This is a genomic window from Bradyrhizobium sp. UFLA05-89 (genome assembly GCF_059803475.1).
Genome location: NZ_JBANBA010000013.1, coordinates 1 through 57,459, shown reverse-complemented (window position 1 = coordinate 57,459; position 57,459 = coordinate 1). Strand labels below are relative to the sequence as shown.

Below are 57,459 nucleotides of genomic sequence, written 5' to 3'. Positions count from 1 at the left end.
GAATGCGCGCGATACCACCTGGATGACATCACTTTCGCCAGCTTCGCCAGCGAGCACGCCTTGCCTACTCAACCGCTCAGAACGTCGTCCCATGTTCCCTACCACTGTGTTTCGCTCTGCGGAATTAAATTCCGCTTGAAGGACACGCTACCTCAGGCATCTTGCGACGACAACAAAAAGGCGATTGGCATGCCAGAAATTAAGATCGTCACGGAAGTCGCAGGACGCATCTGCGCGATTCCCGTCGAAGTTGGGAAAAGCGTCGCGGATGGCGACGACGTTGCATTCGTCGAAGCCATGAAGATGGAGATCCCGGTGCCCTCACCTTCGGCAGGCACGATCACATCGCTCCTCGTCAAGCTTGACGACGTCGTCGCCGAAGGCCAGGCGATCGCGATCATCGCGAGCTGAGGCCACGATCAGCATCGCGATCGCGGCAATCTGCTCGAACTGAAGGACGAAATCTTTCGTCGAGTCGCTAGTGACCGAATTTCCGGCGGCTCAGCGCACTTCCGGACGGGTTGCATGCGCCCTGATGGCGTTGCACAAGGAGGGTATGACACCGCTATCATCGCCAGCCAGCGCCTGGACACAATCGAAGCCGCCTCTGCTGCGGTTCCTCGACACTTGCCACGCCGAATTCGCCGCGGAGCCCTCCGGCGCGGTCGCCGACTACATCCCCGAACTCAGCAAGGCCGATCCTGCCCATTTCGGCATCAGTCTCGCGACGCTGGATGGCCATGTCTACGAAGTCGGCGACAGCCGGGTGCCCTTCACCATCCAGTCGATGTCAAAGCCGTTCGTGTTCGCACTGGCGCTCGACATGCTGGGCGCGGCGCGGGTCGAGAGCGCGATCGGCGTCGAGCCCTCCGGCGATCCCTTCAACTCGATCCGGCTCAATGCCGAGAACCACCCGTTCAACCCGATGGTCAATGCCGGCGCGATCGCCTGCACCGGGCTGATCCACGAGGGCAAGAGCGAGGCAGCGTTCGAGGAGATCCGAAGGGCGCTCGGCCGCTTTGCCGGCCGCGAGCTTGATGTCGACGAGTCCGTCTACACGTCCGAAAGCCAGACCGGCGACCGTAACCGTGCCATTGCCTATCTTCTCAAGACCAATGCGGTCATCACGGATAATGTCGCTGAAGTGCTCGACGTCTATTTCAGGCAATGCGCCGTGCTCGTCACGGCGCGCGACATCGCAGTGATGGCGGCGACGCTCGCCAATCGCGGCGTCAATCCGGTCACCGGCGAGCAGGTGATGACACCTTACGCGATCTCGCGGACGCTGTCCGTGATGACGTCGTCGGGGATGTACGATTATGCCGGCGAATGGATCTACCGGATCGGCATCCCCGCCAAGAGTGGCGTCGGTGGAGGCATCCTCGCGGCCCTCCCCGCTCGGCTCGGCCTCGGTAGCTATTCGCCGAAGCTCGACAAGCACGGCAACAGCGTGCGCGGCATCAAGGTCTGCGAGGCACTGTCTTCTCACTATGACCTGCACATGCTCAACCGTAGCGACGACGCACGCAACGCGATCATCGCGGACTATCACATCGGTCAGAGCCCATCCCGCCGCGTCCGTCGCCTCGGGGAACGCGAGATCCTCGCAGCGCACGAGGACGAGGTCCGGGTCATCGAGCTCGTCGGCACCTTGTCGCTCTCGGCCGTCGATTACGTCTCGCGGCGGCTCGCCGCGCAGCCGCGGCCGCAGCTCGTGATCTTCGACCTGCACCGCGTCACCTCGACGACGCGCGCTGGCGCGCGGCTCGTGGCGGAGGCCTTCGAAGATCTCGCGGCGCTGAACGTCACCGTGGTCCTCTCCGGCGTCCAGCGCAGCTCGCGGGAATGGACCGCACTTCGCGAATGGACGGCAACGCTGAAGAACGTTCGCGACTTCTACCTGCTCGACACCGCGATCGAATGGGCTGAAGACCAGATCGTCTATCGCTATGGCGGAGCGATCGATTTTCACGAGACCACGGAACTGGTCGAGCAGCCGCTGCTTGCGGGCCTCGATGAGGAAGAGTTAGCCGACCTCGGCTCGCTCTGCACGATCCGCACCTATCAGACCGGCGCGAAGATCGTCGCGGCCGGCGATCCCGCCGATTCCCTGTTCTTCCTGCGCAGCGGCGCCGTGCACGTCACGCTGCCCGACGGCGTTCGCCTGGCAACGCTGACGGCCGGGATGGCCTTCGGCGAGATGGCGCTGCTGGAATCGACCCGCTCCGCCGATGTACTGGCCGACATGGCGGCGACCGCCTTCGAGGTGCCGCTGAAGGATTTCGAGCGTTTTCGTCAGCAGCATCCGCACGCCAGCGAGCGCATCATGCGTAACCTCGCACAGCTCCTCGCCGACCGGCTGATCGTCGCCAACACCAAGGTGGATATCCTGACGTCGACGTAAGGCTGCTCAGGATTGTCGGGCACGTGTTTCTCGGCCGCCATCCATCGGCCTCACCCGCTTCCAGAGGGGCCCCTCAGGAAGAGGTCCGTCTGATTGGTCGCACGGAAGCAATCGTCTAGCGGCTCGCCGCCTCACGCAGGCGCCGGTTGACCTTGGCTGCGCTTGCTTCAAGCAATTCGGATGGCTTCTGGCCAGTCGCCGCGCACAGGCATGCCCAGTAATAGATGACGTCGCCGAGCTCATCGACGAGACCCGCCTGATCGAGCCAACTATCGCGCAGCAGCTTCTTGATGTGCTCGGCGACTTCGCCGGATTCGCCGGCGAGACCAAGACCGAGATAGGACAACCGCTCGTTCGACGGATGTTCATCGACTTTCGCAACCGTTGCGGCCCAGGCCGCATATTCATCGATTGTCATCGGCAATCCTCAACGGTTCTTTCGGATCAGCCTACGACCTCCGTCACCGGCTGGAGGTCGATCTCGAACGTCTCAAGAAATTTCGACGTCATGATGTAGAAGCCGACCGCAAGCTGCAACTCGACCAGCGCACCCGGTGTGAGCTTTGCGGCGATTGCCCTGAAGGTCGCGTTCGTCGGCTTGTTCAGCTTGACGATCTCGTCCGTAAAGGCGAGCGCCGCGCGCTGCGTCTCGGTAAAGCATGTCGCCGCCTGCCAGTCGGAGAGCGCCTCATTCTGCTCGTCGGTGACGCCGACATTCTTGCCGATGCGCCTGTGCGCGATGACTTCGTACGGCGCGTCGCAGAGAATTCCGGTCCGTGTGATCGCAAGCTCCCGCACGATCGGGTCAAGCTCGCCCCGGCTCCGGATCGCGCCGCCCAGCCGGCAGTACTGCACGAAATAATCGGGCGAATGCGACATCATGCGAAAGATATTGGCGTTGCGATTCTTGGCCAGGATATCGCGCGTGCGCTCGGACGCCTTGGAAGGATCGGCGTAGTCGATACGGGCCATCAGCCACCTTGCGTATTGGTCTTGTTGCGGTTTTTGCCGGCAGTTTCTCGAGACTATTCTTGCACCGACGCAAGAGCAACATCATCGAGTCAAATTGCCGCCGTATTGCTGAACGACCTTGCAACCGTCGATATTCGCCGCGTGGGGACAAATCGCAGCGAATACTCGAGGTGGGGTGTTCCGAGTAAAAAATATGACCGTCGTTTGCGCAGCGCGCGCAACGATGAGTCACGCCCAAGTCTAGGGAGTAAACCGCATGAAGGTAGCCACCAGGAGGGCGGCCTCGGAAGCGTTCGCGCATATGCTGGCGGTGACGGCGATGCTCGTCATCGCCAGCATATTGTTCTACGGGCGCTGAAAGAAATTTCGTCGTTCCGGGGTGGTGCGTACGGGACTGCGCGAAGCGCGCGGCCCGGTAACCAGACCCAGAATTCCGTTCCAGGTTCGGTCCGTTCGACCGCCCCCGAATGACGAAAACCAGTAGCTAAACTTTGGTGAAAAACGGCACGAGCTTCCCGGCAAACGAAGCGAACTGCGCGGTGACCTCGTCGCCGATCGCAAGATCCTTCCCACCGTGAGCCATCATGCGAAAGCCCTCGACACAGTCGACGAGCAGGATGTTGTAGGGCACATGCACGCGCGACTCCGGCGTGGCCGCGCGGCAGACGAGCGTCGTTGCATAGACCCTGCCCAAGCCGCTCGCGCGATGCTCCCGCGGATCAGGCGCACCACACGCCGCACAGAAGGCGCGATGGAAATACTGCACGCCGCCGCACGATCCGCAGCATTGATAGACGATCGCCGCCTCGCCCTTGGTCCAGTCCGCAATTCGCGCGCTCATCGCACCCGCTCCAGGAACATGCTGACATGCGAGGACAACACGCCGCCATCTCCATGCAGCAGCGCGATCGAGGCGTCGCGGACCTGACGATTGCCTGCTCGCCCGGTCATCTGGAGATGCGTTTCGACCAGATGCGCCATCGCGCCGCCGACGCCGCAATGGCCGTAGCTGAGGAGTCCGCCATGGGTGTTGAGCGGCATGCGTCCGTCGCGGCTGAAATATCCGGACCGCACGCGCGCGGCGGCTTCGCCGCGTCCGGCAAGTCCGAGGTCTTCGAGCAGCATCGCAAGTGTGATGGTGAAGCTGTCATAGACTGCGGCATACCGCACATCCGATATCGCAAAGCCTGAGGCCTGTTTCGCGCGCGCAATCGAAATCTCGGCGCCGAGCTCACTGAGCGCCGGAGCTGCAGTGACATGCTGATGGGTATGCGCCTGGGCGCAGCCGCGGATCCGCACGCCGGCTTCGCCTGTCCGCTCGCGGCTGATCACGAACGCGGCGCCGCCGTCGGACACTGGGCAGCAATCGAGGAGTTTTAACGGCAGCGCCACGGGCTTGGATGCCATCACGTCGGCAACCGTGACCGGCTCATGGAATTGCGCGCCGGGATGGGTGCAGGCGTGCGCGCGCATCAGCACGGCGAACTCCGCAAGATCCTCCTCGGTCACACCGTACTCGTGCATATAACGGGACGCGACGAGGCCGTAATAGGCGGGGATGGTCGGGCCGAGCGGCACCTCGTAATCGGGATGACCGACCTGCGCCAAGGCCCGGATCGAGGCATCGCGGCTCTGTCCGGTCAGACGGTTCTCCCCGGCGACAACGAGCACATGCCGAACCACGCCGGCCTCGACCAGGTGATGGGCGAGCATGGTCATCGCGAGCCCGGTCGCGCCGCCGACCTGCACGGCGTGGGCGTAGCTCGGACGGATGCCGAAATGCTCGGCGAAGACGGTTGCCAGCATGATGTGCGGCGACACCGTCGAATAGCCGCAGAGGACGCCGTCGATCTCAGGTCGTACCAGCCCGGCATCGTCGAGTGCAAGCTGGGCCGCGCGGCTCATCAGGTCGAGCGAGGATGAGCCTTCGTGCTTGCCGTAAGGCGTAAGCCCGACGCCGGTGACGAAGCTCATGGCGCTCTCTCCCTACTCCGGCGGCGAGCGGGTCACGCCGTCGCGTATCAGGGCCGCGATCTCATCCGCGGAATAGCCGATCTCCCTCAAGATCTCAGCACCGTGCTCGTTGAGGCGCGGTGCGAACCGTGACGGTTCGGCGTCGGTGTCCGACCAGGTCGCGGTGACCTTCATGCTGCGGATGGGCCCCTCGGTCGGATGGGTGACCACCGGGAAGAAGCCGGTCGCCTCCAGATGCGGGTCATGCAGGATCGTTTGCAAATCGTGCATCGGCATGACCGGCACGTCGGCCTTGGTCAAAAGCTCGATCCATTCGGCGGTCGTGCGTGTCTCGAAGATGCGCGCGAGCTCGGCATAGACGAAATCGATATTCGCGGCGCGGCCGGCAAAGGTCGCAAACCTCTTGTCGGCGCGCAGATCGTCGCGGCCGGTCGCCTCGAAAAAATTCTGCCACTGCTTGTCGTTGTAGACGATCACGCTGAGGTAGCCGTCCGCGGTCTTGTAAGGCCTGCGGTCGCGCGACAGATGACGTGCGTAGCCACCCTTGTCGAGCGGCGGCTCGAACGTGAGTCCCCCCATGTGATCGCCCATGACGAAGCCGGCCATGGTCTCGAACATCGGGACGTCGACGCGCTGGCCGCGCCCGGTGCGGTCGCGGTGCACGAGGCTGGCGCAGATCGCGCCGACCGCGGTGAGGCCCACGATGCGATCGACCAGCGCGTTCGGCACGTAGCGCGGCACGCCGTCGCCGGTCTGTGCCATCAACGCGGGCAGCGCGGTGGCACCCTGGATCAGATCGTCATAAGCGGGCTTTGCGGCATAGGGCCCGTCCTGGCCGAAGCCGAACACGCCGGCATAGACGAGGCGCGGGTTGATCGCGGAGACCACGTCATAGCCGAGCTGAAGGCGCGCCATGGCCTGCGGACGGACGTTGTAGACGAGAACGTCGGCATCCTTGATGAGCCGCAGCACGGCGTCGCGGCCCGCGGGCTTCTTCAGGTCGAGGCAGATCGAGCGCTTGCTGCGATTGGTGTTGAGAAACACCGGGCCCATGCCGGCATGACGCATCGGGCCGATCAGGCGAGTGACGTCGCCTTCGAGCGACTCCACCTTGATGATGTCGGCACCGTAGTCACCGAGCATCTGGGTCGCATACGGCCCCATCAGCACGGTCGTCATGTCGATGACCTTGATGCCCTTTAGCGGCCCCATCGTTCACTCCCGATTGCGCGGGGGCCAAGATGTGGCCCGCGATTTCGGTCCAGCTAACGGCAGCGGCGGGACCCGAGCAAGTGCGGCCGGCGTATGGCCGCATGCGCCGCGTGCGAGCGCGGCGCGGCGCTTATTTCTTCTGGCGGGCTTCGCGGATCTTGAGCAGCCGGTCGAGCTCGTCGTTCTGCTGGTTGATGCGATCGGCGATACGCGCCTCGCTCTGCTCGCCGGATGCGGCGGCGGCCTGCTCGATGAGTTGCCTGATATTGCCCTCGAGGATCGCGATACGATCGTTGAGTTCGTCTAGTGATAGCGAGCTGTCATTGCTCATGATGCATTCCCCGGAAATCAATCAAGAGCAGGAGGGTGAGCGAAGCGAAACGTGGCTACCTTGACATAGCGCAAGGAAGGGTGGGTGCGGCGCATTCGCGCCTTTGCCCACCCTTGCGGGTTACTTCAACGGCTCCAGGACGGAAACGTAGTTGGCAACGGCAGCGCCGCCCATGTTGAAGATGCCGCCGAGCCTGGCGTTCTTGATCTGCATGCCCTCGGGCGCTTGCCCGGCAAGCTGCATCGCGGTCATCACATGCATGGAGACGCCGGTGGCGCCGATCGGGTGGCCCTTCGCCTTCAGCCCGCCGGACGGATTGACCGGCAGCTTGCCGTCCTTCAGCGTCCAGCCCTCCTTGATGGCGCGGGCGCCCTGCCCCTTCGGCGTCAGGCCCATTGCTTCATATTCGATCAGCTCGGCGACCGTGAAGCAGTCGTGGGTCTCGACGAAGGAGAGGTCGGCGAGCGACACGCGCGCCTTCTCCAGCGCGCGCTGCCAGGCAACAGTGCAGCCTTCGAACTGGAGAATGTCGCGCTTGCTCATCGGCAGGAAGTCCTGGGCGTGCGCGGTGGCGCGGAAGCCGATCGACTTGCCCATGCCCTTGGCGGTCTCGGCATCAGCCAGCACCAGCGCCGCGGCGCCGTCGGAGACCAGCGAGCAGTCGGTGCGCTTCAGCGGGCCGGCGACGCAAGGGTTCTTCTCGCTCTCGGCGCGGCAGAACTCGAAGCCAAAATCCTTGCGCATCTGGGCGAAGGGGTTGGCGACGCCGTTCTTGTGGTTCTTGGCCGCGATCAGCGCCAGCGCATCCGACTGGTCGCCGTACTTCTGGAAATACGAGCTGGCGATCTTGCCGAACACGCCGGCGAAGCCGCCGACGGTGTCGCCGTCTTCCGGCAGGTAAGAGGCTTTGAGCAGATTCTTGCCGATCTCCGGACCCGGCGTGCGCGTCATCTGCTCGACGCCGACGACCAGCACGATCCTGGCAGCACCGGCCGCGATCGCGCGCAGGCCCTGATGCACGGCGGCCGAACCGGTGGCGCAGGCGTTCTCGACGCGGGTCGCCGGCTTGAAGCGCAGGTGCGGATCAGCCTGGAGCACCAGCGAGGCGGTAAAATCCTGCGGCGAGAAGCCGGCGTTGAAATGACCGAGCACGATCTCATCGACGTCGCTAGCCGAGATGCCGGCATCCACAATCGCCTCATTGGCGACGCGCGTGACGAGGCTTTCGACGGTCTCGGTGTCGAACTTACCGAACGGCGTATGTGCCCATCCGACGATGCTGGCGGTCATGGTCACTCTCCTCAGATCTTCTCTTGTCTTCCCTTGCCCGATTCTTAGCCCATCGGGCCCAAGAGTTCATCAAGACTTCACGCGGCTTTGAGGCCTTTGAGGGTTCGCTGGCAGATGGCAGTTATGCCGGCCCAGTTCCCGGCCCTGATCTCCGCCGCCGGGCATAGCCAGGAACCGCCGACCGCAAGCACGTTGGGCTCGGCGAGCCAGGTCGCCGCATTGGCCTCGCCAACGCCGCCGGTGGGGCAAAAGCGCGCATTGGGGAACGGACCGCCCAGCGCACGCAGGCCCTTGATGCCGCCGGCCTGCTCCGCGGGGAAGAATTTTGCGAGATCGAAGCCGAACGCCAGGGCCTGCATCAGCTCGGACGCGGTCGCTATTCCCGGCGCAAAGGGCAACGCGCTGTCGGCGGCAGCCTTCAAAAGATCGGGCGTGCCGCCCGGGCTGATGCCGAACTTGACGCCGAGTTTCTCGGCTCGCGCGAGGTCGGCCGGGTTGAGGATGGTGCCAATGCCGACGATCGCCTCCGGCACCTCCGATATCATCGCTTTCGCGGCCTCGATCGCCACGGAGGTGCGCAGCGTCACCTCCAGCGTCTTGACGCCACCCGCAACGAGAGCGCGCGCCAGGGGCACGGCATCCTCGACACGCTCGATGGTGAGGACGGGGATGACGGTCGCGGCCTTGAACAGCGCGGCGAGCTTTTCCTGTTTGGCAGTCGTGGTCATTGCGTTTCGATTTTCACTTTGTCGCTTGGCGTGAGGTCGTCGGCCGGGGCCGCTTCTTCGGCGGCATGGCATAGGCCGGAATGATGGCACCGGGATAGCAGATCACGAGGCTCGCGAGGCGATGGCCGGCCTGCGCGGCCTCGACCGGATCGGAACCTGCGAGCCTTGCGGCAATGTAAGCCGCAGCAAAGCTGTCGCCGGCCGCGGTGGTGTCGATCACCGGCTTGGTCAGCGGCTCGGCACGCACCTCGCTTGTGCCGCCCGGAAAGCGCAGCAGGCTGACGGGTTCGGCGAGACGGAACACCAGCTCGGGAGTGGGGATGCGCGCCATCAGCTCGGCATGGCTCTCGCCGGGATACAGCGCGAGCAGGTCCTCCGTCGAGGTGAGCACGATGTCGGCGGCCTCGAATGCGGCGGCAAACACCGCGCGGGCGACGTCGCGATCGGGCCAGGCGCGGGCGCGAAAATTGGTATCGAATACGAAGCGGGTGCCGAGCAGGCGCGCGCGCTTGATCGCCGCGAACAGACGCTCGCGCCCGGCCTGATCGTAGATCGAGAGCGTGATCGCGGAGAGATAGACGATGTCATAGCTCATCAGCGAGTTGAGGAGCTCGTCCGTCTCCGGCAGATCCATCAGCCGGCGCGCGGCCGCGCTGTCGCGCCAGTGAAAGAACTGCCGCTCGCCCTTGGCATCAAGCTGGATCATGTAGAGACCGGGCAGCTTGCCGGACAGACGCATGACGCGCCTGGTGCCGACGCCCTCGGCAGCCCAGGCCGTCACCATCTCGTCACTCAGCGCGTCATCGCCGAGCGCGGTGAGATAGTCGACCTTGACCTCGAGCCGCGCGAGATAGACGGCGGTGTTGAGGGTGTCGCCGCCGAAGCCGCGCGCGTAGAGTCCGCCGCCCTGCCCCTGGCCGCCGGACTGTCCGCCTCCCTGGGCCTGCCGGAGCTCGACCATGCATTCACCGATGCAAGCAACGCTCGCCATTACTCGACCCACACTGTTCACCGGTTGCGTCAGGCGACGAAATTGCCGCCGAGCTCGTCTTCGATGTGAATGCGGATGATATCATCGAAGCTCTTCTCGGCGGTCGTGAAGCCGAGCTCGCGCGAGCGACGCGCGTCGAAATTGCGCGGCCAGCCGCCGACGATGCCCACGATGAAGGGATCCGGCTCCCGCTTGATGCGCGCGGCGACCTTCTCGCCCGCGACCCGCTTCAAGGCCGCAATCTGCTCGCCGACGGTCGCCGACAGGCCGGGCATGGTGAGATTGCGGCGCGGGCCGACCGCAGCGAGGTCCATTGTGCCGGCATGGAGCAAGAAGCCGACCGCGGAGCGTGGCGTCGCGTGCCAGTGGCGGACGTCCTCGGAAACCGGCAGGATCGCTTCCTTGCCGGCCAGCGGCTCGCGCAGGATGTTGGAGAAGAAGCCGGATGCCGCTTTGTTGGGCAGGCCGGGGCGGATGCAGATGGTCGGCAGACGGATGCCGATGCCATCGAGGAAGCCGCGGCGGGAATAGTCGGCGAGCAGCAGCTCGCCGATCGCCTTCTGGGTGCCGTAGCTGAGCAGCGGCGTGTGGAAGAACTCGTCGCCGATCGCATCCGGGAACGGCGCGCCGAATACCGCGATCGAGGAGGTGAAGACCACCCGCGGCTTGTAGCCGCCGCCTGCGAGGCGGATGGCGTCGAGCAGCATCCGCGTGCCGTCGAGGTTGATGCGATAGCCCTTGTCGAAATCGAGTTCGGCCTCGCCGGAGACGATGGCGGCCAGATGGAAGATCACGTCGGGGCGCCCCGCGACCAGCTTCTCGGCGGCTCCGGGAACGGCAAAATCGCCGGACACCGTCTCGACAGCAAAGCCGGCCTTCTCGGGCTTCTTCGGCTCGACCACGTCATGCATGGTCAGCTTGGTGATGTCGCTTTTGCCGAGCCGGCCGTCGCGTAGCAGCCGTTCGCACAATTTGCGGCCGACCATGCCGGCGGCGCCGAGAACCAGAATGTGCAAGAGCCTACTCCTTCTTATTGATCTTCAACGCGCCCGTTCGGACGCGTTCCTACGGCGGGCCCGCAATCATTCCTTCACCGCGCCGGTCATCGCCGACACATAATGCTCCACGAAGAAGGCGTAAAGGATAACCAGCGGCAGCGACCCTGCGAGCGCCCCCGCCATCAACGACCCCCAGCGGTAGATGTCGCCGTCCACGAACTCGTTGACGATCGCGACCGGCACCGTCTTGTTGCTGGTCGATTGCAGGAAGGTCAGCGCGTAGATGAACTCGTTCCAGCACAGCGTGAAGCAGAAGATGAAGGCCGAGATCAGGCCGGGAATTGCCAGCGGCAGCACGATCTTGATCAGGATCTGCCAGCGGCTCGCCCCATCGATCAGCGCGCATTCCTCGAGCTCGAACGGGATGGTCTTGAAATAGCCCATCAACAGCCAGGTCGAGAACGGGATCAGGATGGTCGGATAGGTCAGGATCAACGCCAACGGCGAGTCGAACAGGCCGTACTGGAACACGACGGTGGCCAGTGGGATGAACAGGATCGACGGCGGCACCAGGTAGGCGAGGAAGATCAGGCCGCCGACGAGATTGGCGCCCTTGTAGCGCAAGCGCACGATGGCATAGGCCGCCAGCACCGATGCGATGATCGAGAGCACGGTGGCGCAGACCGCCACGTACATCGTGTTCCAGAGCCAGTGTGGGTAGTAGCTCTCGAACAGCAGCTTGTGGAAGTGCTTGAAGGTTGGATTCCAGGTCCAGAACGGGTTGTACTTGTCGAGATCGAGCAACTGCTCGTCCGGCTTCACCGAGGTCAGCGCCATCCAGTAGAACGGAAACAGCAGGACCACGACGATGATCGTGAGCGGCAGATACAGCGTCACGATCCGCCGCGGCACCGACTGGAGATAGCTCATGCCTTCGCTGTGATCGGCGCGCGCCGGCGTTGACAGCACCGTCTTGAGATCGACTTTCGATGCAGGAAGATCAGTCATTGCTCTCTCCCTGTTGCCACTTCCTACGCTGCAGGCCGAACCAGGAGATCATGATTGCGGCAAGCAAGAATGGAATCATCGCACTGGAGATCGCCGCGCCCTCGCCGAGCTGCCCAGCGATGATCGCGCGCTGATACGACAGCGTCGCCATCAGATGGGTGGCATTGACCGGGCCGCCGCGGGTCATCGCCCAGATCAACTGGAAGTCGGTGAAGGTGAACAGCACCGAGAAGGTCATCACGACCGCGATGATCGGCGTCAGCAGCGGATAGGTAATGTATCGGAAATTCTGCCAGCGCGTTGCGCCGTCCAGCGTTGCGGCTTCGTAGAGCGAGGGCGACACCGTCTGCAGGCCGGCGAGCAGCGTGATCGCCACGAACGGCACGCCGCGCCAGATGTTTGCAAAGATCACGCAGATCCGCGCCCAGGTCGTATCGCCGAGGAAATTGATGTTCTGGCTGATCAGCCCGAGATTCTTCAGCGACCACGAAATGATCGAGAACTGGGAATCGAAGATCCACCAGAACGCGAGCGCCGAGAGCACGGTCGGCACGATGAACGGGATCAGGACGAGTGCCCGCAGCATCGCCTTGAACGGCATATTCTCATTCAGGAGAAGCGCGAGATAGAGCCCGATCGCGAATTTGAAGGCGCTGGCCACGAACGTGTACAGCAGCGTGTTGGTCACCGACAGCCAGAAGATCGAGTCGTCCCACAGCCACTGATAATTCTCGATACCGATGAATTGCCCGACTCGGCCGATGCGGGTGTCGGTGAAGGACAGCCAGATGCCGAGCCCCAGCGGATAGGCCAGGAAGAAGATCAGGAAGGCCATGGCCGGCACCATGAACCAGAAGCCGAGCCAATTGCGATTGTGCTTGAGCAGGTCCCAGGCGCTGGCCTCGCGAAACTGAGGCTTGGCTTGGGAAGCAACTACGACATCAGCCATGCCCGATATCCCTGATCAGAGTGCGAAGAGCGGGCGGCCAGACAGCCGCCCGCGTCGAGATCATCAGCGATAGATGCGCTTCAATTGCCGTTCGGCTTCCGCAATCGCACCCTTTGCGTCCTTCGTGCCGGTGCAGTAGTTGGCAAACATGTCAACGACGATGAAGTCGGCGATTGCGGTTGCCGCCTTCTCGCCCACCGTACCGATGCCGGACGCCGGCAAGGTTCGCTTGGATGCCTGCGCGAACACGGCGTTCTTTGGATCGGCCGTCCAGACCGGCGCGTTTTCATACGCATTCAGAGTCTGCGTCAGGTAACCCTGCGCCCCATCCAGCCACTTCTCGTAGTTTTCCTTCTCCAGCATGAAGGCAATGAACGCCTTCGCCGCGTTCGGGTATTTGGTGAAGTTGAAGGCGAGGATCGGCAGAGCGAGCTGCAATTCGGTCGGCTTGCCGATGGGCCCGACGGGGTGCAGCGCGTGATAGGTGTCTTCGGCGAGTTCCTTCTTGGTGGGGTCGGTCTTGGCCGCGACATAGATCGAAATGCCGTTGAGGGTACAATAAAGCTCGCCGGCCAGGTACGCCTTGTTGTTGGAGGAGTCGTTCCAGGATGGGGTCCCGGGGATGAAGGTCTCGGAGAGCGCCTTGCAATACTCCAGTGCCTTCATGGTCTCGGGCGAATTGATGACGATCTTGTCGTTCTGGTCGACGGTGTAGGCGCCGTGTCCCCACAGCACCCAGTGCAACCAACCATTGGCGTCACCGCTGGCATGCCCGAGCGCGTAGCCCGCGGGCGTGTTGTTCGCCTTGAGCGCCTTGCACATCTCGAGGAAGCCGGGGAAGTCCTTCGGAAACTCCTTGAAGCCCGCCTTGTCGGTCGCCGACTTGCGGTAGGTCATGTACCCGCCGTTGGTCGCCACCGGAATGCCCAGCCAGTCGTCGCCAAGCTTGCAGGTCTTGGCCGCCGCATCCGTCCAGCCACCATACTTCTTGCCGAGGTAATCGGCGACGTCGTTCATCTTCAGCACTTTGGTCGGGAAGAGTTGGGGCAGCGTGTGGAGGCCCCAGGCTAGATCGAGACCCGAGCCGGTATTGGCCGCAACGGATGCCTTCGGCTGCACGTCCTCAAAGGACTCGCTGAACACGTTCATTTCGGTGCCGGTCGCCGCCTTGAACGCCGCGACCATCGCGTTGAATGCATCGTCTTCCGCCGGCACGAAGCGCTTCCAGCGCATCACGGTCAGCTTGGCGCCCGGCTCGGCCTTCCACGGCGAGTCCGCCGCCCAGGCTTTCGCGAATTCGAACAGTGCAGGTCCCGTCAGTGCGCCGGTTGCAGCCAGTGCCGTTCCGCCTTGAAGCAATGCCCGGCGGGTAAAGTCTTGCATGTCGTCCTCCCAATGAAACTTTTTTTAGTTTGTTGAAGTCTGTCTCACGCGTTCAGCCGTTTTCCTGTCCCCTCGTCGAACAGATGAACCAGCGACGGATCCGGCTTCAGCCGGACCTTGTCACCAGGATTGAACTGGTGCCGCTCGCGGAACACGGCGACAACCTGCTCGCCGCCGAGCTTTGCGAACACCTGCGTCTCCGAGCCCGTCGGCTCGACGACGACGATCTCGGCTTCCGCCCCGTCGTCGGCGATCGTGAAATGCTCGGGCCGCACGCCATAGACCGCGGGCTGTCCGTCGGACGCGGTCGGCGCGGTCTTGAGCGGCAACTTGACGCCGTTCGGTCCCTCGAAGGTCGCCACCCCGTTCGAGCGCACATGGCCCTTGAGGAAGTTCATCGCCGGCGAGCCGATGAAGCCCGCGACGAACTGATTTTCGGGCTTGTCGTAGAGCTCGAGCGGCGTACCCATCTGCTCGACGATGCCGTCATGCATGACGACGATCTTGTCGGCCATGGTCATGGCCTCGATCTGGTCGTGGGTGACGTAGACGGTCGTGGTCTTGAGCCGCTGGTGCAGCTCCTTGATCTCGGTGCGCATCGCGACGCGCAGCTTGGCATCGAGGTTCGACAAGGGCTCGTCGAACAGGAACACCTGCGGATCGCGCACGATGGCGCGGCCCATGGCGACGCGCTGGCGCTGGCCGCCGGAGAGCTGGCGGGGATAGCGATCGAGCAGCGGCGTGAGCGCGAGGATCTCGGCGGCGCGCTTGACGCGCTTGTTGATCTCGTCAGAGCCTGCGCTGCGCAGCTTGAGCGAGAAGCCCATGTTGTCGGCGACGGTCATGTGCGGATAGAGCGCGTAGTTCTGGAACACCATCGCAATGTCCCGCTCCTTGGGCTGGACATTGTTGACGACGCGCTCACCGATCGAGATCGTGCCTGAGGTGATGTTCTCGAGCCCTGCGAGCATGCGCAGCAGCGTCGACTTGCCGCAACCGGAGGGGCCAACCAGAACGACGAATTGACCGTCCTCGATCGGAATCGTCACGCCGTGCAGGACTTCAAAATTGCCGAACGATTTCCGCACGTCGCGGATGTGCACAGACGACATCTAGCTCCCTCCTCACTGGTCCGCAGCGCCCATCGAGCACCGCTACCGCCTTTTCTTCTGAGGCCCCACCCAACGAGGCCCCATTGTACAGGCAGCATTGTCCGCAGTTTGCGCCATTTTGGCAATTTGTCTTTGGTTAGTCGGAGCTGGTAGCGCTGTCAACGTTCCTTTGTTTGCAGGAAGGGCTGTGCTATGAGCAACAAATGGGACGAAAACGCACCAAATCGGGCAAGATCCGGCTGGCGGAGGTCGCCGAGCTCGCCGGAGTGAGCCCGATCACCGCGTCCCGCTTTTTCAGGAATCCGGAGGCGCTGTCGGTTGCCAAGCGGGCGCGAGTCGAGAGCGCCGCACGTGAGCTTGGCTATGTGCCCAATCTCGCGGCACGTGCACTGGCCTCGCAGCGCACGGAGGTGATTGCCGTTCTGATCCCCTCCCTCACCAACAACGTGTTCTCCGACGTGCTGCGCGGCATCTACGACGCGTCCGAAGGCAGCCGCTACTCGATCCAGCTCTCCAACACGCGCTACAGCATCCTTCAGGAGGAGAAGCTGCTCCGCCTGTTCCTGGCGCAGAAACCGGCCGGGCTGATCGTCACCGGCATCGACCAGACAGCCGAATCGCGTGCGATGCTGGAGGCGGCCGATTGCCCGATCGTGCAGATCATGGAGCTCGGGCCCGCCCCCGTCGACATGATGATCGGCTTTTCGCACTATGATGCGGCACGCGCGGCGGTCGCGCACCTGTTTGCGCAAGGTTGCCGCCGGGTCGGCTTCGTCGGGGCGCGGATGGATCCGCGGGTGCAGCGGCGGCTTGACGGCTATGTCTCGGCGACGAAGGACGCCGGGCTGTTCGACCAGCGCCTCGTCGTCACGACGGCGACGCCGACCTCGGTGACGCTGGGGGGAACGCTGTTTGCCGACCTGCTCGCGCGGGAGCCGAACATCGATGCGGTGTTCTGCGCCAATGACGACATCGCACTCGGCGTGCTCTTCGAATGCCGGCGCCGGGAGATCACTGTCCCTGATCAGATCGCCATCATCGGCTTCAACGACCTTGAATTCATGGCGAGCGCGGTCCCAACCCTCACCAGTGTGCGGACCAACCGCTACGAGATGGGCCGGGCTGCCGCAACGATGCTGATCGAAGCCATCGAAGGCCGCCGCCCGGAACAGCCGGTGCTCGATCTCGGTTTCAAGGTGATCGAGCGGCAAAGCTCGCTGGCGCAGCGCGCCGCCAGCCAGCCCGCACTTTCGGGAATGGTGGCGGGTCGAACAAAATGATAGCGTTACCAAGGACCCATGGCTAGTATCGCACTTGTGAGGAAACGACCGCCAGGCGAGCTGCGGAATGCAGCCTTGCGCTGTCGGGCATCGCACAAGCCGACACGACAGACCGACGCCTGTGCGTTCGCATTCTAGGAGATATCAATGACAAAAAAACCAACCAACGGGCATGCACCCGCAACCAATGGCAGCCGCCGGCGCCTTCGCTCCCAGGAATGGTTCGACAACCCGCATAATCCCGGCATGACCGCGCTCTATATGGAGCGCTATCTGAATTTCGGCCTCACCCGCGAGGAACTTCAGTCCGGCAAGCCGATCATCGGCATCGCCCAGACCGGCAACGACCTCTCCCCCTGCAACCGCCACCACATCGAGCTCGCGCACCGCGTCCGCGAAGGCATTCGCATGGCCGGCGGCATCGCGCTGGAGTTTCCGACCCATCCGATCCAGGAAACCGGCAAGCGGCCGACCGCGGCGCTCGACCGCAACCTCGCCTATCTCGGCCTCGTCGAGGTGCTGTATGGCTATCCCCTCGACGGCGTGGTTCTGACTACCGGCTGCGACAAGACGACGCCTGCCTGCATGATGGCGGCGGCGACCGTCAACCTGCCGGCGATCGTGCTGTCGGGCGGCCCGATGCTGAACGGCTGGCATGACGGCGAGCGCACCGGCTCGGGCACCATCGTCTGGAAGTCGCGCGAACGTCTTGCCGCCGGCGAGATCGACTACGAAGAGTTCATGGAGATCGTCGCCTCGTCCGCGCCCTCGGTCGGCCATTGCAACACCATGGGCACGGCCTCGACGATGAATTCGCTCGCCGAGGCACTCGGCTTCTCGCTGCCGGGCTGCGCGGCGATCCCGGCGCCCTATCGCGAGCGCGGCCAGATCGCCTACGAGACGGGCAAGCGCATCGTCGAGATGGTCTGGGAGGATCTGAAACCCTCCGACTTCCTGACCCGCAAGGCGTTCGAGAACTGCATCGTGGTGAATTCGGCGATCGGCGGCTCGACCAATGCGCCGATCCACATCAACGCACTCGCCCGCCACATCGGCGTCGAACTCTCGATCGACGACTGGCAGAAGTACGGCCACGACGTGCCGCTGCTGGTGAACCTGCAGCCGGCCGGCTTCTATCTCGGCGAAGAATTCCATCGCTCCGGCGGCGTGCCCACCGTGGTGCGCGAGCTGATGAAGCACAAGCGCATCCACGAGGACGCGCTCACCGTCAACGGCCGCGGCATCGGCGAGAACTGCGCCAATGCACCGAAGCCCGATCAGGACGTGATCTGGGCCTACGACAAGCCCATGGTGAAGGACGCCGGCTTCCTGGTGCTGCGCGGCAATCTTTTCGATTCCGCGATCATGAAGACCTCTGTGATCTCCAAGGAGTTCCGTGATCGCTACCTCAGCAACCCGAAGGACCTGAACGCGTTCGAGGGACGCGCCATCGTGTTCGAGGGACCGGAGGACTATCACGAGCGGATCGACGATCCCTCGCTCGACATCGACGAGCGCTGCGTGTTGTTCATCCGCGGCACCGGACCGATCGGCTATCCCGGCGGCGCGGAAGTCGTGAACATGCAGCCGCCGGCGGCGCTGATCAAACGCGGCATCCATTCCCTGCCCTGCATCGGCGATGGCCGGCAGTCCGGCACGTCGGGATCGCCCTCGATCCTCAACGCTTCGCCGGAAGCGGCCGCAGACGGCGGCCTCGCGATCCTGAGGACCGGCGACAAGGTGCGCATCGACCTCAACAAGGGGAGCGCCAACATCCTGATTTCGGATGAGGAAGTTAAGAAGCGCCATGCCGAGCTGAAGGCCAATGGCGGCTTCAAGCATCCGCCGAACCAGACGCCGTGGCAGGAGATCTATCGCAACACCGTCGGCCAGCAGTCGACCGGCGCCTGCATGGAGCTCGCCACGCGCTACCAGAACGTCGCCGGCACGTTCGGCGTGGCGCGGGATAACCACTAGCCTCCGTCATTGCGAGCGCAGCGAAGCAATCCAGAATCCTCAGGGCGGCAGACCGGATTGCTTCGTCGCTACAGTGCAAAATTGCTACGCAATCTTGTCACGAGCTCCCTCGCAATGACGAGCCGATAGACAAGTTGAAGGTGAGGAGAAAAACAAAATGGCAGACCGCCTCAAGGGGAAGCGCGCTGTTGTCACCGCCGCAGCGGCAGGCATCGGGCGCGCATGTGCAACAGCATTCGCGCGTGAAGGCGCAACCGTCATCGCCACCGACATCAATGAAGGCGGCATCGCCACCTTAAGCAAGGACGGCGTCGCCGAGACGGCAAAGCTCGACGTTCGCAACACCGCCGACGTCAACGCCTTCGCCAAGCGCATCGGCAAAATCGACATCCTGCTCAATGCGGCAGGTTTCGTGCATAACGGGACGATTTTGGACTGTTCGGAAGAGGACTGGGATTTCTCGTTCGACCTCAACGTCAAATCCATGCACCGGACGATCAAGGCGTTTCTGCCGGCGATGCTTGCGGGCGGCGGCGGCAGCATCGTCAACATCTCGTCTTGCGCGGCGCTGAGGCCGCCGGCCAATCGTTATGTCTACAGCGCGTCCAAGGCGGCGGTGTCGTTGCTGACGCGCGCGGTTGCGCTCGACTTCATCACGCAAGGAATCCGCTGCAACAGCATTTGCCCCGGCACCGTCGAGACGCCCTCGATGCTCGACCGCGCCGCCGCCGTTGGCCCACAGGGCAAGGAGATGTTCATCGCCCGCCAGAAGATGGGCCGGCTCGGCACCGCTGAGGAAATCGCGGCCATGGCAGTCTATCTTGGCAGCGACGAAAGCGCGTTCACCACCGGCGTCGACCTCGTCGTCGACGGCGGCTTCATGCTCTGATTGATCCTCGTCACGAGAGGAAGGAATTCTTGCATGAACAAGATCGACCTCAACGGCCGCTGCGCGATCGTCACGGGCGGAGCGCAGGGTTTTGGCCGCGCCATCACCGAGCGTTTCGTCGCATCCGGCGCCAAGGTCGCGATCTGGGATTTTGACGCGGCCCTGGCCGAGAAGACCGCCAAGGAAATCGGCGGCGACGTTCGCGTCTTCAAGGTCGACGTCGCCGACGCGGCCGCGGTCGACCAGGCCCGCGATGCGACCCTCGCCGCCTTCGGCAGGATCGACATCCTCGTCAACAATGCCGGCATCGCCGGCATCAACAAGACGGTCTGGGAGACCGATCTCGAGGAATGGCGCAAGGTGCTGCGCATCAACCTCGACGGCCCCTTCATCTGCTGCAAGGCGATCGTGCCGACGATGCTCAAGCAGAAATATGGGCGCATCGTGAACATCGCCTCGATCGCCGGCAAGGAGGGCAATCCGAACGCGGCGCACTACTCGGCCTCCAAGGCCGGCCTGATCGCGCTGACGAAGTCGCTCGGCAAGGAGCTTGCCGCGCACGACATCCTGGTGAACGCCGTGACGCCGGCGGCCGCGAAGACCGCCATCTTCGACCAGCTGACGCAGCAGCACATCGATTTCATGCTGTCGAAGATCCCGAAGGGCCGCTTCGTCCTGGTGGAGGAGCTCGCTGCGATGGTGGCCTGGCTTGCATCGGAAGACTGCGGGTTTTCGACCGGCGCGGTGTTCGATATCTCCGGCGGCCGCGCCACCTATTGAGGGCGTCATGATCAGGGAAGGCGGATGCCTCTGTGGTGCGGTGCGGTTCAAGGCGGAGGGCGATCCGCTCAACGTCCGCGTCTGCCATTGCCGCAACTGCCAAAAGGCCATGGGCTCGCCCTTCTTCGCCCGCGCGCTCTTTCCGCAGGCTGCGCTGACCGTCGAAGGCGAGACCGGCCGTTTTCCAACATCGGAGCGCATCGATCGCGTCTTCTGCAAGCAATGCGGCACGCGACTCTTCTCGTGGCGGCGTGACGGCTCGGCGGCGGGCGTTGCGCTGGCGACTTTCGACGACCGTAACGCCTTCGTGCCCACCGAGCACATCTGGGTACGGGAAAAGCTCAACTGGCTGACGTTCGGCGACGGCCTGCCGCAATATCCGACCACCATCCCGTCCTGATGGGGCCGAACGGCGCCCGTCTTCGCCGGGACGATGAATCGTGATAGTTCGGCCATATCGGGCACGAACCGGGGCAACCGCTTGAACGTCTCCCTCTACGACCTCTCCGTCTGGGTGCTGCCGCTGCTGATCGCCATCACCTTCCACGAGGCCGCGCACGGCTTCGTGGCGCACCGTCTCGGCGACGATACCGCCTGGCAGCTCGGCCGGGTCAGCTTCAACCCGCTCCGGCATATCGATCCGTTCGGCACCCTGATCCTGCCGGCGATGCTGCTGTTTGCGCATTCGCCGTTCCTGTTCGGCTATGCCAAGCCGGTGCCGGTGAACTTCCGCAAGCTCAACAACCCGAAGCTCGACATGGTCTGGGTGGCGCTGGCCGGCCCCGCGACCAACATCCTGCTGGCTCTGCTGGCGGCCCTGGCACTCCACGCCCTGCCTCTTGCGCCGGCAAGCTCGGCGCAATGGATATTCGACAACCTGAGGAATTCGCTTCTGATCAACGCGGTGCTGGCCGTCTTCAACATGATGCCGATACCGCCGCTCGACGGCGGGCGGGTCGCGGTCGGCCTGTTGCCTCGGCCCCTCGCCCTGCCGCTGGCCCGGCTCGAGCCGTTCGGGATGCTGATCCTGATCGCCATCCTGATCCTGCTCCCCCTTGCGGGTTCGCAGTTCGGTCTAAATCTTGATGTTATCTCGGCAATACTGCGAACGTTGACCGGATATGTGATTAAGGCCGTTCTCTTCCTGACCGGCAACGCGTAGTTGAACCAGGACGAACCCAGAGAACCCGAAGGGCCCGAGGCCAACTTGGTCAAAGCTGCCGACATGCTGATCGCGCGCCGAGCCGACACCCGCGCCCGCGCCGATTTCGCCACCTGGAAGATGATGGCCAAGCTCAACGGGTTGTCCGCGCTGCCTCCAGAGGCCCAGGAGTTCCTGGCGAGCTATAAGAAGCTCTTGGAGCAGACGAGCGAGGACGACGCCACCGAGGCGACCATCGCCTCGGTCTACAAGGCCTACTATGCCGAAATGGGCGGCGCCGGTACGCCGCCCGATGTTCGTCCCCGGGCCAGCGAGCCCGTGAAGGACAATGTTACCGCCTTCCGCCGCCCGTCGCCCAAGCCGAAGAAAGCCGGCACGTTCGGGGTGACCGCGTTCGGCGGAACCGAGAAGCGGCCGCTTCCGGTGGCGCTGATCTTCGCCTGCCTGGTCGTGGTCTACGTCGCGATCCGCTACTACTGGCGCTGAGCCGACTTCTTCTTCGTCTCTCGCGGCGGGAAGGTCACGTCGAGCGTCCGCTCGAACTTTTCATCCGTCAGTCCGGCCGGCGGTTGCGGCACGGGATCCGAGCGACGGATCATCGAGACCGCCGCCGCATCGAAGGCTGCGTCGCCAGAGGACTCCACCACGTCGACCGAAAGCACGTTGCCTTTGCGGTTGAGGACGAGAGTCACCTTGACCTTCTGCGACTTCGGCTCCTTGCCCTCAGGGTAGACCTGGTGCAGCTTGAAATGGGCACTGATCTTGCGGTTCCAGTCGGCAGTCAGCTTCAGGATGTCCTTCCCGATGCCGAGCACCGGTGCCATGGCCTTCTCAGCCTCGCGCGCAGCGTCATCGAGCTTCTGCCGCGCCGATGCGACCGACAGCGGCGATGCCTCGACAGCCGGGGTCTCGACGGCCGCGACCTTTTGACTCTCCTCGTCCGGCTTTTTCGCGTTGTTGTCGGCGACGACCCGGTCGGCATCGTCGACGTCCTGGTGCTGGTCCTTGGGAAGCTCCGTTTCCTTCACCTCAGCCTTTTGTTCGGGTATCGCCCGCTGTTCCTGCATGGCCTCGCTGTCAGGTCCGGGTGGAAGCTCGGACTCGGGAGCATCCGGCGAGGCCATTTCGACGGCGAATTCCGCACCGGCCACACCCAGACCGTCGTCTCCACCATCCGTCTGCAAATGCGCGAGCGCCAGCGCCGCGCCTCCCAGATGCAGCGCGAGCGCCGCCACTGCGGCCAAAACCCACAGCCGCCTGGATGGTCTCGGTTCGATCTCGAGATCGGACATGACAAGAGCCTCTAGGGCTTCGCAGGGTCTGCCGCGGAAGATGTCGGAGAAGCCGGGACACCTTCCAGCGTCACCAGCTTCACCTTGGAGTATCCACCCGAACGCAACAGCTCCATCACGCCCATCAGTTCGCCATATGGCACTGTGCGATCGGCGCGCAGGAAGACGTACTTGTCCTTGCTCATGTCCGACAAGCCGTCGAGCGAGGCGGCCAGGTTGGCACGCGTGACCGGGTTCTCCCCGATCGCAAGCGTCAAATCGGACCTGATGCTGACATAGGTCGGCTTGTCCGGCTTCTTCTGCGGTGTGGCGGTGGAGGTCGGCAAATCGACAGGCAGGTCAACCGTCGACAGCGGCGCGGCGACCATGAAGATGATCAGCAGCACCAGCATGACGTCGATGAATGGCGTGACGTTGATCTCATGCGTCTCGGAAAAGTCCGCATCATCGTCGAGATCGTTGTCTGCGATCGAAGCTCCCATCGCCTACTCCGCCGCTGCGCGCGAATGAACGCTGCCATGGCTACGGTCGAGGTCGCGCGAGAGCAGCCGCGCCGCCGCACCCGAGGCGCGGCTGACGAGCTCGAGATAGCCCTTCGTCATGCGCGCGAAATGATTGTAGATGATGACGGCGGGGATCGCCGCGACGAGGCCGATCGCAGTCGCAAGCAGCGCTTCGGCGATGCCCGGCGCGACGACTGCAAGGTTCGTCGTCTGCGACTTCGAGATGCCGATGAAGCTGTTCATGATGCCCCAGACGGTGCCGAACAGGCCGACGAAGGGCGACGTGGCGCCGATGGTCGCAAGCACGCCCATGCCGATCCGAATCCGTCGCGACTCCGCGCGGGCGATCTCGGCGAAGCTCGAGGCGGCGCGTTCCTTGATGCCGGCGTCGCTGGAGATTCCTGCTGACGCCCGCGCCTCGCGCAGCGCGGCCGCAAGGAATGACGGCAAGATGCCTTCCTTGGCACCGAGCGCGAACTGCGCCTCTGCCAGCGAGCGAGCGTCGGCGACCTTCTTCAGGGCCGAACGCAGCCTGCCCTGTGCCAGCGTCAGCTCGATCGATTTCGCGATGAAGATGGTCCAGGTGACGAGAGACGCGAAGGCAAGCCCGATCATCACCGCCTTCACGATGATGTCCGCCGACATGAACATCACCCAGGGCGACAGCTCCTTCATCACAGGCGCGGTCGATTTCAGCACACGGCCGGCATCGGCCGACGCCGCATCGGACGCGGCACCCGCGGGGGCAACCGTCGCCGCAGGCGCGGCTGCTGATGGCGCCGCCGGAGCGCCGACCGGCTGCGATGCGGCCGGCGGCGTTGCCGTCTGTTGCTGTGCCGAAACAGGCACTGCGAGCGCGATCACCGCGATCATCACGGTTGCGGCAAAGCTTGCTCGGAAGGGTGTCATCTTCATACTTCGGCCCAGTAGCGAATGAGGTTGTGATAGATACCCGTCAATTTGACCGTTTCGGGGTCGTCGCGCCCAAGCCGCTGCGCCAGCGCCTGAACGGCAGTATCGAGGTCAAAGATCAGGCTGCGGGCTTGATCATCCCGTACCATGCTCTGCAGCCAGAAAAAAGACGCCACCCGCGCGCCCCGCGTCACCGGCGTGACCAGATGCAGGCTGGTCGAGGGATACAGCACGCAGTCGCCGGCCGGCAACTTAACTTCGTGCGAACCGTAGGTGTCCTCGATCACGAGTTCGCCACCGTCGTATTCCTCCGGCTCGGAGAGGAACAGCGTGACCGACAGGTCGGTGCGGATGCGAAGGCCGGTCAGGCGATCGCCGCGGATCGCATTGTCGACGTGCAGACCAAAATGGTGTCCACTGCTCGCCGCATAGCGGTTGAACAGCGGCGGGAAGATCTGGAGCGGGATCGCAGCCGCCAGGAAGCGCGGGTTCGCCGTCAGCGCCGAGATGACGCGGTTGCCGAGCCTGCGTGCGACCTCGCTGTCCGGCGGCAATTGCTCGTTGCGCTTGACCATCGCCGACTGCGCACCCGCGGTGGAACGCCCGTCTTCCCAATCGCTGGCGTCCATGATGCGGCGGAAATCCGCCACATCATCCTTGCTCAGGACGCCTTCTATGCATGTCAGCATGGCACCTCGTGTCGTCTCCTCAGTAACGGGCCGATAGCACCAGATAGGCGGCGCGTCCTGGTGCCTCCAGCACGAACGGCGCAGCGCTCTGGTACAGCGCGTCGTAGTAGCGCTTGTCGAAGATGTTGTTGACGAACAGCTTGACCTGCCAGTTCTTGTTGATCTTGGCTTCCGCGAACGCGTCAAAACGCCAGTAGCTGGGGATCGATGTACCCTGGTTGGCCGCGAGGAACGTGCCACCATAGATCTTCGAGCGATAGACGGCCTGGCCACCCAGCTCCCAGATGTCGGTGAGCTGGTACTTGGTGAGCATGCTGAAGGACTGATGCGCGACGTTGGAGAGCGGCAAGCCGACGTTCGTCGTATACAGTGTCGTGTTGGCCGGCGGGATCAGCGACTTGGTTACCTCCGACTGCATCAATACAAGGCCGCCGAAAATGCTCCATTTGTCGGTGATCTTACCACCCACGCCAAGGTCGATGCCGCGGATGCGATAGGCTGCTCCGGCAGTGATGCAGGAGACGGTCCCGGTCGTACCGGCAGGATAGGGACAGGTTGCGGTCGCAGTAGCGGCGGTGACGTTGCGGGACTCGCGCGCATTCTCCTTCTCGGTCTGGAAAAGTGCAGCCGTCAGCAACAGGTGTCTATCGAACAGCTCCCACTTGGTACCGAGCTCGATGGCTTTGTTCTTTTCCGGACCGAAGATCTGAGGAACGCCCCCGTTGAGCACCGGCGCGAGGCCGCCGTACTGGACGCTCGTCCCGTCGAATTCCGCGCCCACCGGATTAGATGAGGTCGCGTAAGCTGCATAGACGCTTCCATTCGGCAATGGCTTCAGGGTAAGGCCGAGGTTGAAGTTCGGCATCCCGTAGTCCTGCTGTTGCTGACCGAAGACATTGGCGACGCCGTTGACTGTCCCGTAACCGTTCACCTTGATGTTGTAGTCGTCATAGCGGACGCCACCGTTGAGGATCAGCAAATCATTGTAGTTCGCCGAATCCAGCAGGTAGACCGACTTGGTGTCGATCTTGATGTTCGTTGGCAATCCTGAAAGACCTCCTGGTATTCCAAAGGGGAGGTTCGTGAACTGCGGATTGAAAACGCTCACGCCGGTCAACGACCCAGCCCCGGTGAATCCTCCAGGAAGGGCTTCGGAGCTCAGGCCAACATATTTGTCGATCGACGACGTCTCGTGATCATATTCGAAGCCAGCAAGGGCAGTGTGCCTGAAGCCGGCGCCGTCGTTGAACTTGTAGGTCGCCTCGGTCTGATTGGCGATCACGTCCGTGGCCTGGTAGCGGCTCTGCGGATTGGCGCTGAGGGTCGAGGCCGATAGCGGGGTTGCGATGACCGGCGCTTCAGGCAGCGTTCCGATGTAGTTCTGGGTGGAATGCGAATCCCGGAATTTGTTGGTGATCAACAGATCGGGCGTGACCTGCACTTCGGCATTGAGCGTCCCGATGTCCTGGCCAACCCGATAGAAGTCTCGATTGACGAAGCCATACCAGTTGTTGCGGTTCGAGCCGAAATCCGGAAAAGGGCCGCCGGCAGTGCTGGCCGTGCTCGGCCGGTAGTAGGGCACGCCGAAATCCGGGAGACCGGTCAGTTCGGTATGAATATAGCCGGCGGTGATTTTGACCGCATCCACCGGCTTCCAGGTCGTGGCAACAAACGCGCCATCGCGATTGTCCTTCACGTAGTCGCGGCCGGCGACGCCCGCATCCTGAAACAGGCCGCCTGCGCGAACCGCGAGGGTCGGGCTGATCACCTGGTTGACATCAAGCACCACACGCTTGGTCTGGTCGGTGCCAAACGTGGTGTCCATGTTGTAGAAGCTCTTCTCCGTCGTCGCCTGCTTGGTCACGATGTTGATCGCGCCGCCCGTGGTGCCGCGACCCGCGAAGGACGAGCCTGGGCCGCGCAGGATTTCGACCTGCTCCGTGAAGAAGTTTTCGCGCACGCTGACGCCGGAATCTCGCACGCCATCGATGAAGACGTCATTGCGAGCGTCGAAGCCGCGGATGAAGAAGCGATCGCCGAAGGCATTACCACCCTCGCCCGTCCCCAGCGTCACGCCAGCAGTGCTGAGGATGGCCTGCTTCAGCGTGGTGGCGTTCTTGTCCTCGAGCACTTCCTTACTAAGCACCGTTACTGATTTCGGCGTGTCGACCAGCTTCTCGGGGAATTTGCCCCCGGCCTGCACGTGATCGACCTTGTAGGGTGCGGCCGGATCCGCATACGGATTGCGGTCCGCCGCGGGAGCGGGTGTGTTAGCGACTGGTGCCTGCGCCGCCTGCTGACGCTGTGCCGCGCGCCGCAACGCGGTGCGCGCGCGGACCTGCTCCGGCGACGGTTTTGAGGCAGCGGGGCGAGGACGCTCGACGGGCGCATCGACGGTCACGGGCGGCAGGTTCGACTGCTGCGCCTGCGCGCCGCTCGAAACCGACGCGACCGCGATCAGGCTTGCGACCGCCGAGACGGTCTTGCCAGATGCGACTTCGAGATTGTCGTCGAATGATTTCCGTACCGCGTTCGAACGCAACGACCGCGGAGCCCTTGCCGTGCCCATCCTACGCCCCACTTTGTTTCTGCAGTGTGTCGCCTTGCGACAAGTGTGTCGCCTTGCGACAACGCGACGCAGCGTTGGTATCGAGCGGAGTAAAGTGGGTCAACGCGATCACGGCCGGGATATCTTTGAATCAATCCAGATCAAAACGATTCTAAACTTCAGTTTGAAACGATTCTAAATTGGAGCTTGTAAGCGTTCTAAATTGACTCACGAAATGTCTGCCGAATTCTCCTTCGCATCGGTCGATCGTTGATGGCCGCGCGATATCCGCGACCATCTGGCCGCGGATATCGTAACGACGAGAGCGGGTCAGGCTGCTCTCCATCGGAGCCTCAGAACTTGGCCGAGGTGACGACGTAGAACGCCCGGCCTGGTGCGACCGCCACGAACGGTACAGCGCTGCGATAGAGCGTGTCGTAGTACAGCTTGTTGGTCAGGTTCTGCGCGTAGAGCTTCATCGTCCAGTTCTTGTCGATCTTCTTCTCGACGAACGCGTCGAAGCGCCAGTAGCTCGGCAGCTCATTGCCGGTGTTGGCCGCAAACGTGCCGCCATAGACCTTCGAGCGATACACCGCCTGCCCGCCGAGCTCCCAACCATCGTCGAGCTTGTACTTGGTGAGCATGCTGAACGACTGGTGGGCGACGTTGGCCAGCTGGAGGCCGATGTTGGAGGCGATGCCGCTTTGCGTGACCTTCGACTGCATCAGCACCAGGCCGCCGAAGATGCTCCAGCGGTCCGTGATCTTGCCCTCGGCCTCGATGTCGATGCCCTGGATTCTGTAGGCCGCGCCCGAAGTCAGCAGGTTGTTGACGGTCTCGCGCGCATTGTCCTTGGTGGTTTGGAACAGTGCGCCCGTCACGAGCAGATGGCGGTCGGCGAGTTCCCATTTGGTGCCGATTTCGGCCGCCTTGTTGCGCTCGGGGCCGAGCAGAATGGCCGTGTTCGCCGGAACGCCACCGTAATCGGTGCCGGTTGCGTCAAGCTCCGACCCGAACGGATTGGCCGAGGTCGCATAGGCCGCGTAGATGCTGCCGATCGACATCGGCTTGTAGACCAGGCCGACGTTGTAATTGACGAGATTGGCATTCTGCTTGAGATAAGCCGAGTTTGTCGAAGAGCTTTGGCTGTAGCCATCATAGCGGACACCGCCATTGACGATGATGGTGTCCTGCCAGTTCGCGGTGTCCATGACGTAGACGCTGCTGGTGTTGACCCCATAACGCGTCGGGTTTCCAACCAGCGACGGCGTGCCGAAGCCAGAGAGATAAGTGTACTGAGGGGAATAGAGATTGACGTTCTGGACGGCGCCGTTGCTCGTTGAGCCGCCGCCGAACAGTTCCGAGGAGAGACCGGTGTAACGGTCGATCGAGATGTCCTCGTTCGTATATTCGACGCCGAACACCGCGGTGTGCTTGACCCCGCCGGTGTCGAGCTTGAACGTGGCCTCGTTCTGGTTGGCCCACACGTCCACGTTCTGGTAACGGCTCTGCGCGCTGGCCGTGGTCGTCCAGAGCAGCGGATTGACGTTGGTCGTATTCGGGTTCTGCGGCAGCGTGCCGATATAGTTCAGTAGCGAGTGCTCGCCGCGCACCTTGCTGGTCAGGGTGACGGCCTCGTTGACCCTGTACTCGGCCGTGGCGGTGCCGAAGTCCTGCCGCGCAGTCTGGAAGTCGCGGTTGACGAAGCCGTACCAGTTCTGGCGCGGGATCCCGGCCTCGGTGACCGGCACGTTGCCCTGCTTGTAGTAAGGCACCCCGAAATCCGGCAAACCGCTGAGATCGGTGTGCACGTAATTCGTCGTGATCTTGAGATCGCTCGTCGGGGTGTACTTGGTCGAGACGAAGGTGCCCCAACGATCGTCGGTCACGTAATTGCGGCCGGCAACGTTGGCATCCTGGAACAGTCCACCGGTGCGGACCGAGAAAGTCGGGTCGATCACCTGGTTGACGTCGAGCGTAACGCGCTTGGTCATGTCGGTGCCGAACTCGGTATCCATCCGCTTGAAGTTCTGGTCACCCGCCTGCTTGGTCACGATGTTGATGGCGCCGCCCGCGGTCCCGCGTCCGGCGTAGGACGAAGCCGGCCCGCGCAGGATCTCGATCTGCTCGGTGAAGAAGTTCTCGCGGATGCTGACGGCGGGATCGCGGATGCCGTCGATGAAGACGTCGTTGCGCGCATCGAAGCCGCGGATGAAGAAGCGGTCGCCGAACGCGTTGCCACCCTCGCCGGAGCCCAGCGTCACACCGGCGGTCGAGCGACCGATCTCCTTCAGCGTCGTGGCGTTCTTGTCCTCCAGCACTTCCTTGCTGAGCACGGTGATGGTCTTCGGCGTGTTCAACATCGGCTCGGGAAACTTGCCCGAGGCCTGCACGTGATCGACCTTGTAGGGAGCTGCTGGATCGGCATACGGATTGCGGTCCGGCGCGCCTGCGCTCTGGGACGGCGCGGCTGCGGCCTGTTGCGCCTGCTGGCGCTGCGCCGCGCGGCGAAGCGCATTGCGCGCACGAACCTGCTCCGGCGACGGTTTCGATGCGGCAGGCCGCGGGCGCTCGACGGGCGCATCGACACTGACGGGGGGAAGATTCGACTGCTGCGCTTCGGCCGCCCCCGAAAACGATGCCGCTGCAATCAAGCCAGCAACAGTCGAAACCGCCCTGCCGGAATTTCCATCACACTTGTGTCCAACCGAATCGATCGCAGCGATCGAACGCAGCGATCGCGGCGCTACCACCAGCCCCATTCCAATGCACCCCAATTTCAATTTTCTGATCGTTGACGCGCAACATGTGCGTCAAGCGATGGGGCGGTGCTATCGATCGGAAAAAATTGGGTCAATGCGAAGCGCGCACGAAACCGCTTGAATACCTCCAGATCAAATCAATTCTAAAATTCGAGTCTGATATTGCTCTAAACTAGCGCGACAAAGTGATGCAGCAGGCCGATACGCATCTTGCGCTTGGGCACTTACATGTAGCAGCCCATCAATCACTGCTCGGCGGCTTCATCAGCGAGAACAATTCGTCGACCGTTTGCTGTGCGACGGAACGAACGCGATCAGTATCGTCCATGCCGGCGATGTTGACGCCCTTCACGACGGCTTTGATCTCGTCGCGAAAGTCGGTCAGGAAGCGTAAGGGATCGCCCTGTTCGTTGGCGACGCGCGCGATCAGGCCCGCGATCAGAATCTGACACGCGATCAGCTTGCCGTTCAGCTCGTCCATCATGCGCTCCCGTTGTGCGGCGGTGATATGGACGACGTCGCATGGGCTGACAACGGAAACACGGCGCGATCTATTTAGAACCGTTCTGGCGAGGGCGGCGCAGCCACATCCGAAAGGTCTCCCCTTCAGCATCGGCGCAGCGGATCGCGCACGCGGTGCGCGACTGGCGAAACCTTTGCACGTTGATCGATGCTACTGCCCGACAAGCTGCTCAACGGAGCGGCTGTTCACGATACGCGCACGCCGCCCGGATCGGATGCAAAGCTTTCCGATTGTTTAGGATTCTCAAGCGACAGTGTTGTTTACACTGGAACTTGGCGTGTATTATACAGGCTCCGCGCCGGAACCCTTTCGAAGACCCATTATTCAACCTTTTGGGCAAGCGAGCCAATACGAAGCCGATATGAAAAAGTCGCGGCCGATTCTGTGGTTTTCCCTCATCGCAGCCGTGGCCGTGGCAGGCTACTTCGGCTGGCAACGCTTTTATGGTCCCGACGCCGCCAAGACCCAGGCCGCGCAAAAAGGCCCGCCGCGACCGGTCGCAGTTCCCGTTACCATCGCACCAGTCCAGCAGGCCGATTTTCCGGTCTATCTGACCGGTCTCGGCACGGTTCAGGGTTTCAACACCGTACAAGTCCGGACTCGCGTGGATGGCCAGATCGACAAGATCGCCTTCACCGAGGGCCAGATCGTCAACCAGGGCGACCTTCTGGTCGAGATTGATCCCCGCCCCTTCCAGGCCGCGCTCGATCAGGCCAAGGCCAAGAAGGCGCAGGACGAGGCGAATCTCGCCAACGCCAATCTCGACCTCCAGCGCTATACCAAGCTCGGCGAATTCGCGACCCGGCAGCAGACTGACACCCAACGTTCCACCGTCGCCCAGCTCACCGCGCAGATCGCGGCCGACGAGGCCGCGATTTCCAATGCCCAGACCCAGCTCGACTACACCCAGGTCAAGTCGCCGATCACCGGCGTTGCGGGTCTGCGCCAGGTCGATATCGGCAATATCGTCAATGCCTCCAGCCAGACGGCGATCGTCTCCATTGCCCAGATCGAGCCGATCACGGTGATCTTCACTGCGCCCGAGGACCAGTTGCCCTACATTAATGAGGGTCAGAAGGCCGGCGCGCTCAAGGTGATCGCGCTGACCACCGATGGCAAGAAGGCGCTCGCGGAAGGCAAGCTCGCCGTCATCAACAATCAGGTCGACACGACCAGCGGGACTATTCGGCTGAAAGCGGTGTTCGACAACAAGGACCACGCGTTGTGGCCAGGCCAATCGGTCTCGACGCGTCTTCTGGTGCGGACGCTGAAAGACGCCACGGTGGTCCCCGACGACGCGGTCCAGCATTCAACCAACGGTCTCTACGCCTATACGGTCAATCAGGAGAACAAGGCTGAACTGCGCAAGCTCAAGGTCAGCTATTCCATCGATGGACGCTCGGTGATCGATGAAGGACTTAGCCCGGGACAACAAGTGATCACCGGCGGTCAGTTCAAGGTGCAGCCCGGAAGCCTCGTCTCTACGGCGGTCGCGAGTTCGAATCCGGGCCAGAACAAGGTTCGACAGGAATGAACGACGGCGGGATTTCGGCACCTTTTATCCGTTATCCCATCGGCACCTCGCTGCTGATGGCCGGCATTCTTTTTGTCGGCCTCGTCGCTTACCCGCTGCTGCCGGTCGCGCCGCTGCCGCAGGTCGACTTCCCGACCATCCAGATCACCGCCAACCTGCCAGGCGGCAGCCCGGAGACGATGGCCTCCTCGGTCGCCCAGCCGCTCGAACGCCAATTCGCCCAGATCCCCGGCATCGCCCAGATGACGTCGACGAGCTATCTGGGCACGGCCTCGATCACCATCCAGTTCGACCTCAATCGCAGCATCGACGGCGCCGCCAACGACGTGCAGGGCGCCATCAACGCGGCGAGCGGCCAGTTACCGAAAAACCTGCCCTCGCCGCCGACCTATCGCAAGGTCAATCCGGCGGATTCGCCGATCCTGCTATTGTCCGCGACATCCGAGACGTTGCCGCTGACGACCGTCAGCGATGCGATTGACGCCCAGCTCGCCCAGCAGATCAGCCAGATCTCCGGCGTCGCGCAGGTCTTCATCGGCGGCCAGCAGAAGCCGTCGGTCCGTGTGCAGATCGACCCGGCGAAACTGGTCGCCAAAGGCCTGTCGCTCGAGGACGTCCGCAGCGCAATCGCGATCACGACGGTCGATAGTCCCAAGGGCAATATCGACGGCGAGAGACGCGCCTACACCATCTACGCCAATGACCAGCTACTCCAGTCCAAGGACTGGAACGACGTCATCATCGCCTACCGCAACGGCGGCCCATTGCGAATCCGCGATATCGGCCAGGCGGTCACCGGGCCCGAAGACGCCAAGCAAGCCGCCTGGGCCAACGGGAAGCGCGGCGTGTTCCTGGTGGTGTTCAAGCAGCCTGGCGCCAACGTCATCGAGACCGTCGACCGGATCAAGGCAACCCTGCCCCGGCTGGTGGCGGCGATCCCGCCGGCGATCAAGATCGAGGTGATCAGCGACCGCACCACGACCATCCGCGCCGCGGTCGAGGACGTCCAGTTCACGCTGCTGTTGACCATCGTCCTGGTGGTCATGGTCATCTTCGTCTTCCTGCGCAGCTTCTGGGCGACTGTCATTCCCACCGTCACGGTTCCGCTGGCGCTGCTCGGCGCGTGCGCCCTGATGTGGGTGTTCGGCTATTCGCTCGACAATCTGTCGCTGATGGCGCTCACGATCGCGGTTGGCTTCGTCGTCGACGACGCGATCGTGATGCTCGAGAACATCACGCGCTACATCGAAAACGGCGATTCGCCCCTCGCCGCCGCCTACAAGGGCGCCAAGGAGATCGGCTTCACCATCGTGTCGATCAGCATCTCGCTGGTTGCGGTGCTGATCCCGCTGCTGCTGATGGGCGGCATCATCGGGCGCCTGTTCCGCGAATTCGCCGTCGTGCTCGCGATGACGATCTTCGTCTCGATGTTCGTGTCGCTGACGCTGACCCCGATGATGGCCTCGCGCTTCCTGCGCGCCCATGGCGAGGTGAAGCACGGCAAGTTCTATGCGTGGAGCGAGCGCGCCTTCGACGCGATGCTGCGCGGCTATGAATACGTCCTCGACCACGCGCTGAGCTGGCGGCGCACCACGCTCACCATCTTCTTCGCCACCCTCGGCCTGTCGGTCTACCTGTTCATCCTGATCCCGAAGGGCTTCTTCCCGCAGCAGGACGTCGGCCTGATCACCGCGACGTCCGAAGCATCTCAGGACATCTCGTTTGCCGAGATGCAGAAGAAGCAGCAGGAGCTCGGCAAGATCGTGATGGCCGATCCTGACGTTGCTTCCATCGCGATGAACATCGGCGGCAGCGGACGCGCCGGCAACAACGGCAACATGTTCATCACGCTGAAGGCGCGCAACGATCGCGAGGCATCCGCGCAGCAGATCATCGCGCGGCTGCGTCCGAAACTCGAGAAGGTCGAGGGCGCTCGCCTCTATATGCAGGCCGCGCAGGACGTCCGACTCGGCGGCCGCCCGACGCGCACCCAGTTCGAATTCACCTTGCAGGACGCCGATCTCGGCGAGCTCAATGGCTGGGCGCCCAAGATCCTCGCCAAGATGCAGACGCTGCCGGAGCTGCGTGACGTCGCGACCGACCAGCAGACCCAGGGCACCACGGTTCAGCTCAAGATCAATCGCGACACCGCCTCGCGCTACGGCATCCAGCCGCAGCTGATCGACGACACGCTCTATGACGCATTCGGCCAGCGCCAGGTCACGCAGTACTTCACGCAGCTCAACAGCTATCACGTGATCCTGGAGATCCTGCCGGAGATGCAGGGTAATCTCGACAGCCTGAACAAGCTGTACCTGAAATCGCCGCTAACCGGCGACCAGGTGCCGCTGTCGACCTTTGCGACCTGGACGACCGATCCGGTGCGACCGCTCTCGATCAGCCATCAGGGCCAATTCCCGGCGATCACGATCAGCTTCAACCTCGCGCAGGGCGTGGCGCTGGGACAGGCCACGGAAGCCGTGCAGAAGGCCATGGCCGATCTCGGCGCGCCGGCAACGCTGAATTCGAGCTTCCAGGGCACCGCGCAGGCCTTCCAGCAGTCGCTTGGCACTGTGCCGCTGCTGATCCTGGCAGCTCTCGTGGTGGTCTATCTGATCCTCGGCATTCTCTACGAGAGCTACATCCATCCGATCACGATTCTCTCGACCCTGCCTTCGGCAGGCGTCGGCGCGCTGCTGATCCTGATGGCGGCCGGGTTCGACTTCAGCCTGATCGCGCTGATCGGCATCATCCTCTTGATCGGCATCGTGAAGAAGAACGGCATCATGATGGTCGACTTCGCGATCGCGGCCGAGCGCGACGAGCACAAGACTCCGGCGGAATCGATCCGCCAGGCCGCGCTGCTCCGCTTCCGCCCGATCATGATGACGACGATGGCGGCCCTTCTCGGCGGCGTGCCCCTGATGCTCGGGCACGGCACCGGTGCCGAAATCCGCCAGCCTCTCGGCTATGCCATGGTCGGCGGCTTGATCGTCAGCCAGGCCCTGACCCTGTTCACGACGCCCGTGGTCTATCTCTATCTCGACGAGTTCTCCAACTGGTTCTCCGGCTGGGGCCGCTCCAAGGAGAGCGAGCACGAGACGACCGAACACGGCACGGTCAAGGAAGCAGCCGAGTAAGCCAACGCCGCGCTTCCAATTCCGGCACGTTTTCCTCCTTTCAAGCCAAAGCGATATTTCATGCCCGTGCGCTCCAATCTTGCCGCCCTCCTGTCGGTTGCCTTGCTGTGGAGCGGATCCGCATACGCCCAGGGCACCAAGTCCAAGGCCGAGCCCAAGGCTGCTCCGCCCCAGGCCGCGCAGCCCGCGGCTCCTGCGGCGCAGCCGCAGGCCGACGTCGCGCCGGCACCGCAGGCCGGCTGGGCCGCGCGCTGCACCAGCGCGAGCCGCGAAGCGCCGTTGGAATGCGCGATCGAGCAAAACGCGGTGCTGACCAAGACGGGACAGCTCATCGTGCTGATCAACATCCGCGTGCCCGCCGACACCCGCGTGCCCACCGCGCTGATCCAGCTCCCGCTCGGCCTCAATATCCCCGTCGGCGCCAAGCTCCAGGTCGACGAGGGCAAGACGGTCGACCTGCCGATCCAGACCTGCGAGAATCGCGGCTGCTACGTCTCAACGCCGATTTCCGCGGAGCTGCTCGCAGCGCTGAAATCCGGAAAGCAGTTGAAGGTCTCCTTCCAGAACATGTCCAAGGAGACCATCAACATTCCGATGCCGCTGAATGACTTTGCGGCCGCCTACGACAGGATCAAGTAACGGATCCGCCCCTTACCCTGCCCCCAGATAGGCCTTCTGCACCTGCGGATCGTTCGCCAGCGCCGTCGCGGTGCCGGCCAATACGCTTCTGCCCACCTGCAACACGGTTGCGAAATCTGAGACTTCGAGGGCGAGCTCGATCGACTGCTCGGCAAGCAGGATGGTCAGGCCCTCGCGATGCAGGCGGCCGAAGGTTTCGTACATGGACTCCACGACCGCCGGCGCCAGCCCGAGCGACGGCTCGTCCAGCATCAACAGTTTTGGGTCACTCATCAGCGCACGGCCGACCGCGAGCATCTGCCGCTCGCCGCCGGACATGGTGCCGGCGCACTGGTTGCGGCGCTCCTTGAGCCGCGGAAAGATCTCGTAGACGCGCTCGAGCAGCGCCGCCTTGCGCGACTTGTCGTGCAATGGCGTCGCGCCAAGCAGGAGGTTGTTCTCGACGCTCTGCTGCACGAACAGCCGCCAGCCCTCCGGCGAGAGTGCGAGCCCCTTGCGCACGATCGCAAAGGCGCTTTGGCCGGCGATCGCCTCGCCGCGAAAGCTGATCGTTCCGGCATGTACTGGGATCAGGCCTGCGATCGCGTTCAGCGTCGTGGTCTTGCCGCCGCCATTTGAGCCGAGCAGCGCGACGATGCTGCCCTCGGGCACCTCCAGCGACACGTCGGACACGCCGATCAGGTCGCCATAGCGCACTTCGAGGTGCTCGATCCGCAGCAGAAGCCCGCTCATGTGGGGCCGCCCATCAGTTCGATCGGTGTGTGGCCGGCAGCCGCTTTGGCGGCACGCGTGCCGAGATAGGCCGCGATCACCGCCGGGTTGGCCGTTACCTCACGCGGGTTGCCGCGAGCAATCTCCTTGCCCTGGTGGAACACCATCACCCGGCTCGCCAGCGACATGATCACTTCCATGATGTGCTCGACGATGACGAGCGTGATGCCGGCACGATGGATGTCGCGCACGAGATCGATCGCGAGCTTGACCTCGTGCGCATTGAGGCCGGCCATGGCTTCGTCGAGCAGCAGCACCTTCGGCTCGGTCGCAAGCGCGCGGGCGATCTCCAGCCGCTTGCGGCCGGGCGTGCCGAGCGAGCGCGCCGGCGCATCCGCCAGCCTGATCATCCCGACCCGCTCCAGCACCGCGCGTGCCTTGGCTTCGGCTTCAGCGCGATGCGTGGCACGCAGGAAGGCGCCGATCATGACATTCTCAAGCACTGTCATGCCCTCGAACGTCTGCGGCACCTGGAAGGTGCGCGCGAGCCCGAGCTGTGCGCGCCGCTCCGCCGCGAGATCGGTGATGTCACGGCCTTCGAACCGCACGCGGCCCAAGGTCGTCTTGAGATCGCCGGTGAGACAGTTGAAAAAGGTCGACTTGCCGGCGCCGTTCGGCCCGATCAGGCCGAGGATATCGCCCTGCTCCAGCGACACGGAAGCATCGTCGACGGCCTTGAAGCTGCCGAAGGCCTTTGTGATACCGCGCGCTTCAAGCAGCATGAGGCGCTCCCGCTTCGCTTCCCGGCTTGGACCGTCGCTTGAAGAGGCTCAAAATCCCGCCGGGCTGGAAGCGCGCGATCAGCACGATGATCGCGCCGTAAACCACGAAGGTGAGGCCTGCGCCCTTGCCGCCAAGCACGCTGTTGGAGATTTCCTCCAGCGGCACGAGGATTGCTGCGCCGACCAGCGGGCCGAACAGAAGCCCCGCTCCGCCGAGCGCGGCCATGATCAGGATCTTCACGGAGATCAGGATCCCAAGGCCGGACTCGGGGTCGACGAAACCGAACATCATCGCATAAAGCGCCCCGGCGACACTCGTCAGTGCCGCGCTCAGCATGAATGCGTAGAGTTTCGTGCGGCTCGCGGGCGCTCCGAGCGAGCGCGCGGCACGCTCGGAATCCTTGATTGCACGCAAATAAAATCCCATCCGGCTGTTGGCCATCCACCAGGTGATGACGAGCGTGATCACAAGGACGAGGAGGAAGAGATAGTAGTAGGGCAACGACGAGATGAACGAGAGATCGAAGATGTTGCGGGCGACCGTCGGTCCACTCAATCCCACCGCCGCACCGAGATAATCGGTGTTGGTGACGATCAGCCGCATCGTCTCGGCAACCGCAATCGTCGCCATGCTGAAATAGTGGCCTGACAGGCGCAGTGTCGGCACGCCGATGACGGCCGCCAGCGCCACCGCAATCACGATGCCACCGGGAATACCGAATAGTGGCGACAGACCGAACTTGGCGTAGGCTCCCATCGCCGCATAGGCGCCGCAGCCGAAGAACACGACATGGCCGACCGAGACCTGGCCGGCATAGCCGCCCACGATGTTCCAGGCCGAGGCCGCGATCGCATAGAGCAGCACCAACGCGCCGAGGCGCTGCTGGAACGGCGAGGACAGCAGCAGGGGATAGGCAATCGCGACCGCTGATAGCACCGACAGCCAGAGCCAGCGCTGCATCATATCTTCCCCATCAGGCCTTGCGGCCGGAACCACAGGAAGAACAGGAACAGGATGTAGACGACGATGTCGTTGTAGACCGCGCCGATCAGGAATCCCGACAGCGACTCGATGACGCCGATCAGGAGGCCCGCGACCAGCGCACCGGGCACACTGCCGAAGCCGCCGAGCGAGACCGTGACGAAGGCGACGATACCGAGCGTTTCGCCCACCGTCGGCACGATGTAGAAGAAGTTCGCGATCAGCGCGCCGGCAAGTCCCGTTGCACCCGCGGCAATCGCCCAGGCGATTGCCTGCATCGTGTCGGGCCGGATGCCCATGAGCTGGGCCGCGGTTGCATCTTCCGCCACCGCCAGCATTTTCGAGCCGAGCGAGGTGCGCGTCAGCAACAGGTGCAGGCCGAGCGTCACCAGCAACGCGACGACGCCGGCGAGCAGCCGCGAGGCCTCGAGGCGCAGCCCCGCAACCGCATAGGTGCCGCCGACGATATTCTGCGGCAACGACTTGAAGTCGGCACCGAACCACCAGAACACGGAATAGCGCAGCAGCAATGCGAGACCGAAGGTGCCGAGGATCTGCGCCAGCATCGGCCCCTTCATGATGTCGCGGATCAGGCCGAAATAGACCACGACGCCGAGCGTCGCCAGCACCAGCACCGCCAACGGCGCGCCCATAAGCGGCCCGGCGCCCATCAAGGTGTAGACGACATAGGCGACGTACATGCCGAGCATGACGAAATCGCCATGCGCGAAATTGACGATGTTCATCATGCCCCACACCAGCGTGAGGCCGGAGGAAAACAGGGCGTAGACGGCACCGAGCAGGAGCCCGCCGACGATCACCTGCACGAGGACAAAGGACATGAGCCGCGCTGCTCTTCAAATCAACAAAAAGGCAGGACCGCCGGTCCCGCCTCCGAAATCGTCACCAGCCCTTGTAGGGCATTACCGGCACCTTCTCGGCATTGCCCTTCGGCCATACCGAAACGTAATTCTCGCCGTCCTGAAGCTGGATGATGTAGGCCGACGCCTGCACGTTCTGCCCCTTCTCGTCGAACTTCACGCCATTATAGCCCATGATGAGTTGCTCGGGCTTGAGGTCCGTCGCCTTCAACGCCGCCTGGATTTTCGCGGGATCCGTCGAGCCCGCGCGGTCGATGGCGTCGACCAGCACGAAGAAGCCCTGCATCTCGCGCCCGACCGTATCCTCCATCTCCTCGCCGCTCTTCTTCTTGTACATGTCGGCGATGACGGCGCTAGGCGAGCCGGCGGGGCCAACTGCCCAGGACGAGCGGTTGAACACGCCCTGCGAGAGCTTTCCGACCGCCTTGATGAAGGACGGATCGGAATAGCCGGCATCATCCGCCAGCAGCATCGGCGGCTTGTAGTCGAGCGACTGCATGGTTTTCGCAAACAGGATCGCATCCGACGTGTAGGAGATCATCAGCACGACATCGGGCTTCTTCTCCTTGAGCTGAAGCACCTGCGCCTGCAGGTCGGTGGCGTTGACGGCGTAGGCGACGTCGATGACGCCGGTGCGCCCCTTCGCCTTGAACCCGGTGGCGATCGTGTTGGCGACGGAGGTGCCGTATTCGGTGTTGTCATGGACCAGCGCGATAGTATCGGTCTTGGCTCCGGCCGCCTTCATGTCGCTCAAAAAATCATCGTAGATGCGAACGAAATCCGGCGCGATCGGCGTGGTGCGGAAAAACCATTTGAAGCCGCGCTCGGTGAGATTGGCGGCGACCGATTCCGGCGTCAGATAAGGAATGCCATATTTCTCCGCGATCGCGCTCGAGGTCAGCGTGATGCCGGACTGGTAGGCGCCGAGGATCGCGACCACCTTCTCTTCCGTGATCAGACGCAGTGCCTGGTTTTGCCCGGTGGCCGGGCTGCCCTGGTTGTCGGCGATGACAACCTCGACCTTCGCGCCGCCAAGGCCTGCGAGCCCGGCGTTCGTGGCAAGCGGCAGCTTGTCGAGCTCGGGATGGGCGTTGTTGATGATGTCGGTCGCGACTTCGAGCGCGGCCTTGGCATGCGCACCGATCGACGCCGTGCCGCCGGACATCGGCAAGATGACTCCGATCTTGACGACCTTGTCCTCAGCCTGCGCCCCAGCCGCAAGCACAACGCACATCGCGGCCGCACAGAGCAGCCGGGTAGCGAACTTCAATGTCATGAACCAGACCTCCCAAAGGGTTTCCCCGGCCAGATTTTTAAGGCTTGAAAGCTTCGGCGAGCAGCCTGCTTCCATTTGATTTTTCCTGGCGCGCGGAGGATGGCATGCCAGTCCGGAACCAGCAAGGTGAAACGCGATTGCACAATGCGGGATAGGCAGGTGCGGACGACATCGGCGCACCGGAGTGTGGGTCACCCTTGCAATGTCCGTCGCAATCGCGAACACGCTTTCGCGCTCGCGGCGCGTTTCGCCCGAGGTTTACCGGCGGTCAGTTCGCCCTTGCGCGATGCACCTCGATGAATGTTTCGAAGCCGCCGAAGATCAGGCGCTTGCCGTCGAAGGGCATGCCGGCGTTCTTCAGTCGCGGGTCTTCCATCACCTTCTTGTTGATGGCATCGCGACTTTCGCGGTCGCGGTAGACGATCCAGGACAGCACGACGATCTCGTCCTCCTTCGCCATCACCGCGCGCGGAAACGAGGTCACTTTGCCATAGGGAACGTCGTCACCGATGCATTCGACATAGCCGAGCGCGCCGTGCTCCATCCAGACCTCGCACGCCGTTCGCGCCAGCGCCTTGTAGGCGTCGATCTTGTCCTTCGGCACGGCGAGCACGAAACCATCGACATAGGGCATCACGGGTCTCCTCTGGGGGTTGCGTGCCCCGAGGACGATTGAGGAGGCGCCGTCCCGACCCCGGTCTCGGGCTTTGAAGATGGGGCAAACCGTCGCGCGCGCCGCCACCTCGCCTGCCCGCGCCGGCCGCGGTTTTGATCGCCTGGTTTTGCGCCCTTGGAGCGGCACGAAAATCCGCTCCACAGCAGCGCTTGCAAGCCTGGAGGCGAGCGGGTAGAAACCCACCACGCCTGAGCCGTGATTTGCGCCGCGCGCGTCGCCGGCCATCGCCCGACAATTCAATAAATAGTTGAATTCGTTAGGCAATTCCGTTGGGGAATGGTGTAACGGTAGCACAACAGACTCTGACTCTGTTTGTCTTGGTTCGAATCCAGGTTCCCCAGCCACACTCGGAAATAGCGCCCCAATTTCAATAGCTTAGATCGGCACCGCTGAAAGCTGGCACCCGATGGGCCGGCTGTCCACGACAATCCAACTTGGCCGGTGAGTTTGTTGATCCGTCGTGTTGATCTTCCCTCGCCCTGATGGAATTCCGTTGCGTCGCGTCAGACGAAGGCACTCAACCCGGTGATCGACTTGCCGACGATCAACGTGTTCATCTTCCTGGTGCCTTCATAGGAGTAGATCGCCTAGGCGTCGGCCACGAAACGGCCGATGTGATTCTCGAGCAAGATGCCGTTGCCGCCAAGCAGCTCGCGTGCATAGCCAACGGTCTCGCGGCACTTGACGGTGCAGAATGCCTTCGCCAGCGACGCGTGCTCGTCGCGCATCGCGCCTTCGTCCTGGAGCTGGGCGAGACGCAGCATCATCGTCTGGGTCGACGTGACGTTGCCGAGCATGCGCACCAGGAGATCCCGGACCAGCTGGAATCCGCCGATCGGCCTTCCGAACTGCATTCGTTCGGTCGCGTAGCGCAGCGCGTGCTCGTAGGCGCCCGTCTGGCAGCCCACGGCGAACCATGCCACTCCGGTCCGCGTCATCCTCAGCACCTTGGCGGTGTCCTTGAACGAGTTGGCATTCTGCAGACGGTCCGCCTCAGGCACGCGGCAATCCTTCAGGGTGATCAGCCCGTTCTGCACGACGCGGAGCGCCATCTTGGTCCTGATCTTCTCGACGGAAAAGCCCGGATTGTCCTTTCCGACGACAAAGCCCTTGACCTGGTTCGACCCCTCCTCGCGGGCCCAGATCACGTTGATGTCGGCGAAGGTGGAATTGCCTATCCACTTCTTCTGGCCGTTGAGTATCCAGACGTCGCCCTCGCGCCGGCAGGTCGTCAGCATGCCCCCCGACGTGGCAGAGCCGACCAAAGGCTCGGTCAGGCCGAACGAGCCGATCTTCTCGAAGCGCATCATGGGCGGAAGCCAGCGCTGCTTCTGCGCTTCGTCGCCGCACAGATAGATTGAGCCGTGCATTTCGCCGCTGGACGAAGAAGTCGCCCAGCGAGATCAGAACCGAATAGTCTACCGGTCGCCCAAAATGCGCTTTCAGCTCACTATTTGACTTTGATTTAAGTTCGGGAGAGCGCCGCTGCCATTGGCAACGACTCGCCGCTTCGCTGGAAGGCAGACGCTGGGGTCGTTCGTCGCGTCCAATCTATCAGGCGCTCTCTGCATTCCTTGGATTGCTATTCCAAGAGCCGGCTCCGCCACCACCATAATAGTTGTGATATCCGCGGCCCCAATGTTGGTGGTGACGCGATGCAGCAAGACTCGTGCTTGCTGTAGCGAGGGACAAAATCGCGGTCATCACCGCGGTCACGCTCAGTAGTCTCAGGCACTTCATGGTTGGCTCCATCTCTCGCTAACCGATCCCGGTGCCGTCTACGCGGGCCGGCCGGCGGAAATCGATCGCCGCAAAGCGGTTTCGAGCTAAATCCGCACTTGACGGATCTTAACCACCCCAGCCCGCAAAGGGATTATGACCCAGTTCTGGTTGGTCATTGTAAGGGTCCGGCTGATAGAGGGCGCGCGGCGGAGGTGAATAGGCCCAACCCGAAACGGGACCCATGATCAAGCCGCGGGTGGAATGAACAACGGCATGCTGCCGGTGTGCATGACGCGCCGTAGCGGCGGTGACAGGGGCACTCAGCATAATCAAAAGGCCCAGGGCCAGAACAGAACGCATGGTTTTTCTCCGATAGATCTACCTCGCACTAGCCAAGTGAGGATCGTGCTGCGTCGCCGCAACCTAGAACTCCTTCACGACTAGTCACGTCGGCGGCATCACGTATGGCAGGCCGCTTTTGCAGCCCCGCATGTAGTAACAAAGGAATAGGAGGCTCGTAACCGCGCTGGCCACGACTGACCCTACCACTCGGGTTCGGACAACGTCGCAGCGCGGGCCAACGCTTTGGTCGCGTCAGCAAGCGATGCCTTCTCGGCTCGCCGCTCGTAGTCGTCGGCAAGGGTCTTGAGCTGAGCCACAACCACCTCGTCGGTCATGGTTTGGGCAGCGCGAAGCAGCGTCCGTGCTGTCTGCAAGTACTGCTTACCTCGCTGTGAGATCTGGAAAGTCATATTGCCCTCGCGCGATTCTCCGGCAGTTCGTTCAAGGCGATTTGGAACCAGGTCAGCCAATTGCGATCACTTTCCCGGCGAGTTCTGAAGCGATCGACGCACGTCTTGGAACAAAGAGGGGTCCGCCACGAGTAGTACCGGACGAGACCAAACCTGCCGTCACAGAGTGCGCATCGCGTTGCTTTGCGATGTCCAGGATTTTCGGTGCAGTTGGGCATCGTCGTCTCCTCTTGGCTTTATCGTAGCTATTCGCCGATCTTCCTTCTTTCGTTGCTGCACGCGGTGAGCCCGCGTTCTTCCAACGCATGCACCCTAAGACCATCGGGACGAACGGCTCAATCGAACCTAGGTAGCTGTCAGCCACCTGAAGTGATCACGGAACCATACCAAGGTCTGGGAGCGCGCTCCCTCAGCCGTAGCGGCGACCCTTCACCCGCCGCGCTGACAGACCGCCGAATGCTGCGTCCGTTGATCTTGCTTGATCCGAAATGCGCTGAGCCCGCCTTCTCGTTAGCAGCAATTTGGCGCAATTTGCGCGGCTTTACTCGCAATGACAGCGCATGCGCGTCAAATCACGCGCGGTAAAGAATGGAATGATGCCGCCGATGTGAGCAATCGTGCATCGCGACGGACTGGGGCGGTGCGGCCCTCGCATCACATATGAACCGAGCCAGCGAACGAGCGCCGACGCGCGCGAACCTTTTGGAGCAACTCTGGACAAGCATTCTGTCTCGCGCTTCCGGTAATCGGCTTGGTGCTGGATGACGACAACTTTGGAGAAAGAGATGAGAAAGATTTTCACTTATGCGGCAGCCGGGGGTTGTCTTGTCGCCTTTGCGTCCGCAGCAGAGGCCCGCTCCGCCTACGATGGATCCTGGGACCTTGTCTTTGTGACGCAAAGAGGCGCTTGCGATGCAAGCTACAACTTCTCAGTCAACATCAACGATGGAATTGTCTCGCATCCGAATCTCGTCAGGTTCAGAGGCTACGTCGCGCGGTCGGGCACCGTTCGCGCTTCGGTGACGGTTCAGGACAAATATGCCTCGGGCTCTGGAAGGCTGTCGGGCGCTTCCGGCCGAGGGTCGTGGAGTGGCTATTCGGGAAGCGCGCGCTGCTCGGGCTATTGGACCGCGCAGCGAAACTAGCCTGCACCGTGAAATACCGTGGTATCTTCGGCCCGAACCCTTGAACAGATTCGGGCCGATGTCGGTTGAGCAACGCCGCCCGTAGTTGTATCAAGCGGGCGGCGTTGTTGCCCCCACCAACCGGCCAACCATAGGAACTCAGGCAACAGGATCGGCGGCAGGGGAAAGTTTTCGATGAGCATTTTATATGCCAGATATTTTGATCCATTGCCCTATCATGGGCCAGGCTGTACCGACCGGGCTGGACACGGAGACCGTGATCTTCGAGACCTTGCCCGACATTGCAATCCCTCTCAAATGCCGACGTTGCGGACAGACCGACTTTTGGAAAGGATGCTTGGGTCAGTCGCCCAAGTGGATTGACGCGCCATTAACCGGGACGCCGCGGGTGATGCCATCACAAATCCTGAGCCTCTAAGGCACGCACCGTGACCGCCGGTCCGGTTTAGTGTCATTCGTTTCTCAGCATTCTCTGACATCTCGTTCGCCGATTCTTCGCAGTCCTCTGAGGACGATCCCACCTACAATACAACAAAGCGGACGGACGTCAGCTTTGCGCAAAGTCACGCGATCCCGTGCACGCTATCTGGGCCGCCGCAGACCCACCCAAACTTGGCGGTTTCCCACACAAGGATGTCGATCAACATTTCGGCGGGCATCACCCGGGCAAGCGCGGCCGCCTGGCCTGACCAGAGCGGCGTGAAGTCGGTGCTCCGGTTCTGCTCAGCCGCAGCACGCAGCGGCGGCAGTTCGCCCATGGGCAGCGGAAAGTCCGGCGCCGCGTCCGACCAGGGACCGACCTCGGCGATAAGGCGATTGACAAGAGCCCTGGCCGGCCGCCCGGAGAACACGTTTGTCACGACAGTCTGGTTCACCCGCGCATTTCGCAGGGCCTCGCGATGGACCGGGGGCGTTGCCGACTCGGCACAAAGCAGAAAGGCAGTCCCCATCTGCACGCCGGCGGCTCCGAGCGCGAACGCCGCCGCGATCCCTCGCCCATCCCCGATCCCGCCGGCAGCGATCACGGGCACGCTGACGGCGTCAGCGACTTGTGGCACGAGGGCGAATGTACCGGCCTGCGAGGCGACTGCGCGCTTGCGGTCAGATTCGAGGAACATGCCTCGATGTCCCCCGGCTTCATACCCCTGAGCGATGATCGCATCGGCGCCATGCTTTTCGAGCCAGCATGCTTCGTCGACCGTCGTCGCCGATGAGATCACCTTGCAGCCCGCTGCCTTGACCCGATCGACCAGCCCGGGCTCGGGCAAACCGAAATGAAAGCTCACCACCTCCGGCCTGACCTCTTCGATCACGGCGCACGCCGCGTCGCCGAACGGAGCGAGATCGAGGCGCGGCGTCAACGTTGCAGCTTCGATACCCAGTTCGCGATAATAGAACGAAAGCTTCTCATGCCAGGCACGCTCGCGAGCGGCGTCGGCCTTTGCCGGATCGTGGCAGAAGAAATTCAGGTTGATCGGCTTCGGCGTTGATCGTCGGAGCTCCGCGACGCTCTTCGCAATGAGCTCCGGCGCCATGATAGCGCAGCCGATCGAGCCGAGGCCGCCGGCATTCGAGACCGCGGCCGCAAGGTCGACCGTGCCCAATCCCGCCATCGGCGCCAGCACGATGGGATGCTCGATTCCAAACAGTTCAACAATCCGTTTCTCGGACCACATGACACATCTCCTACCAGCGACCAGCGGACGCGCCGCCGTCGACATGCATGATCTCACCGGTGACAAAGGCCGCTCGCTCCAGATACATCACGGCATCGATGACCTCCTGTGGCTCGCCCATACGGCCCATCGGCTGCAGGCTTGCGAGGAAGCCGTGCGCCTCCGGCGCATGCATCGGCGTTGCGATCGCCCCCGGCGAGACGGCGTTCACGCGGACGTTCCGGGTTGCGTATTCGATCGCCAGCGAGCGGGTGATCGCGTTGAGTCCGCCTTTGGTGAGGGCCGCGAGCGCCGCCGCCAGCGAGGTCATCGGCTGCACGGCGATCGTAGCCGTTATATTGACGATGTGCCCGGAACCCGCGAGCAGCATTCTCGCCGCCACCCGCTGTGTCAGATGGAAGAACCCCGCGAGATTGACCCCGACCATCGCGGCGAAGTCCGCTTCGGAATAATCGGTAAACGGCTTTGCAATGAACACGCCGGCATTGTTGACGAGCGTATCGATCCGTCCGTAGCGCTCGATGGCAAGTCCCACGATGCGATCGGCGGTCTGTGCGCTCGCGATATCGCCGTCGACCGCAGCTATCGACGGATCACAGCTCTTGTCGATCGAACGAGCGCTGGCAACGACGTGATAGCCGATATCACGATAGGCCCTAAGCAATGCCGCGCCAATGCCTCGCGACGCGCCGGTGATGATGGCAACCTTCCGTTCGGATTTCATATTCGCTCCTTCATGCGATCAGTGTACGGATGAGCGAACAATTATCCCTGTCGAGGCAATGTGGCTTCGCATCGCCTGCTCAGTTGTTGTCATTTCTTGCGGTGAACCGAACGCAGATCGCAACATCGACACCGGCGTCAGTATATCAGGCTGCGCCGATATTGCGCCGGTGTCTGCCCCGTGGCTTGCCGGAATGCACGAGTGAAATTGGCCTGACATGAAAAACTGAGCGACAGGGCAATATCGACCAAGGCCCGGTCCGCGTCAAAGAGCAGTTCCTTGGCGCGCTCCAAGCGCCTTGCGCTGACATGCCGATGCGGCGATTGACCGACGGCGGCCTTGAAGGCACGCGCGAAATGGAACTGGCTCAGGCAGGCAACCGACGCCAGCCGCGGCACGGTCAGATCGCCCTCCAAATTTGCTTCGATAAAGTCAAGCACTCGCGCAAGTCTGCGCGGCTCAAGCCCTTCCCGTGCAGTTGGGGTGACGACGCCGGACGACGCCCCATCAGCATGCTTCTGGACGAGTCTTGCCATCAAGCTCAGCGCGAGGGTTTCGGCGAGCAGCCCGCCCGCGGAAGTCTCGTGCTCCAGTTCGGACATGATCGCAAAGGCGATCTCGGCCAGCAGCGGATCGTGGAATCCGCCCTCGTGGCGGAGCGACCTGATCGCCGTGGTGTCGAAATCTTGACCCAAACTGTCGCCCGAGAATCGATAAGGCGAAAGGTAAAGATGCAGGATCGCCGGCTGCGGCTCGGACATGTCAATCAGGCCCTCCTGCACGCCGGCCGGCCGGAGCCAGATTGTGCCGCGTTTGGAGATGGTCGAGTCGGTGACCCCGTCCAGCGTTCGCGTGACGACGGACCGACTGCCGCGGACATCAACGCAGATCTCGGCATCAGGCTGCGGCTTGTTCCAAGTGACCGTACCGCTGTGGCTACGAAGCTCTGCCGCGAGATTCGACCAACCACGCGCAGCGGATGAGGTCAGCAGCCCGGCACCGCCATATTTATTTAAGCTGCAGTCGCCTGACCCGGTCGGGCGAGACGCTGATTCCTCGTTACCACCATATGGATTCATGCGAACGTTACCGTTGTTGACATGCCTGACACTCGGTAGTCACCAGCTCATTAGGTCAATGTGGCTCGCCTCGAGGCGGGCCGCAATTCTCGCCGACCCCTATCACGCAACTGCGATCAAGGCAGCGTAGCCGCCAGCGCTGGCTGGTCCGCCAATAGCCGCAAGAACACTCCGCCTGTGCCAACGAACGAGGTCCATCAGAAGCGGCACAGCGGATCTCTGTGAGGCATCCAATCCGAGCCGGCGTGTGATGCCGGGTTGAAAAGATAAGCTCAGACGATCTTCAGCCCGACCGGCGAGCAAATGCAGATGACACCGCACTGACCACAAGAAGCGGTGCGCATCGACAAGCGATGGGTGGATGAATGACCTTGAATGGCGCGATCCGCGCGCATTCATCCGGATTGCGCGCTGCAAGTCTCGCAGGCCACCGGGGCTCCGTTTAAGATCAGGCTCCTCCTCCAGACCCTGCATTTTGCACAATGCCAAACGACCCGTGCTCAACAGGGAACTCCCGACCGTGTGTCTCCAATGTCCTGTGTCAGGTCCGGACAGGAGGGCCATGACAGCGGTGTCGAGGGAAGTGAACAAACCGAAACCGCCCCACAGAAAACGCCGGTCAAGCAAGCCGGAAAGAACAGTGGCATCGTTCCGTGCAAGCTCAAGGCACTCGCTGGCCGATCGCACCGCGTGATCCAGCTTGAATCCGAGGTCCCAGAGGCTGCCGACCACTGCACTGATGCAGGCCTTCGTCGCCGGCGCGCAGCCGTCGGCGCAAGCCCGGCTGGTTTCAGGGAGAAGAAATAGCAAGTCGAGGTCGGAGCCCGGTGCCAGCTCCGTTCGTCCGTAGCCGCCCACTGCAACTGCTCCGAGAGGAGCGACCATGCTGTGACTACGTAGCCCAGTGGATATCGATGCAATGTGGAGCAGACCGACAACCGTGCTGTCGGCAAGCTTCGCCCGGTCGCGTAGATAGTCTTCGACTGAGCCGCCTGCTTCAAAGCGCTCACGCAAGATGGCGTGCGCCTGCGCCACAAGCGGCTGAAGGAGCTTCACCGGATCAGGTTCTCTTCCCGCGCCCCTTTCGCTCGCAATCGCGCGTGACCTGTGGCGTATCGGGGCAATCAAGGTCGCATCGAAACTGGATCTCGCCAAGGACTCTGCAACGCAACATCGCTTCGCTTCGGTAGTGAGGGCGCCATGATCCGAACCGATCGCAGCCTTGGAATTCGTGGAAATTGCAAGGGACGCAGCCAGAGCTTCTATTCCTGTCGTCATGCTTGCTCCTCGTCGTGTTAGTTTAAGTAACCTGATTGAAGCTGCGGCCGTGTTCCAAGTCTTCAACGATGCAGCGATGCGGGACGTCCCGCGCAACTGATCAGCCGAATAACCAGCTATGTGCGAATATTCCTGGACGATCGCCTTGCGCTCCTCGAAGGGCGCAGCGTCTTCGAGATTGGTATCGCATCCCGAAAGCCGCGACAGAACGAAGTCGATCACGCGTTCTGGCCCACCCTGACGATTGCTCATGACGATCGCATAGACTTTCTCCCGACGCTCCCGCTCGTAGGCATTGAGTGCCCGCTGGCCGCTGGATGTGTGGGCACGCCTACCTGCAGTACCGGCCGACCTTCCGATACAAGACCGGGCGAGTTGACCGCCGGCAAAGCCTGGGTGTTCTGGCCGGCATCACTCGGGCGGACCGGTTCGTCATCCATACTCGTCCAGGGCCGGCGCACCCTGTCTTCAATTTCGCTTCGGGTAATCCCGATATCGCGCAGCATGTAATCGCTCATGCGGGCGATTTCTCCGATGTCGTGATGAGCCGCCAGTTCGGCTTCGATAGCCGCCCTGACTCCTTTCAGGAGCGCACGGAGCCGGGTGATGGCGTAGCGCGCGATCGTGCCCCATCGCGACGGACGCCGTGGCTGAGTTCTGATGCCGTGGATCTCGCAGAGCGATTGTCGTGATTGCATTTCCATTGCACTTTCTCCGTGATCATTTTCTCACCGAAACGCAGTTTGCGTCTGTTTCCCGCACAGGCGGCCGGCAACGCGCACTCTCGTGCGCGCATGAGCTGCGGCTATCAGCCCGAACTTCTTCGGTCTTCGGCGTCATGATCTGGCGTCTCCCCTTTTGATTGAGCCGGTGGAAGGGCGGGCGGCCGCTGGAGAACCACCGCGCGTGACCTGCGACCGGTCTAGCGAGGGAAACACGTCCAGGCTCAAGCGAATGTGTGCCGGTGACAGTCGCAACGGTCACACGGGAGATGTGCATGGCATCAAATGCCGCTGCCGAATTCGTGCATGTCGCGGCGATCGCCAGTCTGGCGAGTAAATGAATAGCCGTACGGCGCATGGCGGTGCCCACCGAGGCGATGAATCGCCTGCTTGTCGGCGCCCGGTCGAACGGGATGGAGCGTCGATGCACCGCTAGCGACGGCCGGCGTGATAAGGAATACGTTGGCAATTCAAAATTCTCCGCAAGCTGATGCGAAGAATTTGCAGGAGATCCGCTACGGCATTGTCTCCGACGCGGGAAATAAGACTACAGTTGTAATCTTGGTTGCCCGTTTTGTCATTGCCTGAAAGATCGAACGTTACCGCGTGCGGTCCACGATTGCAGCCGCGCGCCTGCCGAGTTCGTCAGGCACCGTGACAAGGCGCCGGCCAGGTCCGCAGAGGTGAGCGGATGGTGAACCACTTCGGAGACGCCGGAAGCAGCTAGCAGTGGCGCTTCCAGATCCCGCGCTGAACTCGTCGCCAAGATGATCGGCAGGTTGGGCGCAAGCTTACGCATTTTCGTGGCGAAATCGATGGCAAGACTCGAGCCGGGCTGGTGACACACGAGGGCTGCGTCGAAGCGCCCGGGCACCGCGCAAGCCTGCACGGCTTCCTGCAGCCCGGTGAAGCCGACTCCTTCGTAACCGAGCGCCGCCAGAATTTCCTCGTGCCGCAGCAGGCGCTCGCGGTCGGCCTCAAGCACCAGCACGGCTTCACCGACACCGCGACCATCCGAGCCGGGCGCACGCTGAAGAGATATCGGCGCAAGGGACGGGACTGATGGAAGCCAGATGTCGAATCGTGTTCCGGCCCCCGGGGCGCTTTGCACCTGCAGCGCCCCATTGTGCTCCAGGACAATGTCGCGCGCAGTGGCAAGTCCAAAGCCATTGCCGTTCAGGCGCGTCGTGAAGAATGGCTCGAAGATCCGCGGCAATGTCGCCTCGTCCATACCGCGCCCCGGGTCGGAAATCGAGACCACGACGAAGCGACCGGGATTGATCGCGATCCGGCCAATCATTGCGGCATCGGTCATCTCCCTTGTGGCGATTTGAATCTCGATGACGCCCGGCTTGTCCATCGCCTGAGCGGCATTGTTGCAGATGTTCAGGATGACCTGCTGCAATTGCGCGGGCTCGGCCGAAACGACCGCCGTCTCGGACGTTTCGCTCACCGCGATTTCGATGTGGGCAGGCAACGATGGCGCGAGTAGCGACTTCGCTTCGGCGACCAATGTCTTGACGCAGACAGGTTCCCGCCTCCCCTCGCGACGACGTCCGAATGTAAGGATCTGGTCGACCAGATCCCGCGCCCGCTCCGCGCCTCGCCGGATGGCATCCAGATTGCGGCGCGATCTTGCATCTGGATCGAGATGTTCCTCCGCCATCTCGGTATGGCCGAGAATGCCACCCAAAATATTGTTGAAGTTGTGTGCGATACCACTGCTGAAGGTGCCCACCGTCTCCATGCGACGGGCCTCCTGCAGGCGCGCCTCCAGCCGCGAGCGTTCGTTTTCCATGCAATGCCGCTCCAGCGCATACACGATCGTATCAAGCGCCATCCGGAGCAGGCTGAGTTCGCTTGCGGAGGTGATACGACAGGCTCGATCAATTGCGCCGAACCCCAGGGCGACGGCGACACCGTCCTTGGTAACGCGCGTCGCGCACGCCCATCCGCCCAGGCCCAGGGCCACACAGGATTCTTTGTTTTCACCGATCGGCATGCGGTCGACGCGCGGAACATGGATGATTCCATCGGCGGACGGCTCAAACCGGGCCGTCAGCGCCATCGCGCGTCGCGGCCAGTCCGGTGGAGAACTTATGCCCGGCCTACACCAGACGTGCTCCCGCGGCGCGGCACCGCTCGACACAAAATAGGCGCGGTCGCAACCGATGCACTCCGACATGTCGGCGAGAGCCCGCGTGATCCCAGCGTCGATACCGTGCGGCTGCGCATTGATGAAGCGCATCGATATGCCCGCGATCACGTGCTCAAACGCGGCACGCCGGTGCAGCGCAATCGCGCGCGCCCGCAATTGCAGTCCAAGATAAATCAGCGCACCAAGTAACGCCAAGGACGTGCCGTAGAGTAGTACCCGGTACCGACGCGCCGATGCACGTGCGGCGAGCTGGCGCTTCATAACCAGTGCACGAACCGCATCCTGCTCGCGCGTGGTTGCTGCGGCGATCAACGCCTTCAGCGCGGCGTCGGTCGCCGGCAGCAGGTCATGCAGCAGGCCGCCATGTGCAATCGCAGCCTGTATTGAGGCAGCGTCGTCGCCCGGATCTGGCAAGCGTGCCAGTTGTTCCAACCGATCCTTGACGTCGCGCGCCGCGGCCGGCGATGTGTCCAGCGTGAGGTGCAGCATGGCCGCCGACAGCGTGGTGGCAGCAGCGACGACCGACGTGCGGTCCGAGGCGGCGAGACGGGCGCTGAACATACCAAAATAGAGGAAGGAGTTTCGCAGCAGTGCATTTCTGCTCTTGAACTGCTCGACAAGGTCTTGCTGCCGATGCGCGCCTACGGCCAGAACGTCGATTGCGGCCTCCTCCTCTGCGTCTGAGCTGGCGGCATCGCGCAACTGGTGGACAGAGTCATCGTAAGCGTCGGTCAGGCGCGCAAGCTCATCGTAGTTTCGTGACAAGCCCGCGCGTGCCGTCAATACTTCGCGATTCAGGGCGCGCTCGAGCCTGGAGAAATGATCGAGCGCCTCGAGCTGCTGGTCAAAGCGCGTCGAGTTGAAGTTCAACCCGCCCAGCAATAGCCAGGTCAGCAACAGAAGCAAAAATGACACGAAGACCACGACAGGCGTCATTCTCATGGTGCAGCTCCGACCTGCGCGCCGCGGTATTTCCCGGTCAAGGTTCCCAGATAGGCAACGATGGCCTTGACTTGCTCGTCCGTCAGCGTCGAGTTCAGCTGCGCCACGCCCATTTTGCGAACGGCGTCATCGAGTGTTGCGGCACTGCCGTCATGAAAATAGGGCGCTGTGGTCGCAACGTTGCGCAGGCTGGGTACGCGCAGAACTTCCGGCGTCGGCGATCCGAGCGGGTGGAAAATTCCGTGCCGCTGAAAGAGATTTCCGCCGATATTCACGCCCTGGTGACAGGAAACGCAACCCAGTGATTTGAACAGGTGATACCCATCCTGCTCTTGGACCGACAGAGCCTCGGCCTCTCCCGTCAGCCAACGGTCGAACCGGCTACCCGGCGTTATCAGGGTTCGCTGGAAGCTTGCGAGGGCATCGACAACATTCGCAGCGTCGGGCTCACTTCCGTAGGCAGTCGTGAACTCCCGGCGCAGGCCAGGATCCATGCCCAGCCTTTCCGCGACATCGGAGATATTGGCGCCCATGACCTGCGGATTTTCCAGCGAGGATTTGATATCCGACTCGATGTTGCGGATCTTTCCCTCCCAACCGAAGCGGAAGCTGAGCACGGCGTTGAACACGGTCGGCGTGTTGAGCGGAAGGCTCGAGCCGTCGAGGCCGGCGTCGTAGCTCGACCTGCTTGCGCCGTTGGTCCCAAGATCGTGGCACGACGAACAACTGCGCGAATTATCGCGAGACAGCCGTGGATCGCTAAACAGACGCTCGCCAAGCCTGACCTTCAAGGGATCGGTCTGGGGAAGTCTGGGAACAGGAGTGATCGGCTCATCGAAGAAGGTGCTGTTCGCCTCGGGAGGCTGCACAAGCGCCTGCTGCGCCGCCGGCGAAACCAACAGGCCGCCCAGGATCAGGATACAGGTCATCGCGATCCAGGGCGAACGATGGGCAGAACTTCTCTTGTTGCCGCGCATGGTCACGTGAGGCGACGCGCTTCTGCGCGGCAGGTTTGGCGATATCTGGTCAGCGCAATCATACTCCGCTCACGTTTGGGCTCATTCGCGCCGGGCGCGCGTGGATGTTGAAGTTGTGAAGCTCGCGGACGCGGCCCTTGCAACGCATAGGCCGCGTCCACCGCCTTGCCTCCGGCAGGGTCAGTCGTCCCGGCCATATCGGAGGATCCGTTCAATCCGGGATCGATGGAGAATTCCCATATCCCGCAGCATCCGGTCATCCTGTTCCGCCAAGGCAGCTACCGCCTTTTTGATCTCCCGCTCGCGACGCCACCTTGCCCATCTGCCGGCGACGGCGCGCCAGATCATGGTCGGCCAACCAAGATGGACCAACCGGTATCGGTCGACTTCGCCCGCAGAAGATGCGAAGGCACCGCTGGTGGATGTTGTCCAGGTTTCAAATGCGGTTTGATCGGCAGCGCCATCGCGCTTGACCAACGTGACCACGGCGCGCGCAGGAAACGAGCCAGGCGAAACAGATTTTCGTCGTTCGTTCCGGGCAGACATCTGTCGCTGCCGAGCATCAACCTCGTTGGCGATCGTCGCCACCGCCGTCGTTGCAACCCAATGCACCGAAGCGCCATAGAGCGCAAATCCTTCGATAAAAAACCCAAGCACCGACCGCCAGATAGCGTCGGCTCGGCCCATTGCGGGCCTCGTCGCCGGAAGCGATCTAGCTCCGATATCGGAAGGTTCCAGAATTTGCCCCGATCCTTCGGGTCGGGAGCCGCGTCTGTTGCGCGCGTCATTGCGCGGCGTTGGCAAAGAGCCAGATGCCGCCGGCAAAGAGGGGCCCCTGCGATCAAGCGAGGGGGTCAATGGAAGGAACTGGTGTTTCATCTTTGAATTCTCCGTCGACCAATACGGAGACTCTGATGGCTGCCCGTTACGCGATGATCAGCTGCACCGATAACTCGGCTACAACCGTAACCGCACTGCCACATTTCGATCTCGCTCAGAAGGGTTCGACCGGTAATGCGAACACATAACCTATCCCCCGCTCGGTCTGGATCACACGCGGTGCACTCGGATCAATCTCGAGCTTGCGCCGTAGACGCAACACCTGAACATCGATGCTTCGATCAAAGATGTCCTCGTGCATCCGGGTCGACTGCAATAGCTGCTCACGCGACAGCGGACGTTGCGGCGCTTCGAGGAACGCCAGCAGCAATGCATACTCGCCCTTGCTCAGCGCAACCGGCGTTCCCTTGGGGTCAAGCAGCCTGCGACCACGCCGCTCGAGTTGCCAACGGTCGAACCTGTATCCGCCCCGTTCCGGATTGTTAGCGCGTGCGAGGCGTCCCATCTCCTGCCGCCTCAGGACCGCACGGACGCGGGCCAACAATTCCCTGAGACTGAACGGCTTGATGATGTAGTCGTCTGCACCGAGTTCGAGGCCGACGATGCGGTCGATTTCGTCAGGGCGATGGCCAGTCGTGATGATGACCGGAACGTCCGAATGAGATCGGATCTCCCGCAACATGTCGAGCCCGTCGTCCTGGCCTAGCCGCAGATCCAGAATAATCAGGCTGGGTTCGGCTCCGGTCAGATAGCGATTGAGCTCGGTTCGATTTGAAGCGGGCTTCGTCGGGATATTGTGATCCTCCAGGTATCCGATCACCAATTGCCGCAACGAAGGATCATCATCAACAACAAGGATATGGCCAGCATCGGCAAGCATAAATTTGGTCTCTCAACTTTTCTTGTCAGACTGTGCCCCTGCAATTCGAACCTTCAGCAAATCCCTGCCCTCACGCCCGCTTCCCAACCGGACAGCGATCAAGCCGTATTATCTAGGACCTCCGAAAATGGGCGTCGCGTGCCCAGAACGCACTTTCTGCGGTACCAGCGCGCACAGTGCCCTCTCCCAGGTGGGCGCTAGGCGAATAGCCAAACCGCTTGCGGAATCTCCGCGCAAAATGCGCATAATCGCGGAAGCCGCAGGCGTAGGCGACCTCACTCAAAGGTTGATCAGCGCCCTTTAGCGCCCGGCGATGGAGAAGATAGGCGGCGTGGTCCAGGCGATGCGAATAGATGAATTCGCTGCATGTCGTCATGCGCTCGGTGAAAAGCTTCTGAAGGTAGCGCAGCGAAATTCCAACTTCACCGGCCAACTCGGCGGGGCCGAAATCCGGATCTGCAAGGCCATCCTTCATCGCCCCGCTGATGCGCGTGAACAGCTTGTCCGCGGAGCGTGAGAAGGGGCGCGGATCCGACGGCGCAAATAGCGCGCCGACCAGGTCGTAGACGGCGAACTGCATGTAGAGATCGGCGGACGATGACGCGGCTTCCATATCCGCGTCACGAATGAGGTCGAAGAGCAGACGGCTGGTGCGAGTTATCGGCCTGCTAACGACCCCTTGCGGCTCGAATCCCAAGTGAGAGCGCAGCGCTCTCCGCGGCAGCCGAAGCGTCAGCCACTCTGGGCTGCTGAAGCGCGAGAGATAAGTCACCGGCCGCGCCGCATCGACCAGTGCAACATCGCCTACCGCGAGTCGCGCCGCCTGATCGATCTGGCTCATTTCCGTCCTCCCGGCGACTTGAAACATTAAGAGGTAATGATCCGCGCCATCGCAGCGAACATCGCGGTAACTCCGCTCTACCCGGTGATCAGGGTAGCCTGGATCGGCGGACCCCCACCTGATCTTTACCGAGGTTGCCTCAAGCCCACACGCATTGAAGGGACGAATCAAACCGGCAAAGGCATTAGGCGTCGTGACCTCGACGTCGCGCCCGCAATTCGATCGAAGCAATGCTCGCCACGCGTCGAAATCCAAAACAGGCGCGCCGTCGAGATCGTCACTCTGAAGCATCATTGCCTCCGTCCGAGTTAAGGGCGGTATTTATGGCTTCTGGCAACATCTTGCTGCAGTGAACCGCATAAGGTCTCAGAGACGTGATGAATCGTGATCAGTTTGCCATATGCCGCATATGTTGCGCTTCCCTGTGGGAACG

General features: G+C 62.6%; 53 protein-coding genes and 1 tRNA gene (1 of these 54 only partly in view). 14 read left to right on the top strand and 40 right to left on the bottom strand.

Going from position 1 to position 57,459, the window contains the following annotated elements; genetic code table 11:
• Positions 1-93, bottom strand: the beginning of a protein-coding gene (locus SO139_RS09730) for an IclR family transcriptional regulator (protein ID WP_449382289.1). It extends 882 nt beyond the left edge of the window; the window shows 93 of its 975 coding nt (coding positions 1-93); its start codon is at positions 91-93; its stop codon lies off the left edge, out of view.
• A gap of 90 nt (positions 94-183) precedes the next feature.
• On the opposite strand from SO139_RS09730, the gene SO139_RS09725 reads away from it, so the two are divergent.
• Both SO139_RS09725 and glsA read left to right on the top strand, forming a co-directional pair.
• Entirely contained in the window at positions 184-411 is a 228-nt protein-coding gene (locus tag SO139_RS09725) for an acyl-CoA carboxylase biotin carboxyl carrier protein subunit (protein WP_449382297.1), read from the top strand.
• 145 nt (positions 412-556) lie between these two features.
• Entirely contained in the window at positions 557-2,404 is a 1,848-nt protein-coding gene (gene glsA, locus SO139_RS09720) for a glutaminase A (RefSeq protein WP_449382290.1), read from the top strand.
• A gap of 115 nt (positions 2,405-2,519) precedes the next feature.
• On the opposite strand, the gene SO139_RS09715 is transcribed toward glsA, so the two are convergent.
• From SO139_RS09715 to SO139_RS09650, 14 genes are all read right to left on the bottom strand, one after another.
• Positions 2,520-2,822, bottom strand: coding sequence for a nucleoside triphosphate pyrophosphohydrolase family protein (locus SO139_RS09715; protein WP_449382291.1), 303 nt, complete (start codon positions 2,820-2,822; stop codon positions 2,520-2,522).
• Positions 2,823-2,848: 26 nt separating this feature from the next.
• Complete coding sequence (locus SO139_RS09710; protein WP_449382292.1) at positions 2,849-3,376, bottom strand: carboxymuconolactone decarboxylase family protein; 528 nt, start codon at positions 3,374-3,376, stop codon at positions 2,849-2,851.
• A 484-nt stretch (positions 3,377-3,860) separates the two neighbouring features.
• A complete protein-coding gene (locus tag SO139_RS09705) occupies positions 3,861-4,217 on the bottom strand; it encodes a Zn-ribbon domain-containing OB-fold protein (RefSeq protein ID WP_449382293.1) in 357 nt (118 codons plus the stop codon).
• A complete protein-coding gene (locus tag SO139_RS09700) occupies positions 4,214-5,350 on the bottom strand; it encodes a thiolase family protein (RefSeq protein WP_474797061.1) in 1,137 nt (378 codons plus the stop codon). Before SO139_RS09700 ends, SO139_RS09705 begins: the two co-directional genes overlap by 4 nt.
• A 12-nt stretch (positions 5,351-5,362) precedes the next feature.
• A complete protein-coding gene (locus SO139_RS09695) occupies positions 5,363-6,562 on the bottom strand; it encodes a CaiB/BaiF CoA transferase family protein (protein ID WP_449383520.1) in 1,200 nt (399 codons plus the stop codon).
• Between the two features lie 130 nt (positions 6,563-6,692).
• Positions 6,693-6,893 carry a hypothetical protein gene (locus SO139_RS09690; protein ID WP_027523764.1) on the bottom strand — a complete coding sequence of 67 codons (201 nt, stop codon included), beginning with the start codon at positions 6,891-6,893 and terminating at the stop codon, positions 6,693-6,695.
• A 120-nt stretch (positions 6,894-7,013) separates the two neighbouring features.
• The gene (locus tag SO139_RS09685; protein WP_498539960.1) at positions 7,014-8,183 is read right to left on the bottom strand and encodes an acetyl-CoA acetyltransferase; all 1,170 of its coding nucleotides are present in this window, start codon (positions 8,181-8,183) and stop codon (positions 7,014-7,016) included.
• Between the two features lie 77 nt (positions 8,184-8,260).
• A complete protein-coding gene (gene eda, locus SO139_RS09680; RefSeq protein ID WP_449383522.1) occupies positions 8,261-8,911 on the bottom strand; it encodes a bifunctional 4-hydroxy-2-oxoglutarate aldolase/2-dehydro-3-deoxy-phosphogluconate aldolase in 651 nt (216 codons plus the stop codon).
• Between the two features lie 13 nt (positions 8,912-8,924).
• Complete coding sequence (locus tag SO139_RS09675; RefSeq protein WP_449383523.1) at positions 8,925-9,902, bottom strand: sugar kinase; 978 nt, start codon at positions 9,900-9,902, stop codon at positions 8,925-8,927.
• A gap of 29 nt (positions 9,903-9,931) precedes the next feature.
• Entirely contained in the window at positions 9,932-10,918 is a 987-nt protein-coding gene (gene denD, locus SO139_RS09670; RefSeq protein WP_449383524.1) for a D-erythronate dehydrogenase, read from the bottom strand.
• Positions 10,919-10,984: 66 nt separating this feature from the next.
• A complete protein-coding gene (locus SO139_RS09665) occupies positions 10,985-11,908 on the bottom strand; it encodes a carbohydrate ABC transporter permease (RefSeq protein WP_449383525.1) in 924 nt (307 codons plus the stop codon).
• Complete coding sequence (locus tag SO139_RS09660; protein ID WP_449383526.1) at positions 11,901-12,857, bottom strand: carbohydrate ABC transporter permease; 957 nt, start codon at positions 12,855-12,857, stop codon at positions 11,901-11,903. Before SO139_RS09660 ends, SO139_RS09665 begins: the two co-directional genes overlap by 8 nt.
• 63 nt (positions 12,858-12,920) lie before the next feature.
• A complete protein-coding gene (locus SO139_RS09655; RefSeq protein ID WP_449383527.1) occupies positions 12,921-14,240 on the bottom strand; it encodes an ABC transporter substrate-binding protein in 1,320 nt (439 codons plus the stop codon).
• A gap of 44 nt (positions 14,241-14,284) precedes the next feature.
• Complete coding sequence (locus SO139_RS09650; protein WP_027523756.1) at positions 14,285-15,352, bottom strand: ABC transporter ATP-binding protein; 1,068 nt, start codon at positions 15,350-15,352, stop codon at positions 14,285-14,287.
• A gap of 203 nt (positions 15,353-15,555) precedes the next feature.
• Between SO139_RS09650 and gntR the strand changes: the two genes are divergently transcribed.
• The 7 genes from gntR to SO139_RS09615 all read left to right on the top strand — a co-directional run bounded on the left by gntR (position 15,556) and on the right by SO139_RS09615 (position 21,926).
• Positions 15,556-16,632: an HTH-type transcriptional regulator GntR gene (gene gntR / locus SO139_RS09645; RefSeq protein ID WP_449383528.1), complete on the top strand. Its 1,077-nt coding sequence runs from the start codon at positions 15,556-15,558 to the stop codon at positions 16,630-16,632.
• 147 nt (positions 16,633-16,779) lie between these two features.
• Entirely contained in the window at positions 16,780-18,609 is a 1,830-nt protein-coding gene (locus SO139_RS09640; protein WP_449383529.1) for an IlvD/Edd family dehydratase, read from the top strand.
• Between the two features lie 157 nt (positions 18,610-18,766).
• Positions 18,767-19,498, top strand: a complete 732-nt coding sequence (locus tag SO139_RS09635) for an SDR family oxidoreductase (protein ID WP_449383530.1) — start codon at positions 18,767-18,769, stop codon at positions 19,496-19,498.
• A gap of 33 nt (positions 19,499-19,531) precedes the next feature.
• Entirely contained in the window at positions 19,532-20,278 is a 747-nt protein-coding gene (locus SO139_RS09630; RefSeq protein WP_449383531.1) for an SDR family NAD(P)-dependent oxidoreductase, read from the top strand.
• A 7-nt stretch (positions 20,279-20,285) separates the two neighbouring features.
• Positions 20,286-20,678 carry a GFA family protein gene (locus SO139_RS09625; RefSeq protein WP_498539959.1) on the top strand — a complete coding sequence of 131 codons (393 nt, stop codon included), beginning with the start codon at positions 20,286-20,288 and terminating at the stop codon, positions 20,676-20,678.
• 81 nt (positions 20,679-20,759) lie between these two features.
• On the top strand, positions 20,760-21,440 hold the full coding sequence (locus SO139_RS09620; RefSeq protein ID WP_449383533.1) for a site-2 protease family protein: 681 nt from the start codon (positions 20,760-20,762) through the stop codon (positions 21,438-21,440).
• Between the two features lie 63 nt (positions 21,441-21,503).
• Positions 21,504-21,926 (top strand): hypothetical protein, encoded by a 423-nt coding sequence (locus SO139_RS09615; RefSeq protein WP_449383543.1) that lies wholly within the window; start codon positions 21,504-21,506, stop codon positions 21,924-21,926.
• On the opposite strand, the gene SO139_RS09610 is transcribed toward SO139_RS09615, so the two are convergent.
• From SO139_RS09610 to SO139_RS09580, 7 genes are all read right to left on the bottom strand, one after another.
• On the bottom strand, positions 21,914-22,732 hold the full coding sequence (locus SO139_RS09610) for a TonB family protein (RefSeq protein ID WP_449383534.1): 819 nt from the start codon (positions 22,730-22,732) through the stop codon (positions 21,914-21,916). The two genes, SO139_RS09615 and SO139_RS09610, sit on opposite strands and share 13 nt — an antisense overlap.
• Positions 22,733-22,743: 11 nt before the next feature.
• Positions 22,744-23,214 (bottom strand): TonB system transport protein ExbD, encoded by a 471-nt coding sequence (gene exbD, locus SO139_RS09605; RefSeq protein WP_449383535.1) that lies wholly within the window; start codon positions 23,212-23,214, stop codon positions 22,744-22,746.
• A gap of 3 nt (positions 23,215-23,217) precedes the next feature.
• Positions 23,218-24,150, bottom strand: a complete 933-nt coding sequence (gene exbB / locus SO139_RS09600) for a tonB-system energizer ExbB (RefSeq protein ID WP_449383536.1) — start codon at positions 24,148-24,150, stop codon at positions 23,218-23,220.
• Entirely contained in the window at positions 24,147-24,836 is a 690-nt protein-coding gene (locus SO139_RS09595; protein WP_498539958.1) for a Fe2+-dependent dioxygenase, read from the bottom strand. The genes exbB and SO139_RS09595 overlap by 4 nt, the downstream gene beginning before the upstream one ends.
• A gap of 19 nt (positions 24,837-24,855) precedes the next feature.
• Positions 24,856-27,405, bottom strand: a complete 2,550-nt coding sequence (locus SO139_RS09590) for a TonB-dependent receptor (RefSeq protein WP_449383538.1) — start codon at positions 27,403-27,405, stop codon at positions 24,856-24,858.
• Positions 27,406-27,737: 332 nt separating this feature from the next.
• A complete protein-coding gene (locus SO139_RS09585; RefSeq protein WP_449383539.1) occupies positions 27,738-30,146 on the bottom strand; it encodes a TonB-dependent receptor in 2,409 nt (802 codons plus the stop codon).
• Positions 30,147-30,387: 241 nt separating this feature from the next.
• Positions 30,388-30,627 (bottom strand): hypothetical protein, encoded by a 240-nt coding sequence (locus SO139_RS09580; protein WP_449383540.1) that lies wholly within the window; start codon positions 30,625-30,627, stop codon positions 30,388-30,390.
• Positions 30,628-31,030: 403 nt separating this feature from the next.
• Between SO139_RS09580 and SO139_RS09575 the strand changes: the two genes are divergently transcribed.
• Genes SO139_RS09575 through SO139_RS09565 form a run of 3 tightly spaced genes read left to right on the top strand, consistent with a single transcriptional unit; the run spans position 31,031 to position 35,982 of the window.
• On the top strand, positions 31,031-32,203 hold the full coding sequence (locus SO139_RS09575; protein ID WP_449383541.1) for an efflux RND transporter periplasmic adaptor subunit: 1,173 nt from the start codon (positions 31,031-31,033) through the stop codon (positions 32,201-32,203).
• The gene (locus SO139_RS09570; RefSeq protein WP_474797060.1) at positions 32,200-35,343 is read left to right on the top strand and encodes a multidrug efflux RND transporter permease subunit; all 3,144 of its coding nucleotides are present in this window, start codon (positions 32,200-32,202) and stop codon (positions 35,341-35,343) included. Before SO139_RS09575 ends, SO139_RS09570 begins: the two co-directional genes overlap by 4 nt.
• Positions 35,344-35,403: 60 nt before the next feature.
• On the top strand, positions 35,404-35,982 hold the full coding sequence (locus tag SO139_RS09565) for an invasion associated locus B family protein (protein WP_449384036.1): 579 nt from the start codon (positions 35,404-35,406) through the stop codon (positions 35,980-35,982).
• A gap of 12 nt (positions 35,983-35,994) precedes the next feature.
• Here SO139_RS09565 and SO139_RS09560 read toward each other — a convergent pair whose 3' ends face one another.
• From SO139_RS09560 to SO139_RS09535, 6 genes are all read right to left on the bottom strand, one after another.
• Complete coding sequence (locus tag SO139_RS09560) at positions 35,995-36,714, bottom strand: ABC transporter ATP-binding protein (RefSeq protein WP_449384037.1); 720 nt, start codon at positions 36,712-36,714, stop codon at positions 35,995-35,997.
• On the bottom strand, positions 36,711-37,475 hold the full coding sequence (locus SO139_RS09555) for an ABC transporter ATP-binding protein (protein WP_449384038.1): 765 nt from the start codon (positions 37,473-37,475) through the stop codon (positions 36,711-36,713). Before SO139_RS09555 ends, SO139_RS09560 begins: the two co-directional genes overlap by 4 nt.
• Positions 37,465-38,436, bottom strand: a complete 972-nt coding sequence (locus SO139_RS09550) for a branched-chain amino acid ABC transporter permease (protein WP_449384039.1) — start codon at positions 38,434-38,436, stop codon at positions 37,465-37,467. Before SO139_RS09550 ends, SO139_RS09555 begins: the two co-directional genes overlap by 11 nt.
• Entirely contained in the window at positions 38,436-39,299 is an 864-nt protein-coding gene (locus tag SO139_RS09545; protein WP_449384040.1) for a branched-chain amino acid ABC transporter permease, read from the bottom strand. Before SO139_RS09545 ends, SO139_RS09550 begins: the two co-directional genes overlap by 1 nt.
• 61 nt (positions 39,300-39,360) lie before the next feature.
• Positions 39,361-40,614: an ABC transporter substrate-binding protein gene (locus SO139_RS09540; RefSeq protein WP_449384041.1), complete on the bottom strand. Its 1,254-nt coding sequence runs from the start codon at positions 40,612-40,614 to the stop codon at positions 39,361-39,363.
• A gap of 268 nt (positions 40,615-40,882) precedes the next feature.
• Entirely contained in the window at positions 40,883-41,248 is a 366-nt protein-coding gene (locus SO139_RS09535) for a DUF1428 domain-containing protein (protein ID WP_449384042.1), read from the bottom strand.
• A gap of 312 nt (positions 41,249-41,560) precedes the next feature.
• Here SO139_RS09535 and SO139_RS09530 point away from each other — a divergent pair.
• Positions 41,561-41,634: transfer RNA gene (locus SO139_RS09530), tRNA-Gln, on the top strand.
• A gap of 243 nt (positions 41,635-41,877) precedes the next feature.
• Here the strand turns inward: SO139_RS09530 and SO139_RS09525 are convergent.
• From SO139_RS09525 to SO139_RS09485, 9 genes are all read right to left on the bottom strand, one after another.
• The gene (locus tag SO139_RS09525; protein WP_449384043.1) at positions 41,878-42,660 is read right to left on the bottom strand and encodes an acyl-CoA dehydrogenase family protein; all 783 of its coding nucleotides are present in this window, start codon (positions 42,658-42,660) and stop codon (positions 41,878-41,880) included.
• Positions 42,661-43,554: 894 nt separating this feature from the next.
• Positions 43,555-43,764 carry a hypothetical protein gene (locus tag SO139_RS09520; RefSeq protein WP_449384044.1) on the bottom strand — a complete coding sequence of 70 codons (210 nt, stop codon included), beginning with the start codon at positions 43,762-43,764 and terminating at the stop codon, positions 43,555-43,557.
• Positions 43,765-45,472: 1,708 nt separating this feature from the next.
• Entirely contained in the window at positions 45,473-46,585 is a 1,113-nt protein-coding gene (locus tag SO139_RS09515) for an NAD(P)H-dependent flavin oxidoreductase (protein ID WP_449384045.1), read from the bottom strand.
• A gap of 10 nt (positions 46,586-46,595) precedes the next feature.
• Positions 46,596-47,309: an SDR family NAD(P)-dependent oxidoreductase gene (locus SO139_RS09510; RefSeq protein ID WP_449384046.1), complete on the bottom strand. Its 714-nt coding sequence runs from the start codon at positions 47,307-47,309 to the stop codon at positions 46,596-46,598.
• A gap of 137 nt (positions 47,310-47,446) precedes the next feature.
• A complete protein-coding gene (locus SO139_RS09505; protein WP_449384047.1) occupies positions 47,447-48,388 on the bottom strand; it encodes a helix-turn-helix domain-containing protein in 942 nt (313 codons plus the stop codon).
• A gap of 102 nt (positions 48,389-48,490) precedes the next feature.
• Positions 48,491-49,918: a [protein-PII] uridylyltransferase family protein gene (locus SO139_RS09500; protein WP_449384048.1), complete on the bottom strand. Its 1,428-nt coding sequence runs from the start codon at positions 49,916-49,918 to the stop codon at positions 48,491-48,493.
• The gene (locus tag SO139_RS09495) at positions 49,915-50,370 is read right to left on the bottom strand and encodes a DUF1127 domain-containing protein (RefSeq protein WP_449384049.1); all 456 of its coding nucleotides are present in this window, start codon (positions 50,368-50,370) and stop codon (positions 49,915-49,917) included. The genes SO139_RS09500 and SO139_RS09495 overlap by 4 nt, the downstream gene beginning before the upstream one ends.
• Before the next feature lie 595 nt (positions 50,371-50,965).
• A complete protein-coding gene (locus tag SO139_RS09490) occupies positions 50,966-53,488 on the bottom strand; it encodes a two-component system VirA-like sensor kinase (RefSeq protein ID WP_449384050.1) in 2,523 nt (840 codons plus the stop codon).
• Positions 53,485-54,357, bottom strand: coding sequence for a cytochrome-c peroxidase (locus SO139_RS09485; RefSeq protein WP_474797072.1), 873 nt, complete (start codon positions 54,355-54,357; stop codon positions 53,485-53,487). The genes SO139_RS09490 and SO139_RS09485 overlap by 4 nt, the downstream gene beginning before the upstream one ends.
• On the opposite strand from SO139_RS09485, the gene SO139_RS09480 reads away from it, so the two are divergent.
• Positions 54,311-54,475, top strand: a complete 165-nt coding sequence (locus SO139_RS09480; protein ID WP_474797075.1) for a hypothetical protein — start codon at positions 54,311-54,313, stop codon at positions 54,473-54,475. The genes SO139_RS09485 and SO139_RS09480 overlap by 47 nt on opposite strands.
• Before the next feature lie 170 nt (positions 54,476-54,645).
• On the opposite strand, the gene SO139_RS09475 is transcribed toward SO139_RS09480, so the two are convergent.
• The 3 genes from SO139_RS09475 to SO139_RS09465 form a co-directional block, all read right to left on the bottom strand.
• The gene (locus SO139_RS09475; RefSeq protein ID WP_449378782.1) at positions 54,646-55,152 is read right to left on the bottom strand and encodes a hypothetical protein; all 507 of its coding nucleotides are present in this window, start codon (positions 55,150-55,152) and stop codon (positions 54,646-54,648) included.
• Positions 55,153-55,459: 307 nt separating this feature from the next.
• The gene (locus tag SO139_RS09470; RefSeq protein WP_449378783.1) at positions 55,460-56,185 is read right to left on the bottom strand and encodes a response regulator; all 726 of its coding nucleotides are present in this window, start codon (positions 56,183-56,185) and stop codon (positions 55,460-55,462) included.
• 112 nt (positions 56,186-56,297) lie between these two features.
• Positions 56,298-57,317, bottom strand: coding sequence for a helix-turn-helix domain-containing protein (locus tag SO139_RS09465; RefSeq protein ID WP_474797058.1), 1,020 nt, complete (start codon positions 57,315-57,317; stop codon positions 56,298-56,300).
• Between the last annotated feature and the right edge of the window lie 142 nt (positions 57,318-57,459).

Coding starts and splice junctions, on each gene's coding strand:
- SO139_RS09585 (WP_449383539.1), bottom strand. CDS start 30,146: ATGGGGCTGGTGGTAGCGCCGCGATCGCTGCGTTCGATCGCTGCGATC.
- SO139_RS09550 (WP_449384039.1), bottom strand. CDS start 38,436: ATGCAGCGCTGGCTCTGGCTGTCGGTGCTATCAGCGGTCGCGATTGCC.
- SO139_RS09520 (WP_449384044.1), bottom strand. CDS start 43,764: ATGACTTTCCAGATCTCACAGCGAGGTAAGCAGTACTTGCAGACAGCA.
- SO139_RS09545 (WP_449384040.1), bottom strand. CDS start 39,299: ATGTCCTTTGTCCTCGTGCAGGTGATCGTCGGCGGGCTCCTGCTCGGT.
- SO139_RS09505 (WP_449384047.1), bottom strand. CDS start 48,388: ATGAATCCATATGGTGGTAACGAGGAATCAGCGTCTCGCCCGACCGGG.
- SO139_RS09640 (WP_449383529.1), top strand. CDS start 16,780: ATGACAAAAAAACCAACCAACGGGCATGCACCCGCAACCAATGGCAGC.
- SO139_RS09510 (WP_449384046.1), bottom strand. CDS start 47,309: ATGAAATCCGAACGGAAGGTTGCCATCATCACCGGCGCGTCGCGAGGC.
- SO139_RS09500 (WP_449384048.1), bottom strand. CDS start 49,918: ATGAGCAATCGTCAGGGTGGGCCAGAACGCGTGATCGACTTCGTTCTG.
- SO139_RS09565 (WP_449384036.1), top strand. CDS start 35,404: ATGCCCGTGCGCTCCAATCTTGCCGCCCTCCTGTCGGTTGCCTTGCTG.
- SO139_RS09535 (WP_449384042.1), bottom strand. CDS start 41,248: ATGCCCTATGTCGATGGTTTCGTGCTCGCCGTGCCGAAGGACAAGATC.
- SO139_RS09575 (WP_449383541.1), top strand. CDS start 31,031: ATGAAAAAGTCGCGGCCGATTCTGTGGTTTTCCCTCATCGCAGCCGTG.
- SO139_RS09715 (WP_449382291.1), bottom strand. CDS start 2,822: ATGACAATCGATGAATATGCGGCCTGGGCCGCAACGGTTGCGAAAGTC.
- SO139_RS09540 (WP_449384041.1), bottom strand. CDS start 40,614: ATGACATTGAAGTTCGCTACCCGGCTGCTCTGTGCGGCCGCGATGTGC.
- SO139_RS09475 (WP_449378782.1), bottom strand. CDS start 55,152: ATGGGCCGAGCCGACGCTATCTGGCGGTCGGTGCTTGGGTTTTTTATC.
- SO139_RS09465 (WP_474797058.1), bottom strand. CDS start 57,317: ATGCTTCAGAGTGACGATCTCGACGGCGCGCCTGTTTTGGATTTCGAC.
- SO139_RS09705 (WP_449382293.1), bottom strand. CDS start 4,217: ATGAGCGCGCGAATTGCGGACTGGACCAAGGGCGAGGCGGCGATCGTC.
- SO139_RS09700 (WP_474797061.1), bottom strand. CDS start 5,350: ATGAGCTTCGTCACCGGCGTCGGGCTTACGCCTTACGGCAAGCACGAA.
- SO139_RS09690 (WP_027523764.1), bottom strand. CDS start 6,893: ATGAGCAATGACAGCTCGCTATCACTAGACGAACTCAACGATCGTATC.
- SO139_RS09615 (WP_449383543.1), top strand. CDS start 21,504: ATGCTGATCGCGCGCCGAGCCGACACCCGCGCCCGCGCCGATTTCGCC.
- SO139_RS09710 (WP_449382292.1), bottom strand. CDS start 3,376: ATGGCCCGTATCGACTACGCCGATCCTTCCAAGGCGTCCGAGCGCACG.
- SO139_RS09660 (WP_449383526.1), bottom strand. CDS start 12,857: ATGGCTGATGTCGTAGTTGCTTCCCAAGCCAAGCCTCAGTTTCGCGAG.
- exbD (WP_449383535.1), bottom strand. CDS start 23,214: ATGGGAGCTTCGATCGCAGACAACGATCTCGACGATGATGCGGACTTT.
- gntR (WP_449383528.1), top strand. CDS start 15,556: ATGGGACGAAAACGCACCAAATCGGGCAAGATCCGGCTGGCGGAGGTC.
- exbB (WP_449383536.1), bottom strand. CDS start 24,150: ATGAAGATGACACCCTTCCGAGCAAGCTTTGCCGCAACCGTGATGATC.
- eda (WP_449383522.1), bottom strand. CDS start 8,911: ATGACCACGACTGCCAAACAGGAAAAGCTCGCCGCGCTGTTCAAGGCC.
- SO139_RS09495 (WP_449384049.1), bottom strand. CDS start 50,370: ATGGAAATGCAATCACGACAATCGCTCTGCGAGATCCACGGCATCAGA.
- SO139_RS09625 (WP_498539959.1), top strand. CDS start 20,286: ATGATCAGGGAAGGCGGATGCCTCTGTGGTGCGGTGCGGTTCAAGGCG.
- SO139_RS09555 (WP_449384038.1), bottom strand. CDS start 37,475: ATGCTGCTTGAAGCGCGCGGTATCACAAAGGCCTTCGGCAGCTTCAAG.
- SO139_RS09470 (WP_449378783.1), bottom strand. CDS start 56,185: ATGCTTGCCGATGCTGGCCATATCCTTGTTGTTGATGATGATCCTTCG.
- SO139_RS09595 (WP_498539958.1), bottom strand. CDS start 24,836: ATGCTGACATGCATAGAAGGCGTCCTGAGCAAGGATGATGTGGCGGAT.
- SO139_RS09525 (WP_449384043.1), bottom strand. CDS start 42,660: ATGCACGGCTCAATCTATCTGTGCGGCGACGAAGCGCAGAAGCAGCGC.
- SO139_RS09580 (WP_449383540.1), bottom strand. CDS start 30,627: ATGGACGAGCTGAACGGCAAGCTGATCGCGTGTCAGATTCTGATCGCG.
- SO139_RS09655 (WP_449383527.1), bottom strand. CDS start 14,240: ATGCAAGACTTTACCCGCCGGGCATTGCTTCAAGGCGGAACGGCACTG.
- SO139_RS09650 (WP_027523756.1), bottom strand. CDS start 15,352: ATGTCGTCTGTGCACATCCGCGACGTGCGGAAATCGTTCGGCAATTTT.
- glsA (WP_449382290.1), top strand. CDS start 557: ATGACACCGCTATCATCGCCAGCCAGCGCCTGGACACAATCGAAGCCG.
- SO139_RS09665 (WP_449383525.1), bottom strand. CDS start 11,908: ATGACTGATCTTCCTGCATCGAAAGTCGATCTCAAGACGGTGCTGTCA.
- SO139_RS09560 (WP_449384037.1), bottom strand. CDS start 36,714: ATGAGCGGGCTTCTGCTGCGGATCGAGCACCTCGAAGTGCGCTATGGC.
- SO139_RS09695 (WP_449383520.1), bottom strand. CDS start 6,562: ATGGGGCCGCTAAAGGGCATCAAGGTCATCGACATGACGACCGTGCTG.
- SO139_RS09590 (WP_449383538.1), bottom strand. CDS start 27,405: ATGGGCACGGCAAGGGCTCCGCGGTCGTTGCGTTCGAACGCGGTACGG.
- SO139_RS09570 (WP_474797060.1), top strand. CDS start 32,200: ATGAACGACGGCGGGATTTCGGCACCTTTTATCCGTTATCCCATCGGC.
- SO139_RS09675 (WP_449383523.1), bottom strand. CDS start 9,902: ATGGCGAGCGTTGCTTGCATCGGTGAATGCATGGTCGAGCTCCGGCAG.
- SO139_RS09610 (WP_449383534.1), bottom strand. CDS start 22,732: ATGTCCGATCTCGAGATCGAACCGAGACCATCCAGGCGGCTGTGGGTT.
- SO139_RS09635 (WP_449383530.1), top strand. CDS start 18,767: ATGGCAGACCGCCTCAAGGGGAAGCGCGCTGTTGTCACCGCCGCAGCG.
- SO139_RS09685 (WP_498539960.1), bottom strand. CDS start 8,183: ATGACCGCCAGCATCGTCGGATGGGCACATACGCCGTTCGGTAAGTTC.
- SO139_RS09490 (WP_449384050.1), bottom strand. CDS start 53,488: ATGAGAATGACGCCTGTCGTGGTCTTCGTGTCATTTTTGCTTCTGTTG.
- SO139_RS09630 (WP_449383531.1), top strand. CDS start 19,532: ATGAACAAGATCGACCTCAACGGCCGCTGCGCGATCGTCACGGGCGGA.
- SO139_RS09515 (WP_449384045.1), bottom strand. CDS start 46,585: ATGTGGTCCGAGAAACGGATTGTTGAACTGTTTGGAATCGAGCATCCC.